Source organism: Rhizobium sp. BK619 (assembly GCF_014195245.1).
In the GTDB taxonomy this organism is placed as follows: domain Bacteria; phylum Pseudomonadota; class Alphaproteobacteria; order Rhizobiales; family Rhizobiaceae; genus Rhizobium; species Rhizobium acidisoli.
In genome coordinates, this window is record NZ_JACIBH010000013.1 from 79,868 (window position 1) to 135,036 (window position 55,169).

Annotated in this window: 53 protein-coding genes, 1 pseudogene and 1 riboswitch (1 of these 55 cut by a window edge); of the genes and pseudogenes, 31 read left to right on the forward strand and 23 right to left on the reverse strand. The window is 63.0% G+C overall.

Features of this window, described 5'->3' with window-relative positions:
- Positions 1-884 (reverse strand): annotated as a pseudogene (locus FHX14_RS24080) (hypothetical protein); the annotation flags it as partial.
- A 190-nt stretch (positions 885-1,074) separates the two neighbouring features.
- On the opposite strand from FHX14_RS24080, the gene FHX14_RS24085 reads away from it, so the two are divergent.
- Positions 1,075-1,650 (forward strand): transglutaminase-like cysteine peptidase, encoded by a 576-nt coding sequence (locus tag FHX14_RS24085; protein ID WP_012558184.1) that lies wholly within the window; start codon positions 1,075-1,077, stop codon positions 1,648-1,650.
- 232 nt (positions 1,651-1,882) lie between these two features.
- Positions 1,883-2,284: a hypothetical protein gene (locus FHX14_RS24090; protein ID WP_003593576.1), complete on the forward strand. Its 402-nt coding sequence runs from the start codon at positions 1,883-1,885 to the stop codon at positions 2,282-2,284.
- 94 nt (positions 2,285-2,378) lie between these two features.
- Here FHX14_RS24090 and FHX14_RS24095 read toward each other — a convergent pair whose 3' ends face one another.
- Positions 2,379-2,909 (reverse strand): gamma carbonic anhydrase family protein, encoded by a 531-nt coding sequence (locus FHX14_RS24095; RefSeq protein ID WP_184379156.1) that lies wholly within the window; start codon positions 2,907-2,909, stop codon positions 2,379-2,381.
- Between the two features lie 10 nt (positions 2,910-2,919).
- On the reverse strand, positions 2,920-3,615 hold the full coding sequence (locus FHX14_RS24100) for a fumarylacetoacetate hydrolase family protein (protein WP_184379158.1): 696 nt from the start codon (positions 3,613-3,615) through the stop codon (positions 2,920-2,922).
- A 278-nt stretch (positions 3,616-3,893) separates the two neighbouring features.
- Between FHX14_RS24100 and FHX14_RS24105 the strand changes: the two genes are divergently transcribed.
- Positions 3,894-4,643 (forward strand): nucleotidyltransferase domain-containing protein, encoded by a 750-nt coding sequence (locus FHX14_RS24105; RefSeq protein WP_184379160.1) that lies wholly within the window; start codon positions 3,894-3,896, stop codon positions 4,641-4,643.
- Positions 4,644-4,858: 215 nt separating this feature from the next.
- Here the strand turns inward: FHX14_RS24105 and FHX14_RS24110 are convergent, their stop codons facing one another.
- Positions 4,859-5,839 carry an SDR family oxidoreductase gene (locus tag FHX14_RS24110; protein WP_184379163.1) on the reverse strand — a complete coding sequence of 327 codons (981 nt, stop codon included), beginning with the start codon at positions 5,837-5,839 and terminating at the stop codon, positions 4,859-4,861.
- Between the two features lie 171 nt (positions 5,840-6,010).
- On the reverse strand, positions 6,011-6,568 hold the full coding sequence (locus tag FHX14_RS24115; RefSeq protein ID WP_183697884.1) for a DUF308 domain-containing protein: 558 nt from the start codon (positions 6,566-6,568) through the stop codon (positions 6,011-6,013).
- Positions 6,569-6,707: 139 nt separating this feature from the next.
- Between FHX14_RS24115 and FHX14_RS24120 the strand changes: the two genes are divergently transcribed.
- Positions 6,708-7,289, forward strand: coding sequence for a TetR/AcrR family transcriptional regulator (locus FHX14_RS24120; protein ID WP_184379165.1), 582 nt, complete (start codon positions 6,708-6,710; stop codon positions 7,287-7,289).
- 127 nt (positions 7,290-7,416) lie between these two features.
- On the opposite strand, the gene FHX14_RS24125 is transcribed toward FHX14_RS24120, so the two are convergent.
- Both FHX14_RS24125 and FHX14_RS24130 read right to left on the reverse strand, forming a co-directional pair.
- Entirely contained in the window at positions 7,417-9,390 is a 1,974-nt protein-coding gene (locus FHX14_RS24125) for an adenylate/guanylate cyclase domain-containing protein (RefSeq protein WP_003593589.1), read from the reverse strand.
- The gene (locus tag FHX14_RS24130) at positions 9,390-13,148 is read right to left on the reverse strand and encodes a FecR domain-containing protein (RefSeq protein WP_184379166.1); all 3,759 of its coding nucleotides are present in this window, start codon (positions 13,146-13,148) and stop codon (positions 9,390-9,392) included. Before FHX14_RS24130 ends, FHX14_RS24125 begins: the two co-directional genes overlap by 1 nt.
- Positions 13,149-13,276: 128 nt before the next feature.
- Here FHX14_RS24130 and FHX14_RS24135 point away from each other — a divergent pair, with 128 nt between their 5' ends.
- Positions 13,277-13,816 carry a Pycsar system effector family protein gene (locus FHX14_RS24135; RefSeq protein ID WP_003593591.1) on the forward strand — a complete coding sequence of 180 codons (540 nt, stop codon included), beginning with the start codon at positions 13,277-13,279 and terminating at the stop codon, positions 13,814-13,816.
- 84 nt (positions 13,817-13,900) lie between these two features.
- Here the strand turns inward: FHX14_RS24135 and FHX14_RS24140 are convergent, their stop codons facing one another.
- Both FHX14_RS24140 and FHX14_RS24145 read right to left on the reverse strand, forming a co-directional pair.
- On the reverse strand, positions 13,901-14,389 hold the full coding sequence (locus FHX14_RS24140; RefSeq protein ID WP_003593594.1) for a RidA family protein: 489 nt from the start codon (positions 14,387-14,389) through the stop codon (positions 13,901-13,903).
- Positions 14,383-15,108, reverse strand: a complete 726-nt coding sequence (locus FHX14_RS24145; protein ID WP_003593595.1) for an SDR family oxidoreductase — start codon at positions 15,106-15,108, stop codon at positions 14,383-14,385. Before FHX14_RS24145 ends, FHX14_RS24140 begins: the two co-directional genes overlap by 7 nt.
- Before the next feature lie 193 nt (positions 15,109-15,301).
- On the opposite strand from FHX14_RS24145, the gene FHX14_RS24150 reads away from it, so the two are divergent.
- Together FHX14_RS24150 and FHX14_RS24155 are read left to right on the forward strand one after the other, a co-directional pair.
- Positions 15,302-16,204 carry a LysR family transcriptional regulator gene (locus tag FHX14_RS24150; RefSeq protein ID WP_003593596.1) on the forward strand — a complete coding sequence of 301 codons (903 nt, stop codon included), beginning with the start codon at positions 15,302-15,304 and terminating at the stop codon, positions 16,202-16,204.
- 108 nt (positions 16,205-16,312) lie between these two features.
- A complete protein-coding gene (locus FHX14_RS24155; RefSeq protein ID WP_003593598.1) occupies positions 16,313-17,089 on the forward strand; it encodes a DUF1194 domain-containing protein in 777 nt (258 codons plus the stop codon).
- A gap of 341 nt (positions 17,090-17,430) precedes the next feature.
- On the opposite strand, the gene FHX14_RS24160 is transcribed toward FHX14_RS24155, so the two are convergent.
- Positions 17,431-18,120 carry a VOC family protein gene (locus FHX14_RS24160; protein ID WP_184379168.1) on the reverse strand — a complete coding sequence of 230 codons (690 nt, stop codon included), beginning with the start codon at positions 18,118-18,120 and terminating at the stop codon, positions 17,431-17,433.
- 161 nt (positions 18,121-18,281) lie between these two features.
- Positions 18,282-18,716, reverse strand: a complete 435-nt coding sequence (locus FHX14_RS24165) for a 6,7-dimethyl-8-ribityllumazine synthase (RefSeq protein WP_012558171.1) — start codon at positions 18,714-18,716, stop codon at positions 18,282-18,284.
- 78 nt (positions 18,717-18,794) lie between these two features.
- Positions 18,795-18,939: riboswitch (FMN riboswitch) on the reverse strand.
- Between the two features lie 228 nt (positions 18,940-19,167).
- On the opposite strand from FHX14_RS24165, the gene FHX14_RS24170 reads away from it, so the two are divergent.
- The gene (locus FHX14_RS24170) at positions 19,168-19,614 is read left to right on the forward strand and encodes an SRPBCC family protein (protein ID WP_003593603.1); all 447 of its coding nucleotides are present in this window, start codon (positions 19,168-19,170) and stop codon (positions 19,612-19,614) included.
- A 182-nt stretch (positions 19,615-19,796) separates the two neighbouring features.
- The gene (locus tag FHX14_RS24175; protein ID WP_003593605.1) at positions 19,797-20,117 is read left to right on the forward strand and encodes a hypothetical protein; all 321 of its coding nucleotides are present in this window, start codon (positions 19,797-19,799) and stop codon (positions 20,115-20,117) included.
- A gap of 214 nt (positions 20,118-20,331) precedes the next feature.
- Here FHX14_RS24175 and FHX14_RS24180 read toward each other — a convergent pair whose 3' ends face one another.
- Positions 20,332-20,556 (reverse strand): hypothetical protein, encoded by a 225-nt coding sequence (locus FHX14_RS24180; protein WP_003593606.1) that lies wholly within the window; start codon positions 20,554-20,556, stop codon positions 20,332-20,334.
- Between the two features lie 194 nt (positions 20,557-20,750).
- On the opposite strand from FHX14_RS24180, the gene FHX14_RS24185 reads away from it, so the two are divergent.
- The 3 genes from FHX14_RS24185 to FHX14_RS24195 all read left to right on the forward strand — a co-directional run bounded on the left by FHX14_RS24185 (position 20,751) and on the right by FHX14_RS24195 (position 23,839).
- Positions 20,751-21,863: an adenylate/guanylate cyclase domain-containing protein gene (locus FHX14_RS24185; protein ID WP_184379170.1), complete on the forward strand. Its 1,113-nt coding sequence runs from the start codon at positions 20,751-20,753 to the stop codon at positions 21,861-21,863.
- Positions 21,864-21,935: 72 nt separating this feature from the next.
- Entirely contained in the window at positions 21,936-22,586 is a 651-nt protein-coding gene (locus tag FHX14_RS24190; protein WP_179613196.1) for a helix-turn-helix domain-containing protein, read from the forward strand.
- Positions 22,583-23,839, forward strand: coding sequence for an MFS transporter (locus FHX14_RS24195; RefSeq protein ID WP_184379172.1), 1,257 nt, complete (start codon positions 22,583-22,585; stop codon positions 23,837-23,839). Before FHX14_RS24190 ends, FHX14_RS24195 begins: the two co-directional genes overlap by 4 nt.
- Here the strand turns inward: FHX14_RS24195 and FHX14_RS24200 are convergent.
- Positions 23,828-24,751 carry a LysR family transcriptional regulator gene (locus FHX14_RS24200; RefSeq protein ID WP_179613198.1) on the reverse strand — a complete coding sequence of 308 codons (924 nt, stop codon included), beginning with the start codon at positions 24,749-24,751 and terminating at the stop codon, positions 23,828-23,830. The genes FHX14_RS24195 and FHX14_RS24200 overlap by 12 nt on opposite strands.
- Before the next feature lie 129 nt (positions 24,752-24,880).
- On the reverse strand, positions 24,881-25,804 hold the full coding sequence (locus FHX14_RS24205; RefSeq protein ID WP_183697868.1) for a phytanoyl-CoA dioxygenase family protein: 924 nt from the start codon (positions 25,802-25,804) through the stop codon (positions 24,881-24,883).
- A gap of 97 nt (positions 25,805-25,901) precedes the next feature.
- Between FHX14_RS24205 and FHX14_RS24210 the strand changes: the two genes are divergently transcribed.
- Complete coding sequence (locus FHX14_RS24210; RefSeq protein ID WP_184379174.1) at positions 25,902-26,726, forward strand: AraC family transcriptional regulator; 825 nt, start codon at positions 25,902-25,904, stop codon at positions 26,724-26,726.
- Positions 26,727-26,750: 24 nt separating this feature from the next.
- Here FHX14_RS24210 and FHX14_RS24215 read toward each other — a convergent pair whose 3' ends face one another.
- Together FHX14_RS24215 and FHX14_RS24220 are read right to left on the reverse strand one after the other, a co-directional pair.
- Positions 26,751-27,773: an LLM class flavin-dependent oxidoreductase gene (locus FHX14_RS24215; protein WP_184379176.1), complete on the reverse strand. Its 1,023-nt coding sequence runs from the start codon at positions 27,771-27,773 to the stop codon at positions 26,751-26,753.
- Positions 27,774-28,036: 263 nt separating this feature from the next.
- A complete protein-coding gene (locus tag FHX14_RS24220) occupies positions 28,037-29,188 on the reverse strand; it encodes an ROK family transcriptional regulator (protein WP_003593619.1) in 1,152 nt (383 codons plus the stop codon).
- A 208-nt stretch (positions 29,189-29,396) separates the two neighbouring features.
- Between FHX14_RS24220 and FHX14_RS24225 the strand changes: the two genes are divergently transcribed.
- The 7 genes from FHX14_RS24225 (at position 29,397) to FHX14_RS24255 (ending at position 36,202) form a co-directional block, all read left to right on the forward strand.
- Entirely contained in the window at positions 29,397-30,704 is a 1,308-nt protein-coding gene (locus FHX14_RS24225; RefSeq protein ID WP_012558161.1) for an extracellular solute-binding protein, read from the forward strand.
- 62 nt (positions 30,705-30,766) lie between these two features.
- Positions 30,767-31,657, forward strand: coding sequence for a sugar ABC transporter permease (locus FHX14_RS24230; RefSeq protein WP_179613202.1), 891 nt, complete (start codon positions 30,767-30,769; stop codon positions 31,655-31,657).
- 3 nt (positions 31,658-31,660) lie between these two features.
- Positions 31,661-32,578, forward strand: coding sequence for an ABC transporter permease subunit (locus FHX14_RS24235; protein WP_012558159.1), 918 nt, complete (start codon positions 31,661-31,663; stop codon positions 32,576-32,578).
- 2 nt (positions 32,579-32,580) lie between these two features.
- Positions 32,581-33,687 (forward strand): sn-glycerol-3-phosphate ABC transporter ATP-binding protein UgpC, encoded by a 1,107-nt coding sequence (gene ugpC, locus FHX14_RS24240; RefSeq protein WP_012558158.1) that lies wholly within the window; start codon positions 32,581-32,583, stop codon positions 33,685-33,687.
- A 10-nt stretch (positions 33,688-33,697) separates the two neighbouring features.
- Positions 33,698-34,528 (forward strand): glycerophosphodiester phosphodiesterase family protein, encoded by an 831-nt coding sequence (locus FHX14_RS24245; protein WP_179613204.1) that lies wholly within the window; start codon positions 33,698-33,700, stop codon positions 34,526-34,528.
- Complete coding sequence (locus tag FHX14_RS24250; protein WP_179613205.1) at positions 34,525-35,355, forward strand: inositol monophosphatase; 831 nt, start codon at positions 34,525-34,527, stop codon at positions 35,353-35,355. Before FHX14_RS24245 ends, FHX14_RS24250 begins: the two co-directional genes overlap by 4 nt.
- A 205-nt stretch (positions 35,356-35,560) precedes the next feature.
- Positions 35,561-36,202 (forward strand): metallophosphoesterase family protein, encoded by a 642-nt coding sequence (locus tag FHX14_RS24255; RefSeq protein ID WP_012558154.1) that lies wholly within the window; start codon positions 35,561-35,563, stop codon positions 36,200-36,202.
- 191 nt (positions 36,203-36,393) lie between these two features.
- On the opposite strand, the gene FHX14_RS24260 is transcribed toward FHX14_RS24255, so the two are convergent.
- Both FHX14_RS24260 and FHX14_RS24265 read right to left on the reverse strand, forming a co-directional pair.
- Positions 36,394-36,756: a hypothetical protein gene (locus FHX14_RS24260; protein ID WP_012558153.1), complete on the reverse strand. Its 363-nt coding sequence runs from the start codon at positions 36,754-36,756 to the stop codon at positions 36,394-36,396.
- A 5-nt stretch (positions 36,757-36,761) separates the two neighbouring features.
- Positions 36,762-37,559, reverse strand: coding sequence for a DUF899 family protein (locus tag FHX14_RS24265; RefSeq protein WP_179613206.1), 798 nt, complete (start codon positions 37,557-37,559; stop codon positions 36,762-36,764).
- Between the two features lie 118 nt (positions 37,560-37,677).
- Between FHX14_RS24265 and FHX14_RS24270 the strand changes: the two genes are divergently transcribed.
- Both FHX14_RS24270 and FHX14_RS24275 read left to right on the forward strand, forming a co-directional pair.
- A complete protein-coding gene (locus FHX14_RS24270) occupies positions 37,678-38,898 on the forward strand; it encodes a helix-turn-helix domain-containing protein (protein WP_183697856.1) in 1,221 nt (406 codons plus the stop codon).
- A gap of 44 nt (positions 38,899-38,942) precedes the next feature.
- Positions 38,943-39,575, forward strand: a complete 633-nt coding sequence (locus FHX14_RS24275) for a PQQ-binding-like beta-propeller repeat protein (protein WP_179613208.1) — start codon at positions 38,943-38,945, stop codon at positions 39,573-39,575.
- A gap of 393 nt (positions 39,576-39,968) precedes the next feature.
- On the opposite strand, the gene FHX14_RS24280 is transcribed toward FHX14_RS24275, so the two are convergent.
- The gene (locus tag FHX14_RS24280) at positions 39,969-40,538 is read right to left on the reverse strand and encodes a GNAT family N-acetyltransferase (RefSeq protein WP_184379178.1); all 570 of its coding nucleotides are present in this window, start codon (positions 40,536-40,538) and stop codon (positions 39,969-39,971) included.
- Between the two features lie 84 nt (positions 40,539-40,622).
- On the opposite strand from FHX14_RS24280, the gene FHX14_RS24285 reads away from it, so the two are divergent.
- On the forward strand, positions 40,623-42,365 hold the full coding sequence (locus FHX14_RS24285; protein ID WP_184379180.1) for an ATP-binding protein: 1,743 nt from the start codon (positions 40,623-40,625) through the stop codon (positions 42,363-42,365).
- Between the two features lie 10 nt (positions 42,366-42,375).
- The gene (locus tag FHX14_RS24290; protein ID WP_184379182.1) at positions 42,376-42,777 is read left to right on the forward strand and encodes a response regulator; all 402 of its coding nucleotides are present in this window, start codon (positions 42,376-42,378) and stop codon (positions 42,775-42,777) included.
- Positions 42,778-43,092: 315 nt separating this feature from the next.
- Here the strand turns inward: FHX14_RS24290 and FHX14_RS24295 are convergent, their stop codons facing one another.
- Positions 43,093-44,505: a PLP-dependent aminotransferase family protein gene (locus FHX14_RS24295; protein WP_184379184.1), complete on the reverse strand. Its 1,413-nt coding sequence runs from the start codon at positions 44,503-44,505 to the stop codon at positions 43,093-43,095.
- 92 nt (positions 44,506-44,597) lie between these two features.
- Between FHX14_RS24295 and FHX14_RS24300 the strand changes: the two genes are divergently transcribed.
- Complete coding sequence (locus tag FHX14_RS24300; protein ID WP_184379186.1) at positions 44,598-45,461, forward strand: DMT family transporter; 864 nt, start codon at positions 44,598-44,600, stop codon at positions 45,459-45,461.
- Positions 45,462-45,514: 53 nt separating this feature from the next.
- Here the strand turns inward: FHX14_RS24300 and FHX14_RS24305 are convergent, their stop codons facing one another.
- On the reverse strand, positions 45,515-45,850 hold the full coding sequence (locus FHX14_RS24305; protein WP_012558143.1) for an antibiotic biosynthesis monooxygenase: 336 nt from the start codon (positions 45,848-45,850) through the stop codon (positions 45,515-45,517).
- A gap of 299 nt (positions 45,851-46,149) precedes the next feature.
- On the opposite strand from FHX14_RS24305, the gene FHX14_RS24310 reads away from it, so the two are divergent.
- Positions 46,150-46,596, forward strand: a complete 447-nt coding sequence (locus FHX14_RS24310) for a DUF4168 domain-containing protein (protein ID WP_012558142.1) — start codon at positions 46,150-46,152, stop codon at positions 46,594-46,596.
- Positions 46,597-46,672: 76 nt separating this feature from the next.
- Here the strand turns inward: FHX14_RS24310 and FHX14_RS24315 are convergent, their stop codons facing one another.
- Complete coding sequence (locus FHX14_RS24315) at positions 46,673-47,059, reverse strand: cupin domain-containing protein (protein ID WP_183697852.1); 387 nt, start codon at positions 47,057-47,059, stop codon at positions 46,673-46,675.
- Positions 47,060-47,452: 393 nt separating this feature from the next.
- Entirely contained in the window at positions 47,453-48,667 is a 1,215-nt protein-coding gene (locus FHX14_RS24320; RefSeq protein ID WP_183697850.1) for an ROK family transcriptional regulator, read from the reverse strand.
- A gap of 194 nt (positions 48,668-48,861) precedes the next feature.
- Here FHX14_RS24320 and FHX14_RS24325 point away from each other — a divergent pair, with 194 nt between their 5' ends.
- From FHX14_RS24325 to FHX14_RS24345, 5 genes are all read left to right on the forward strand, one after another.
- On the forward strand, positions 48,862-50,136 hold the full coding sequence (locus FHX14_RS24325; RefSeq protein ID WP_179613215.1) for an ABC transporter substrate-binding protein: 1,275 nt from the start codon (positions 48,862-48,864) through the stop codon (positions 50,134-50,136).
- 229 nt (positions 50,137-50,365) lie between these two features.
- A complete protein-coding gene (locus tag FHX14_RS24330) occupies positions 50,366-51,250 on the forward strand; it encodes a sugar ABC transporter permease (protein ID WP_184379188.1) in 885 nt (294 codons plus the stop codon).
- Positions 51,250-52,101, forward strand: coding sequence for a carbohydrate ABC transporter permease (locus FHX14_RS24335; protein WP_184379190.1), 852 nt, complete (start codon positions 51,250-51,252; stop codon positions 52,099-52,101). The genes FHX14_RS24330 and FHX14_RS24335 overlap by 1 nt, the downstream gene beginning before the upstream one ends.
- 38 nt (positions 52,102-52,139) lie before the next feature.
- The gene (gene ugpC / locus FHX14_RS24340; RefSeq protein WP_184379192.1) at positions 52,140-53,285 is read left to right on the forward strand and encodes a sn-glycerol-3-phosphate ABC transporter ATP-binding protein UgpC; all 1,146 of its coding nucleotides are present in this window, start codon (positions 52,140-52,142) and stop codon (positions 53,283-53,285) included.
- Positions 53,286-53,298: 13 nt separating this feature from the next.
- A protein-coding gene (locus tag FHX14_RS24345; RefSeq protein ID WP_184379194.1) for a beta-galactosidase crosses the window boundary here: on the forward strand, positions 53,299-55,169 show its 5' portion. Its footprint extends 262 nt past the window's final position; 1,871 of the gene's 2,133 nt are visible here — the first part of the coding sequence; it begins with the start codon at positions 53,299-53,301; its stop codon lies beyond the right edge, outside the window.

A 55,169-nucleotide genomic window follows, 5' to 3' on the forward strand; every position in this document is an offset into this window, starting at 1 on the left:
GAGCCGCCATTGTCGCTCTTGCCGGAGCCGCCATTGTCGCTCTTGCCGGAGCCGCCATTGTCGCTCTTGCCGGAGCCGCCATTGTCGCTCTTGCCGGAGCCGCCATTGTCGCTCTTGCCGGGGCCGTCATTGTCGCCCTTGCCGGAGCCACCATTGTCGCCCTTGCCGGAGCCACCATTGTCGCTCTTGCCGGGGCCACCATTGTCGCTCTTGCCGGGGCCGTCATTGTCGTCCTTGTCGTGGCCGTCGTTGTCGCCCTTGCCGGGGCCGTCCTTGCCGTCCTTGCCAGGACCGTCGCGTCCGTCATGGCTCGGGCCATCCTTGTCGTGCCCGTGATCTTTTCCACCCTTGCCGCCGTGATGATCGCCGTCCTTGTCGCCGTGGTGGTCTTTCTCATGACCACCCTTGCCATGATCGTGATCTTTTCCGCCCTTGCCGCCGTGATGATCGCGGTCCTTGTCGCCGTGGTGGTCTTTCCCATGGCCGTCCTTGCCATGATCGTGATCTTTTCCGCCCTTGCCACCATGGTGATCGTGGTCCTTGCCGTCGCCATGATCGCCGTCATCATTGCCGTTGCCGTCGCCGTCGCCGGTGTCCGATCCGCCGCCGTCGGCAACCTGATCGCCATTGCCACCGGTTCCGGTGGCCGAACCGGTGCTGGACGACTTCTTGCCGCCGGCGATGCCTTGGCTGCCACGATCGTTATCGTTCGGGCCGAACTTGCTATCCGCCTGAATTGCTCTGGTCGGCATGCACAGCCTGTATTCGAGTGTGCCGCGAACTGCGCTGTTGCAATTAACGACCGCCGGGGCTGCCGTTGCCAAGCTGCTGCTTGCCAGGAGGGAAGCAATGGCAAGGCCGAATTTCGATGCTCTGCTGATCATTTCATGCGTCTCCCAAGGTTAACCGAATGTTAATGGGGAGAGTTCTTATACTAACAACGAATTAACGTGAAGAATAAACAATGGTTAATCTGTATCGCTTATATAATAGGGTTAAATTCGCAAGTATAAAATTTTAATAAATTTTTATCCCGACTCTGTTATTGTCTCGGGTCAAATGGGGGAATCGGCTATGGCGCGTCTCTTTTCTCTTGCTGCTATTTCATTCTTTTTTCTTGCTTTTCAGGCTGTTGCCGGATCGTCGCTGCCGGTGACAAGAAGCATCGGCGCGCCTGTGGGATTCGGCGCGGCCTGCGCCAAGTACAAGTGGCTGTGCGGCAGGATGGCGGCGCAACAGCGAAAAGACGGGGCAGGAATAGGGCTTCTTCAAAGGATCAATCGTGCCGTAAATCTACGCATCATTCCCGCAGAAGATCGTCCGTCTTCCGGAAACAGGGATGTTTGGTCTCTGCCGGTTGCCGGCCGCGGCGACTGTGAGGACTATGCTCTCCAGAAGATGAAGGACCTGATCGAGGCTGGTTTTCCATCGAACCGGCTGGCGCTTTCGGTGGTCATTGGGCCGCATGATCAAAACCATGTCGTTCTCATTGCCCGGACGGATGGCGGCGATTTTGTGCTCGACAATCTGACCAGTGCCGTGAGGCCCTGGCGCATGACGGGCTATACGTTTCTGGCCACTCAGGATTTCCAATCGCGCACGGGCTGGCGCGTGACGCTTGCCGGTCCCCGCGCCGGTGAATTCTCCTGAGGCGTGTCGTCGTTCAGCGGCCAACGTGCCTGGACCACCTCGAACGACGCTCAAATCGGGTGCAGATGGCGGTAAATTCGACGAAGAATTGTGTGCCCAATGCGGTGCTTGACGCGTGCCCGATGTAAGAATCGGAAACACTTTGTGACTAAGTGTCTCCAAAAGCAGCGTTTTTTGACTTGCTGCGTAAAGAGAGATGAAGGATATTCTGCAAACGTTGAGGGAAGCCTTCATGATCAGAATGATTGAAAACCCTGCCGAACTGGCTGGCGAAGACATCACCGGCAAATATATTCTCCGGAGGCTGAACTATCATTGGTTCGCCTACGGCAAGGCGGCTATTGTAACCGCCTGCAAGGGAACGATCCTGCATCTCGAGCGGGAAGAAACGGTCTATTCCGAGCGTTGGGGCCGTCGCGCCTATACTGGGACCGGCAAGCGTTACCCCGGCGGCATCTGTCCCATTTCGGCGGTCGCCTGCGTCTGCGATACGCCCGATGACGTCAATGCCGTCATTCAACTGGATGTCGAGGCGCAGGACGAATTCTATCAACTGATCGCCAAGGCGGAAGCCAGGGTTCAGGCGCTTGCCTCTTCCTCGCGAAGCAGCCAGTTTCTCGAGGCTGCTGAGTAAAGCGGTTTTTCAAATCAGCCTGGAGCAGTCGGCCGGAGGCACCCATAGGGGCCTCGAAGGATGGGGCTGGCCCCACTTTTTCTCAATTTCCTGATTACCCGATCTGCTTGAGATCGCGGGCGAAGCGTTGCCAGTTGGCAATGTAGTTTTCCGCCGAGCGGCGGATGGCTTCGATTGCGGCGTCGTCGAGCTGACGAATGGCGCGGGCGGGTGCTCCGACGATCAGCGAGTTGTCGGGGAATTCCTTGCCTTCGGTCACCAGCGCATTGGCGCCGACGAGGCAGTTGCTGCCGATCTTCGCGCCGTTGAGGATGGTGGCACCCATGCCGATCAGCACGTTGTCGCCCAGCGTGCAGCCGTGGAGGATGGCGTGGTGGCCGATGGTGCAGCCTTTGCCCGTGGTCAGCGGGAAGCCCATGTCGGTGTGGGCCATCACCCCTTCCTGAATGTTGGTGCCTTCGCCGACGGTAATCTTCTCATTGTCGCCGCGCAGCACCGCGCCGAACCAGACGCCGACATTCTCGCCGAGCTCGACCTGGCCGATGACATTGGCATCCGGTGCGATCCAATAGAGGCCGGCGGCGGGCAGTTTCGGCGTCGATCCGCCGAGCGCGTAGACGGGCATGGCTCTCTCCTCAGACGACCTCGACCGATAGGGTGGCAACGCCGTCGATACCGCAACTGATGCGGTCGCCCCTGGAAACGGCGCCGACGCCGGCGGGCGTGCCGGTCATGATGATATCGCCCGGCGCCAGGGTGAAGAGCTTCGACAGCTCGGCGATGATTTCCGGCACCTTCCAGATCATCTGGTTGAGATCGCCGTCCTGGACTCGGCTGCCGTTCTGTTCCAGCCAGATCCTTGCCTGCGAGGGGTGGCCGATGCGGCTTGCCGGAACGATCGGCGAGACAGGGGCGGAATGCTCGAAGGCCTTGCCGACCTCCCAGGGGCGGCCGAGCTTCTTTGCCTCGCCCTGCAGGTCTCGACGGGTGAAATCGATGCCGACGGCATAGCCGTAGATGCAGTCGAGCGCTTGCGTGGCCTCGATATTCGTGCCGCCCGATTTCAGCGCCAGCACGCATTCGACCTCGTAATGCACGTCCTTCGACAATGGTGGATAGGGAAAAGCGCTGCCCGCCGGCAGCAGGTTATCGGCATTCTTCTGGAAGAAGAAGGGCGGCTCGCGGGAGGGATCATGGCCCATCTCGATCGCATGGTCGGCATAGTTGCGCCCGACGCAATAGACGCGGCGCACCGGAAATCGCTCATCGCTGCCGTCCACCGGCAGCAGAACCGGTGCGGGACGCGGGATGACGGTGACGGGGTGGGGCATGGGCGGCTCTTCCTGTTTGACGAGTCTTGGCGCCATCTTAGACGGAAAACAACGCGCCGGGGAAGCATTCTCGGTGCATTGACGCTCCCGCCGCCGGGCGATATCCTCGCCGCCATGACCGGGATTTTTGCAGTTTCGACGATGTCTACGACCACCGCCCCGGGCGGTGGGTGCAGACGCGTGAACTGAATTCCGTTCATTGCTGCTGAGACCCAACCCGCCGGAAACGAGCGGGTTTTTTCATATCCGCTCGTCTGCCGCCATTCGAGGACGAGATCGTGGACGACATCCAAAAACAGATAGTTGCCGAGCGGGCGCTTGCCGCCGCCCATCGCTGCGTCGCCAACCGCTATGCCGGGGCCGCTTTCGCTTACGCCACCGGCTCGCTGCTGCGCGGCGAGGGCACAGCGTTTTCGGATATCGATCTCGTCGTCGTGTTTTCGTCGCTGGAACGAGCCTGGCGGGAATCCTTCACCCATGAGGGCTTTCCGGTCGAGGCCTTCGTCCACGATGAAGAGACGCTGGCGTATTATATCCATGCCGATACCGAGAGCGGCTGCCCTGTTATGGCCCACATGGTCGCCACGGGTCGCGCGGTGGGACCGGATATGGAGCGCGCGCGCATCGTGCAGGCAAGGGCGGCGGCAATGCTGGCGGCCGGGCCGAAACCGCTTGCCGGCGCACGTTCCGACATGCTGCGCTATCAGGTCACCGATCTTGCCGACGATCTGCGCGGGACGCGCCCGCCCGAAGAGATCGCGGCGATCGCCGCGCAACTCTACCAGAAGCTCGCCGATCTCATTCTGCTCGGACGCGGCGAATGGGCCGGCCGCGGCAAGTGGGCGCCGCGTCTCATCAGCAGGCTCGATGCCCGACTGGCGGCGGAGTTCGACGCGGCGTTCAGGCTGGCGGCAGGGGGCGATGGCGCGCGATTGCTGGCTTTGGCCGACCGCGAGCTTGCCTTGCATGGCGGCCTCTATTTTGAAGGATTCAGGCAGGAGGCGCCGCTGGAGGCACGGCGCGAATAATAATCAGGCTGTCAAAGCGCCAACGCCAAAGAGAGCCTCATCCGGAGGTGCCCAGCCAGGGGCCTCGAAGGGCGAGGCGGGTGCTCATATGAATGCAGGGAGCGATGCTGCGGCGCGCCCTTCGAGGCTTCGGCCCATGGCCTGCGCACCTCAGGCTGAGGTAGGTTGGAGGATGCCGCACACCCCGATCGGGGGCGGAGGATGCCCCGGGTTGCCTAGCCGAGAGCGCTTTGAGCGGCGCAGATCCGGTCGATCAGAGCATCGATTTCACCCTTCGGCGGACGGCTTTTGGCGAGCCGCTGCTTGAGGTGCATGATCGGCTCGGCGAGAATTTCATCGAGGTTCTCGGCGCAGGTGAAGTCGCCCGCCACGCGCTTGACCTTCGAATTGTCGAAGATCGCCGTCCAGGCCTTGTCGCCCAAGAGCGGGCCGACCCATTCCGGATTGTACCGGATCAGCGTGTCCGTTGGCACGTGGACGATCTTCGCCTCGACGCCGAGCAATCTTGCGATCGTCTTCTGGATATCATCCCAGATATGCGCACGGTCGGAGGTGATGTGGAAAATCTCGTTCAGCGCCGCCTGCTTGCCGAACAGGCCGACGAAAGGCACGGCGAAATCGATTGAGCGGGTCAGTGTCCAGGGCGTGTGGCCGTCGCCGGCCACGATGATGGGCTCGCCATCCAGCATGCGTCTTGCCATGACATCGCTGTCGCCCATCATGATCGGCAGGCCGGTGCGAACGGCGTGGCTGGGACGGACGATCGTCCACGCGAGATTCGCGGACCGTTTGAGCAGTTCCTCGCAGGCGATCTTCGCCTGGCTATAGGGCCAGTAGGGATTGATCGCCGGCGTCTCCTCAGTGATCACGTAGTGACGCGGCGGCTTTTCATAGACCGAGGCCGAGGAGATGAAGATATACTGGCCGCAATTGCCCGAGAACACCTCGATGTCGCGGGCGACCTGATCGGGCGTGAAAGCGATGAACTGGCAGACGACGTCATAATTGCCCTTGGCGAGACCGTCATAGGCGCTCGATCCCAATTCGCCGACGATCGAGGTCACCCCCGCGGGCAAACCAGCACTTCTCAAGCCACGATTGTAAACGCTGACCTGATGGCCTCCGGCAACGGCGCGCTCGACGCAGGGATAGGAGATTTGGCCGGTGCCGCCAATGAAAAGAACTTTCAAAGCCATGGGAGTGACCTCAGGGTCTATGGGCGGGAACTATTGCCGCCTTTCATAGCGCGAAAGAATGTCATCGTCTTCGCAAATCTCGTCTACGGCTAAGAGCACGGGAATAAGCCGTACTCTGGCCTCCTGCGGCGGCAGAAGGCTTCAGGTTTGCCGCCGCAGGAGCCAACTGCCCTAAGCGTGCGCCTTGCGATAGGCTGCGACGACAAGCCAGATCGAGGAGAGCAGGAAGTAGAATGCGCCAAAGCCCGCATAAGGCACGATATCGAGGATCGTCGGCGGGGCGGCGCCAAGCGAGCGGCCGATCATGAAGCCGCCGGCAAGGGCAGACTGCGCGCCGCTCAGGATCATCACCCATTGAGCACCCTCGGTGCGCCAGCGCCTTACACCAGTATAGAGCTGCAACAGACCTGAGAGGATTGCCCAAGCCCCGAACACGGCCAGGACGGCATAGGAGCTCACGCCGAGCGCGATGACGACGGCGAGAGATGTGACCGAGCTGACCGCGACATTCAACGTCTGCGAGGGATTGGCCTGCAGGCCGCCATTGGCCCGGGCGTCGACCAGATTGGCGAGCGCGTCCCACAAGGGATAGATCACCAGCAGAAAGGCCGCGGCGCTCGGCTGCCCGGCGAGGGCAATGGCGGCGGCAATCCAGACGACCGAGAATGCGGCGCGCGTGAAATAATAGGATCGCAGCCAGTTGGACTGGTTCGAAGACTGAGCTTGCATCGACAGTTTCCTTGTTTTGTCTACCTACTAGTAGGAAGTTTCAAGGTTTGAAGTCAATGTGGCGGGCAGACACCTTCTTGTGACTGAAGAGGAAAGCTCCTGGGCTTGACAATCTTCCTACCAGAAGGTAGGCGATGCTATGAAATCAATGCCTTCGACGTCGGACAAGATCCTCGATATTGCCCAGTCGCTCATCGTGGCGGGCGGCTATAACGGCTTCAGCTATGCCGACATCTCTAACGCGATCGGCATCAGGAAAGCGAGTATCCACCATCATTTTCCGGCCAAGGCCGAGCTGATCGCGGCGCTGGTCGATCGTTACACCAAGCAGGCGGAGGCGGGTTTGCAGTCTCTGTGCGAGCAGGCCGCAAGCCCTGCCGATCAGCTGCGGTTCTACATCGACTACTGGCGTTCATGCATCGAGAACGCTTCACAACCCTTCTGTGTCTGCGCGATGCTCGCCAGCGAAATGCAGATGCTGCCCGACGAGGTCGCATCACGCGTCCGCGCCCATTTCCGAAATCTCGCGGCATGGCTGACCTCGGTGCTGCAGGCCGGAGTAGAGCAGGGCTTGTTTCAGCTGGACAAACGGCCGGAAGAGCAGGCCCAGATGCTGATGGCCTCGGTGCACGGAGCCATGCTCTCGGCGAGGGCTTTCGGCGATCCCGGATTGTTCATCGCAATCGTGGGGCCTGAGATTGCGAGGCTGCGGGTCGCATAACGCAGCAGGAGAGTTGCCGCCGAGGCTCGAGAGAGCCTTATCCTGAGGTGCCCCGCAGGGGCCTCGAAGGGCGAGGCCGGTGCACCAAGGCATAGAAGAGCATCCGCGCAGAACTGCCGCTGCGCGATTACTCCCCGCCATCACCAACCAGCGCATCCCGCACGATGGCATAATAGGCGGCAAGCTCGGGGATATCGGCGGCCAGTCTATCGAAGGCCGGATTGGACGGTGCAAGCGTGCCGGCATATTTGGCCTCGATGAAGGCCTGGTGAGCGGCAAGCGCCTCGGCATCGGCCTTGTGCACGACAGTGTAGACCGGCGAGGGCACGGTGCGGCCTTTGACGATGATGCGGTCGAGCTCGATGACGATGTAGGTCTCGGCGACCAGTCTTGCGGTTTCTTCGCCGAGCAGCAGCGCCACGCCGTAATTCTTCGAGGCGCCTTCGAGGCGGGAGGCGAGGTTGACGCTGTCGCCGAGGCAGGAATAGTCGAAGCGGCGGGTCGAGCCCATATTGCCGACAATGCATTCGCCGGTGTTGATGCCGACGCCCATCTTCAGGACATGCGGCTTGCCGCCACGCGCGGCCGCCTCCCGCTCCAGTTGGTTGTTCAGCCGCGAAATCGCTGTCTGCATGGCAAGCGAGGCGCGCACGGCGTGGAGGGCGTGGTCGGGATCGTCGAGCGGCGCATTCCAGAAGGCCATGATGCAGTCGCCCATATATTTGTCGATCGTACCGCCATGATCCATCACCACATCGGAGAGCGGCGTCAGCAGCCGGTTGATCAGGCCGGTCAGTTGCTCCGGATCGTCCTTCAGCGTCTCGGCGATGGTGGTGAACCCGCGTACATCGGAGAACAGTACAGACAGCGTGCGCCGCTCGCCGCCGAGCTTCAGCTGCGAGGGATCGTTCGACAGGCGCCTGACGAGATCCGGAGAAATATACTGGGCGAAGGCGCGGATGATCTGGCGCTTGTTGCGGCGCTCCTCGGCATAATCGAAGGCAGCCTGACCGAAGACGACCGAGATATAGGCGACGGTCGGGCCGAGTGGCGAGACGAAGACATGCGCAAGCCGGATACCGGCAAAGCTGACGGTCGCGAAGGCGAGGAGAGCCGCTGCACTGGTCACGATCGTCAGCCATCCCGTCGAGCGCCAGACGGTCGTGGCGGCCAGCAGCACCGATATCAGGATGCAGGCGGCAACTGCCGGCAGCCGGGCTTCCGCGATCGACAGGCCAGCGCGGATATTGTCGTAGATCGTCGCCTGGATCTCGACGCCGGAGACGAGCTTGCCGGTGTGGATCGTATAGGGTGTCGCAAAGGCATCGACACCGCGCTTGTCGATCTCTGGCGCATTCTGCAGGCTGAGGCCGACGAGGACGACGCGGTCCCTGAAATAACCCGGCGGCAGCAAGTTCTCGGGGTCGAGTGCCTGGTAGTAGGAGACCGTGGGGTAGCTGCGGGCCGGGCCGAAGGATTGGATGAGCCGGCCAGCCGGCAGATCGGCGTTTGCTGCTCCCGACGCCGTCTTCATCAGCATGGCGGCAAAACCGTCCTGATAGCCCGGAATCCGCCGAAACATGCCGTCGCCGCTGAGATCGATCGAGGCGATGCCGGTCACGGCACCCGCTTGCGTCAGCTGCGGCAGCGGCGTGGCACGGATCAGCTGCGAGGCCTGCGGTGTCTCGATCAGCGTTTCGTCGCCGGCCAGCACGACATCCGGGCCGACCGCCTTGGCGATCGCCGCGTCGTTGTCGGGGTTCGAGGGTTCGGCCATGATGATGTCGAGGCCGACGACACGGGCGCCGGCGGCGCGCAGCTGGCTCACAAGCTCGGCATGCAGACTGCGCGGCCAAGGCCATTGCGCATTGATATCGGCAAGCGAAGGCTCATCGATCGCAACGATGACAGGGCCGCCGGGTGGCGGACGGGGATCGTCGACGGTCGAGAGATAGTCGAAGCTTCTGAGCTCCAGCAGTGACCAGGCGGGCAGGCGCGACAGCAGCGAAATGGCGATCAGCACGGCGAGCGACAGCACCAGCAGCCTCAAACGGCGGCTCCCGGTTTGCCTCGCCTGCCGCGGCTTGTCCCGCACCGGCATCAGAAGCGGACTTTGAGCGTGCCCTTGAAGGCGCGGCCCCAGCCGGGCACACCGGGCGTAATCTCGAAGTCCTCGTCGAGCAGGTTATAGGCGGCGGCCTCGAGCGCGATGCGCTTGTCCAGCGGTTCCCAGATCAAATGGGCGTCGAGGCTCCAGTAATCGTCGAGCTTGGTGCCGAGATCGTCGCCGTCGCGCTCGCCGACATAATTGGCGGCAATCGTTGCCTTGACCTTGGCTTCGTTGACCCAGGTCAGCGCGATCTGGCCCGAATTCTTGGGAATGAATGGCAGGGAGCCGCCGTAATTCGGCTCGAGCGGGTCCTTGTTCTCCGATTCCATATAGGCATAGGTGGCGGAAAGGCCGAAACCGGCACCGAGCGCCAGGTTTGCGGTGACGGCGGCACGGTCGATGCTGCCGCGCGACAGCGGCAGGCTGTCGGCCGCCGGAAGCGAGATCAGCGGAAAATCGATCGAGAAATCATGCAGCTCCTGGTGCTGGTATTCGACCGAGGTGAAGAACCGGTCGGTCCATTCGGCGTCCCACTGCAGCGCCGCCGTATCGGCATACCCCTCGAGGCCGATCGAATATTGGTTGGCCTGCAATCCGAGGACGCCGATCGGGGCAAGAGTGGGTACGCCGGTGTCGAGGCTCTGGCGCATGAAGGCGGCGCGCAGCCAATGGTTCTGGGCGGGTGTCCAGGCAAGGCCGAAACGTGGTTCCAGGCGGTTGACGTCGACTCCGTCGCCTTCCATATGCGTGCCGAAGAGAGCGTATTCGCCCTTGAGATCGGGTGTAATCTCGTGCAGCACGTCGATGTAGGCGCGGCTGATATTGACGCGGTTGCTGAATGTGTCCGGGCCGGTCGTGGTCTCTGGGATGATCACGACGCGCGGAAAGAGTTCATGCAGGCGAGAAGAGGTAGTTGTGCTGGCATCGATCCAGCCGCCTTCGATGCCGTACCGCCACGTCAGCGGTCCGCTGCCGATGGAATGGCTGAGCGCGCCGATATAGGTTTTTGAAGACAGATCCTCGGTCCCGTCCAAAAATGGAATAATGTCGGGATCGCGCAGGCCGAGAACCGGCGCATCGTCGACCTGAAGAGAGGTGGACGTCCGCGACCTGCTTTCCGAATAGAGGAAGGCGCCGTTCAAGATATTTTCGTAGCCGAAGGTATGGCTCCAGCCGAGGCCGGCATTGGTGGTTTCGGTGATATTGCGCCGATAGTTGTATTCCGAAGAGACTTCAGTTGGAATCCCGAAGCCCAGGAGGTTGAGGAAGTCCGTCAGTGACGAGCCTTGCGTCAGTGCGTTCAGCGTTCCATCGTTTTTGGCATGGTTGACATAGGCCACCACGCGATCGTCAGGCGTCACCGTTGCCGTCAGATAGCCATTGCCGCCGATAAGCTTGTTGTCGGTCTGGAAGCCGCCGAAATCGCGATAGTCGCCATCGAGCGCCAGTTCTTCCCAGGTCAGGTTGCCATAGAAGCTGAGCGGGATCGTCTCGTTCGAGAAACCCTGGATTTCAGCCTCGCCGATACCCCTCACATGGCCGTCGACGCTGTTGATGCCGCCGCCCAGCGAGCCTTCGATGAACGGCGTGCGCAGCAGCGTTGCCGAACGGGAGCGGCCGGAAAGCATGTGCGGATCAAGCAGCAAGCCCTGGATAAAGGATGAATAGCTCGATGCGTTGCCACGGTTCTGGATGACATTGTCGTCGCTGAAGCTCGTCGCGTTGACGTAAGGGAAGATGCTGCCCTTGATCGACTGGTCGATATAGCCGCTGCCTTCGAAGGGACTGAAGACCGCGTCCCCGTAATAGCGGCCCCAGGCATCTAGGCCCTGCAGGCGAAAAGCGTTGTTCAGCGTCGAGCCGGCATCCTGATTGGCGCCAAGGGCGCTGTAGTCGCCGCCGCGGGCGCGCGAGCGGCGGAGAAATTCCTGCGCGTTGCGGATCGCGCCGTCGGCGTCGTAATCGTCGATATCGACGGCGGTGCGGAAGGAGGAGATGACCGGATCGTTCTTATCGAGTCTGTCGGCATTGTCGACCGCTTGCTCGGAGGGGATGCGGTCGCCCTTTTCGTAATGGGCGGCGGCGAGCATCAGCTGCGATTGCGAATGGGCGGGATTGGCGGTGCTGGCGGCCAGCAGGTCCTCCAGCGCCTTGTCGCGCTCGCCGGTCTGCAGGTAATAGCGGCCGCGGGCGAGGAGGGCGATGTCGAAGGAGGGGTCGGCGGCAAGCGCCGCATCGATCTCGCGCTTGGCCTCCTTCATGCGCGATTGGTCGAGATAGAGGATGGCAAGGTTGGCGTGGGGGACGGGATCCTGCGGATCGAGAGCGATCGCCCGCAGGAAGGCGGCCTCGGCCTCGCCATTGGCATCGCGGGCGCTCTGCAGCAGGCCCATCGAGTTCAACGATCCCGAAGCGCCCGGCGCAAGTTCGATGGCACGGTTCAGATCGGCGAGCGCCCCGTTGATATCGCTTTCGTAGCTCGCCTTGTAAGAGGCGCGTGCAGCAAGGGCGATCGGATGGTTGGGATCGAGCGAGAGCGCGCGGTTCACCGCCTCCTGCATCTGGGCGCGGTCATCGATCAGCAGCGCCAGCTGGGCGCGGATCGCAGGAAGGGTGGGGTCATCCGGAAAACGCTTTTCGGCATCCTTGATCAGGTCGACGGAGGCGCGGGGATTCTTGAGGAAACCCACCGTATAGGCCTGCATGATCGCGCCATAGGGGCCGACAGCCGATGACGGCGGCTTTTCGACATGGGCTGGATCGGCAAGCGAGCGGGCGAAATAGCCGCCATACTGCGCCATGTTCCGGCGGGCCGGATCGAGATGTGGCAATGCCGCCGCAAAGAGCCTTGCGGCTTCGTCGTAGCGTTTTTCGGAACCGGCGATCGTGGCATCGATCAAGTCGACGCGCGCCTTCTGGAGGGTCGTCAGCTTGCGCCGGCGAACCTCCTGAAGCGTCTCTGCGGCGACCTGTCGGCCGTCGAAGGCGCTCTGCACTTCGGCAAGCTCCAACCAGTCCTCGGTGGTGCGACGCTCCGGCGGCAAAGCCAACAGCCGGCGGCGCTCGTCGGCCATCCGGCCTGCCGGCAGCGGCGAAGTCGGCATCAGGCCGAAGCCGTCGCGCAGGTTCAGGTAGAACAGCATCTGCTCGCGGTCGTCGGGCGTGACGATCACCAGCTTGCGCGGTGCCTGGCCGATGGTGGCGACCGCGCCTTCGCCCTCGTTCACCTCAACGCTGCCCTGCGGGTTGCTGAGCGCCACGCGGCCTTCGAGCACGATCATCGAGGTTTTGCTGCCCTCGACGGTCATCGTCCAGTCGGTGCCGCGGATGGCGGCTGCGGCTGCAGGGGTCTCGACCGTCAGGCCCTGGCCGCCGCGCTCGGCGCGCGCCCAGATCGTTCCCGATTGCAGCTCCAGTGTCGTGTCGCCGCTTGCCGCCATTTTCTTGACCTGCAGCGATGAATTGCGGCCGAGGCGAACCTGGGTGTGATCGGAAAAGACGATGGCGAGCTGGCCGTTGGCGTTGGTGCGCAGCACGTCGCCGGTCAGGAGATCCTGGTTGATATCGACGACATGCCAATTCGACACATCGATGAAGCGAACCTCTTCGCCGGTCTTGCGGGCGATGACGGAACCGGCGACCGGTGTTGCTCGCTGCACGGGCTCGGCCATTGCCGACGGCGCGAAACCGGGCAAAGCAAGCGACAGCGCCATCCCCGCGCGACAGATGTTCTTGGAATAACCCCGCATGACTGAGACCCCATCCCCCACTTCCCGTTTGTCCGTGTAGAGTGGAAAAGTCAAGCGTATTGCACACGTGTTCTTGCTTTCGCGCCCAAGTGTAATATCAGGGAAACACTTGGGGACGGAGTATTCACGTGAGCGAATTCGAAACTGCAACTGAGGTTATGCTGAGCCAGCCGACGAGCGCCGATATCGGCGTCGAGTATTTCGACCATATCAAGAAAATCAATGATATATTTTACGATCAGGTCAAGATATCCGATCAGAAGGCGGCCTATATCTTTACATTTATGCTGGCCTTCCTGGTGAGTTCCAGTGAGGTGAGGGCGGTCTTCAGCCCGGCGCGTTATATCACCGGCACGTCAGGCAGCATGCTGTTTTCCGGCCTGCTTGCCGCAGCCTCGGTCTTCTCCATCCTGTCGGCGATCCTCGTCGTGCTGCCGCGCCGTCTGGATAGCTCGACCTCGCTGTTCTGGGGCGCCTGGCAGAACCACCGCGAGCTGTTCTTCGACGCGGCAATCAGGCGCGACGAGCGCTATCTTTTCGACCAATATCTCGAAAACGCCAATATCCTCTCCGCCATCGCCCGCAGCAAATACCGCTGCGTGACCTTTGCGTTTCGTGGCTTGATGGTGAGCGTGATTGCCTACGTGCTGCTGTTGGTGGCGGTGTGAGGCGTGGGTGCGGCTCTGCGCTTTTCAGCCGGCTGAGCCAGCGAAACCAGGAAGACGGGCGCGCCGAAGCGCGCCCGTCCGTTTTCAATCCTCGACCTCAACAATCAGCTCAAGCTCGATCGGCACGCCGAGCGGCAGGCTGGCGACGCCGAGCACGACGCGGCCGGAGAGCTTTTCCTCGCCGAAGACCTGGAGCAGCATTTCCGACGCTCCGTCCGCGACCTTCGGGTGGTCGCGGAAATCGCCTTCGGTGGCGATATAGACGCCGAGCTTGACGACTTTTGCGACCCTGTCCAGCGAGCCGAGATAATCCTTGGCGGCCGCAAGTGCGCTGAGTGTCGCCGTTTCGGCGGCCTTCCTACCGTCTTCAGTCGTCAGTGCGCCGCCGACGCGGCCGACATAGCGCGGCTCGCGGTTGATAACCGGCAGCATGCCGCTGAAGAAGACCAGCTTGCCTGATCTGACCGCCTCGACGTAGGCCCCCAGAGGTGTCGGCGGCGGGGGAAGGGTGATGCCGAGTTCCTGCAGCCGCCGTTCTGCGCCGGCTGCCTGCGCTTGCGGGTGGTTTACCATTTGCCCAGATGTGCGCCGCCGTCGACGTGCAGCACCTCCCCGGTTACGCGCGGAGCTTCGGTCAGGAAGACAACCGCATCGACGACTTCCCCGACATTGGAAATGCCAGCCATTGGCGACAGCGTGCTGAGGAAGTCCTTCGGATTGTCCTTGTGCAGCGGCGTATCGACGACACCGGGAGCCACCGTGTTGACGCGGATTCCCTCGCTTGCATATTCCATCGCCAGGTTCTTCGAGATCGCGTCGATGCCGCCCTTGGTCATCATCGCCACCGAAGCCGAGAAACCGGCGATCGGATGGTCGATCAGCGGCGTGGTGATGCTGACGATGCTGCCGCCGGACTTCTGGGCGAGCATCTGCCGGACGACCAGCTGCGTCAGGTGGATGAAGCCTTCGAGGTTGGTCGAGGACAGCTTGCGGAAATCGGTCATGGTGTAATCGACGAACGGTTTGCTGAAGAAAATGCCGGCATTGTTGACGAGCGCGTCGATCGAGCCGAACCGGTCGATCGCGGTCTTTGCGACCCGTGCGGCGGTTTCGGCATCGCCGATATCGCCGTCGACGAGCGCCAGCCTGTCTGAAGCCTGAAAGGCATCCGAGGCGCTGACCTGGCGCGAGGTGGCGACGACATTGTAGCCGCGCTCGATGAAGGCGTTGACGAGCCCGGCTCCGATACCCTGGGAGGCGCCCGTGACGATGACAGTCTTTGCGGTAGTCATGTTGAACTCCATAATCTGGTCGGGCAACGGAGGTCTTGCGCTTGCGAAGGCCGGGTCGCTCGAGATGGGGCGGCTGCGAATGCGCCTCCATCGGGTTGTGATTGTTTTCGCAAGGTGAATATGGCGAAAACTCCATTCATCGATTAGATGGAAATATCTAGATTCTCTTTTGCATATATGCAAAAATCGCGACATGGCAGACCTGAATGACATCGCGGTTTTCGTGACGGTGGCGCGGTACGGCAGCTTCAGCCGCGCCGCCCATTCTCTCGGCATGCCGGTCTCGACCGTCAGCCGGAAAGTGACGTCGCTGGAGGAGCAACTCGGCGTGACGCTGCTGCAGCGCACGACCCGCAAGCTCAGCCTGACCGCGCAGGGCAGCGCCTATTTCGATCAGTGCAGCGAACCGCTCGCCCATCTTATCGACGCCGAGCAGGCACTGACGGAAACCCAGAGAAAGCCGGAGGGCTTGCTGAAGATCTCCGTGCCCGTCATCTTCGGGCAGGAGGTTTTCTACGAATTCGTTTCGACCTTCCTGAAGACCTATCCCGAAATCCGGATCGATCTCTTCGTCACCAACCTGTTCCTCGATCTGATCGCCGAGAATATCGATCTCGGCATCCGCTTCGGCGAGCTCAAGGATTCCTCGATCGTCGCGCAGCGGCTCGGAAAGAGCGTGCGCTATCTGGTCGCCGCGCCGGACTATATGAAGGGCAGGGCGCTTCCCTCGAAGCCCGAAGACCTGAAGGACCATCAGTGCGTGCTGCTGAACGGCCGCAACGGCGAAGCGGAATGGCATCTCGTCAGCGGCCGCAAATCGGTCCGCCAGCAGGTGTCGGGGCCGGTCTCCAGCCGGGATTTCGAGGCGGTGAGCGCCTTCACCTATCGCGGACACGGCATCGGTCTGCTGCCTTCCACCTATTGCGACGATGAGATTAGAAGAGGCGAACTCATCCGCCTGCTGCCGGACTGGTCGTCCGAGGAGATATTCGTGCATGCGGTCTATCCGACACGCCGCTTCCTGCCCTTGCGCCTGCAGGTCTTTCTCGAAGCGTTGAAGGCGTGGAAGACCCCCTTGTGGCTCCCCCTGCATTGAGTCCCCCGATGCCATCACCGAAAATTGAAGCCGCGCCTGCGGGCCGGCGCCCCTGGTCGATCAAGCTGTGTTACAGTTTGCTGGCTTGGATGGCGCGGGGATTTACCGATGCTGACGACAGTTGCGGTGCTCATGGGTCTTTCCGGCCTCGTCCCAGCAGCGCAGGCGGGGACAAACGAGGTCGACGTCAGCCTCGTGCTTGCCGTCGACACCTCGCGGTCGATGGATTTCGAAGAGATCGGGATTCAGCGCGAGGGCTATGTCGAGGCGCTCAAGCACAAGGAATTCCTTGATGCGGTGAAGGGCGGTCTGACCGGCCGCATTGCCATTAGCTATTTCGAATGGGCGGGCTATGTCGTCCAGGATTCGGTGATCGACTGGCAGGTGATCGAGACGGAAGAGGATGCGATCGCCTTTGCCGGCAAGATCGAAGCCCGGCCGATCGCCACGCAACGGCGCACCTCGATATCCACAGCGATCGGCCAGGGCGCCAGCATGATCATCACCAGCCCGTTTCGAGGCAGGCGGGAGGTGATCGACGTCTCCGGCGACGGCCCGAACAATTCCGGCAATCCGGTTATACCGGCGCGCGACAAGGCGGTGGAAGCCGGCATGATCATCAACGGCCTTGCCATCATGCTGCGGCCCTCCGATGCCCCCAACGGGCTGGATACATATTATGCCGACTGCGTGATCGGCGGCCCCGGCGCCTTCGTGCTGCCGGTCCACAAGATCGAGGATTTCGCCGTTGCCGTGCGCCGCAAGCTGGTGCTGGAGATCAGCGGCCTTTCCCCACCGGCGACGGTGCGGGAGATAGCGGGGGCTGGGCCGGTGACAGATTGCATGGTTGGCGAGAAACAGTGGCGGGATTTTTTTGATCGGTGAGGGGTGGCTCGCTGGCGTGATTTGGGATGAGAGGACATGTGGTGTGGCACCCCCCTCTGTCCTGCCGGACATCTCCCCCACAAGGAGGGAGATCGGCTGGGCGCGACGGCTTCCCCAAACAGCTGAGAATTGTGATTGTCGCTGCCGTTCGAGAGGGAGCGATGGTCAAGCCTCCTGTCGATCTCCACCCTTGTGGGGGAGATGGCCGGCAGGCCAGAGGGGGGTACCACACGGCGTGCCGGTAAAGATGAGAGGTGCGGCATCCAAGAAAGCTTCGCCCTGAGATGACTCCTCAGGGGCCATCGAAAGGCGAGGCGGGTGCTCTTGGCGCCTACCGCCATCTACAATGGCAGTTCCCGGCCGGCCCGTTCGCTGACCATGTATTCGGCGTACCACTCCGGCCAGTTCTCATCGTGTTTGCCGCCGTTGCGTTTCTCGTGTTCGCCGTGGGCGGTGGCCGCGCGGCGCAGCGCTGATGCAAGGTCGCTCGAGGTCGCAAAGGCCGTCTCGTCGGCGTCGATGCGTCCGGGCAGGCGCTGGGTGACTTCCTGGAACAGCCAGCCGTTGCCGTCGGGATCCTTGAACGAGGCGAAGGAGCGATAGCTGCGATGATCGGGATCGCGGCCGGCAAGCCTCAGCCGTCCGAAGAGGTAGGGTTCGTCCTTGCCGGCATAGACGCCGGCAGCGTCATGGAACACCTCGCTGACCTCGACGCCGCGGGCGATGAGATCGCGGCGGGCGGCCTCGATGTCGGAGACGATGAGGTAGAGCCCCTGGGCGGAGCCGGGTGCGGCTGCGGTTATGTTCTTGCCGAAAATGATCGCGCAGCCGGAGCCGGGCGGGGTGAACTGGATCACCCGGAAATCGGCATCATTGGCGAAGTCGGCGTCGAGCCGCCAGCCGAGGCCGTCATAAAAACGTTTGGCGCGGTCGACGTCGGAAACGGGGATGACGACCACTTCGAGCTTGGTGTCGACCGGGCGTGTTTTCGGATTTTCGATAGGGGGTTCACTGCGCATTGCATTGCTCATCTTCAGCTCCTTGGGGTTCTGGATGCGTTAAGAATGGCGATACATGTCGGGGTCGAGTGGACCACAGCGCGGCGAGGGCGTCGAATCAATTATTCTGTCGGAATTGACCTGATGAAGACGGCGGGATCGGTCCCGCCGCCTCGGTTCGAGGATCAGCCTTGCTACGCGGCAAGTGCTGCGCGTGTCTTGCCGATCGTCAGCGCAGCCTTTGCGGCCTCCCGCCCTTTCTCGACGAAGTGTGCCCGGTAGATCTGCTTGTGGTGGTCGGTTTCTTGATATTGATGCGGCGTCAGCGAAACCGACAGCACCGGCACGCCGGTATCCATGCCGGCGCGCATCAGCCCGTCGACCACGGCCTGGGCGACGAATTCATGGCGGTAAATTCCGCCGTCGACGACGAAAGCGGCGGCAACGACGGCGGCATAGCGCCCGGTTGCGGCAAGGTCGCGCGAAAGGAGCGGCATTTCGAAGGCGCCGGGAACATCGAACACGTCGACCTGCTCGGGCGGCACGAGCTGGTAGAAGCCGTCAAGGGCGCGGTCGACGATGTCGGCGTGCCAGCTGGCTTTGATAAAGGCGTAGCGGGTGGGTGTCATGGTAATCTCCTTTGGCGAACAGACACATCACCCAAGGCGATCACGAACGTCCCCGACAGCCGCAAGGGCGGCAGGAACGCACGTTCTCTTTCATCCGGACTATGACCGTCGGCTCAGGCATCTCACCTGATCTGCTGACCCTTCCCTAGGGAAGGCGCTCGCGGGCTCGCAATCGAAACTGCATACCGCCGGTAGGGACTTTCACCCCGCCCTGAGAACGGCGGGGACAATAGGGGGAAGGCGGCAAGCTGGCAATAGGGCGAAATGCTTTCTGCAATGCGCAAGGAGCGGCGCCGCCGGTGTCCGGCAATGTGAGGATGGCGCCCCGAGCGCCCTTGCTGAACGCACACGTTTGCCTACATGTTTCCGATGAGGACACCCAATCTACACAGCATGACCCGCTGATCCCGCCTGAGGCGAGGGCAGGCCATCACAACCATGGGAGAGAGACATGCAAGATCCCCTCGTCGTTCACCGCGAGGCGCATATCGCGGCGCCGCCGGCGGCGGTGTTTGCGCTGATGACCGACCCGGAAAAGATTCTGCGCTGGATGGGAACGGAGGCTCAGGTCGAGCCGCAGCCGGGCGGGCTCTATCTCGTCAACGTCACCGGCGCTCGTTTTGCGCGCGGCTCGTTTCGCGAGGTGGTGCCGGTTCATCGCCTTGCCTATAGCTTCGGCTGGGACGGCAGCGAGGTGGTGCCGCCGGGGTCCAGTCTGGTCGAGATCGACCTGATCGAGCAAGGAGGCGGAACGCTGCTGCGGCTGACCCATAGCGGCCTGCCGAGCGCCGATCAATGCGCCGGCCATGCGGAAGGCTGGGCGCACTACCTTGGACGGCTGACCGAGGTCGCCGCCGGGCGCGATCCCGGTCCTGACAGTTTTCACGGCAGAACATGAACGATTTTTTACGGGCAGCGGGCGCCCACAAGCGCTTGACGCCGCGGGAAAAGTGGTGCGGCGACACCCCGATCGGGCGTCCGAAAACACCTTTTTTCTCGTCTAAACATGAACGTGCAGTTCATCTCCAGTTCAATTTGGCGGCCATAAGGTCAGGGCGGCTGGATGAAATGGAGTTTTCGATGAAGGCACTTTCTATCGCGGCTGCCTTGCTCGCTGGCAGCCTCTCGATCGGTACGGCTGAGGCGATGCCGATGGGGACAATCAATGTCCAGAGCAAAGTCACAAGCGATGTCACGAAGGTCGACTATGCGTGCGGCCGCGGCTGGCATCTGACCCGCTGGGGCGAATGCCGGCCGAATTGGCGACGCCCGCCGCCGGTGGCATTTTACGGTGGCCCGCCGCGTTGGGGCTGGGAGCGACGCCACCGCGATTGGGACGGCCCGCGCTGGGGCCATGAGCGGCGCTGGGATCGCGACCGTCGCTGGCGGGATGACGACTAAAAGCCTTGGTTAAAGCATGTCGCGCAAAAAGTGTACAGCGGTTTTCCCAGGCAAAGCGCGAAGCGCTTTTGCCGCAACGACATGCGGAAGACAAAGACCTAAAGCGCAAGGAGCGAATCTGAAAGATCGCGACGCGCTTTAGAGGCAAGTTGACGAGGGCCGGTGCGAAGTTTCGCCCGGCCTTTTCCTATGAAATTTTCCGCAGCCCCTGGGGTCAGATCCTGCTGACGAGCCAGTGCTTGTCGTCGATCAGTTCCGCGAGCTCGATCGGATCCTTGACGCCGAATTCGAACCATTCGACGAGTTCCTTTGCCTTGCGGCTGCTTTCCTCCGCCGTCAGCTCGACCTGATACCTTTCGCACCACCGCCGAAGGATCGACGTCAGCAGCGTCATGTCATTCCCATCCAACGGATCTTTCGGCCAGAATATCGTGCCCATCGTACCCCTCAATCACACGATGACGAACGGCCGCATAATGAAATCAAAACGGCGCAAGTTTAAAGCGTTATTTTTCGCTTTTCCCCGTGATGGAATATTCGCGACAGGAATTGTCTGCGCAGGAATGGCACAAGGTGTCGACAGGCTCCAGACGGCATCCTTGCGGACGTCCCGGGGCAGTGTCATGTTGCAGCATGGATCTGCCGTCTCCCCTTGCCTGGCTGGTTGATGAGGCCGGTGCCTCGCCCGGTCCCGAACGGTTTCTGGCCGAGCTCGGGCGCCGGCTTTTGGCTGAAGGCCTGCCGCTTTCGGGCGGCGCGCTGACGCTATCGGTGCCGCATCCGATCATCGCGCGGCGCACCTGGCTGTGGCGGGCTGAAACCGGGGCCGTCATCGAGGCGTTGGCCTTTGCCGCCACTCCGCAGAGCGAAGCCGGGCGCGAGTGGCTGGCCGGGCTGGGGCCGGTGTGGGACACCAGGATCGGGCCTGCAGAGGATAATCAGGCATCGGACGGCTCGCTGCTCGGCTGGGCGGGGGTTGCCAACGGGGAAGGGGGCAGCGCATTCGGCCCGGCCGCGATCAGCCTGCTGCGCGAGGTGGCGCGTTTTGCCGCTGCGCCGCTCGCCGCACTTGCTGCGCGGGAGGCGCGGGCCGCGCTGCTCGAAGCCTATCTCGGCCGGCGCAGTGCGGCCCGGGTGCAGGCCGGCGCGCTTGCCCGCGGCACCGGCGAGACCATCCGAGCCGCTCTTCTCTGTGCCGATCTGCGCGACTTCACCGCGCTCTCCGAGGCGACCGAGCCTCACCAGATGATCACCGCGCTGGACGCCTATTTCGACCGCGTCGCAGGCGCCGTGCATGCCTTCGGCGGCGAGGTGCTGAAATTCATCGGCGACGGCGTGCTGGCGATCTTTCCGGTGACGCCGGCTTCCGGCGGAGCGGTCGAAGGAGACCGGGAGGCCTGCGAGGCCGCATTGCGGGCAGTCGCCGCCAGCCGTGCCGGCATGGTTCATCTCGACCAGGTGCGCCAGGCACAGGGGCTGGCGCCGTTGCCGTTCGGCGCGGCGCTGCATTTCGGCGAGATCCTGTGGGGCAATATCGGCGCGGCCGACCGGCTGGACTTTACCGCCATCGGCCCCGCGGTCAATCTGGTCAGCCGGTTGGAAGGGCTCTGCAAGCCGCTTGGCCGAACTGTGCTGATCTCAGGTGCGGTGGCGGCGAATACGGCGACGCCCTTGATGCCGCTCGGAGAGCACACCCTCCGCGGCATCGCCGACCCTTGCGCGGTCTTTACCCTGCGGGAGGATTGAGCCTGCGGGCAGGCGCATCACTTTTGCAAAGAAATATTTGCAAAGATATGTTTGCAAATATATGCTTGAAGCATGAAACATCCGCACCCTAAGCCCGCAGCAGATGCCGTCGCCTCCCGCACCGTCAGCCGCGTCGTGCCCGAACCGACGGCACTGAAGGCGCTGGCCCATCCTGTCCGGCTGCGCATGCTCGGCATGCTGAGGATCGATGGGCCTGCCACGGCAACGCAACTCGCCGCGCGGCTGGGCCTGAACAGCGGTGCGACGAGCTATCATCTGCGCCAGCTTGCCCAATATGGCTTCATCGAGGAGGCGCCGCATGCCTCACGGCGCGATCGCTGGTGGCGCGCCAGCCATGAGCTGACCTCGGTGCCGCCAAGCGAAGCCGAGGGAGAGGCACTCGATCTCGACCTCGCTTTCAACCAGGCGGCGCTCTCGCTGCAGGTCGGCCAGATGCAGCAGGCGCTGGAGGAATATGCCGAACTGCCGGCGGAGTGGCGCAAGGCGACGGCGGCCGATGACATCATTATTCCGATGACGGCTGATCAGGCCGAGGCTCTGACGAAACGGCTGACCGGCATCATTCTGGAAGCGATGCGGGCGGCCCCGCCGCTGGGCGAGGCGGCGTCTCGGAACTCCGACCTGGTTCCTTTTTATGTCATGCTGCACGCCTTCCCCTATCCGGGCCGCCTTCCGCATCGCGAAGGGGAGGACGAGGCGTGAGGAGGGCCAGGCCCTTCCTGGCGCTTGCCGCAGCCGAGACATGTTCGCTTTCCGGCACGCGGCTGTCGACCGTCGCTATTCCCTGGCTGGTGCTGAGCACGACGGGCAGTCCTGTCCTGACCGGCGTCACGGCGATGATGGAGATGCTGCCCTATGTCGTCGCCAAGGCGCTCGGCGGGCCGCTGATCGACCGCGTCGGCGCCAAGCGCATCGCCATCGTCTGCGATACCGCCTCGGTGGTCGTGGTAGGGCTGGTGCCGCTGCTCGATTTTTTCGGCCTGCTCGGCATGCCGGTGCTGCTGCTTATCGTCTTTGCCATGGGCGTGCTGCGTGGGCCTTCCGACGCCGCCAAGCAGGCGATGGTTCCCGACATCGCCAGGCTGGCGAATGTGCCGCTCGAACGGGTGACCGGCGTCGCCAGCGCCATCGAGCGGCTTGCCTCGACGGCGGGTGCGGCCGGCGCCGGCGCGCTGATCGGCCTGATCGGCCCGGGCCAGGCGCTGCTCGTCAACGCCGCCACCTTCGCCGCCGCCGCGCTGATCGTCGCCGTCGGCATCCCCGAGATGCGGCGCATGCCAGAGCTATCTGGCGCCCGACCGGCCGAGAGGGCTTCTTATCTCGATGATCTCCGTGAAGGCTGGCGCTTTCTGCGCGGCGATGCGGTGCTCGTCAGCATCGTCGTCATGGTGGCGATCACCAATCTGCTGGACCAGGCCTATCATGCGGTGCTGCTGCCTGTCTGGACACGTGATTCCGGCCATGGTCCGGAACTGCTGGGAGCGATGTTTGCGGCATTCGCCGGCGCGTCGATCGCAGGTGCGGCGATTGCCGCAGCAATCGGCGAGCGGATGCCGCGCCTGATCGTCTACACCGTGGCGTTCCTGTTGACCGGCTTTCCGCGTTTTCTCGTTGTTGCGATGGATGCGCCGCTCGGCCTTGTCTTTACAATCCTGGCCATCGGAGGATTCGCCTCGGGCTTCCTCAACCCGATCCTGTCGGCGGTGATCTTCGAGCGCATCCCCAAGCCGCTGACCGGCCGCGTCATCGCATTGAACACCGCCCTCTGCTTCGCCCTCATTCCCTTCGGCGGCCTCGTCGGCGGCGCGCTGATCAGCACGATCGGTCTTGCCGCGGCGCTGCTGCTCACCGGGCTTGCCTATCTCGTCGCCACTCTCTTTCCCCTTGCCCTGAAAAGTTTCCGCGGTTTCGACAGGGCAATTGCCGATGCCGGTGCTTCCGTATCAAGGCGATGAGCGCGCGTCCGATCTCTCATGCCCCAACGCCTCGACCATCAGATCGACGAAACGGTGGATGCGCGGTTCCAGCAGGCGCTTGTCGGGATAGAGCGTGACGATCTTGGCGTCATCGGCTTCCAGGTCGGGCAGGACCTGCCGGAGACGCCCGGCGGCGAGATCGCCGGCGATGAGAAAATCGGGCAGGAGCGCGATGCCCAATCCCGCCAGGGCAGCGTCGCGGATCGCCTCGCCGCTGTCGAGCCTCAGGCGGCTGCGCCCCTGCGCCTTGATCCAGGAACCGCCCTTGCCGCGAAAACGCCAGCCTTGCCTTTGATTGCGGTTGGCAAAAATCAGGCAGTCGTGGGCTGCGAGATCGTCGATTTCGCGCGGCTCGCCGTTCGCGGCGAGATAGGAGGGCGAGGCGCAGAGGCGCGTCTTGTAGGTGGCGATCACGCGCGAGACCAGCCGGGTATCCGACGCCGCGGCGCCGATGCGGATCGCCAGATCGAAGCCGTCCTCGATGATGTCGGAGAGGTGATCGGTAAAGCTCACCTCGATCTGGATGTCGGGCCAGGCGTGAAGATATTTTTCCAGCAGGGGCAGCACGACGAGCCGGCCGAAGGCATCGGGTACAGTCAGTCTGAGAAGGCCGCGCGGCATGCCGCTCTGGCCTCCCAGACTCGCTTCCGCCTCGTCGACCGACGCAAGGATCTGCAGGCCGCGCTCGTAAAATACCCGCCCTTCATCGGTCAGGCTCAGCGTTCTCGTCGTGCGGTTGAGCAGACGTGCGCCGAGCCGGTCTTCGAGGCGGATGACGGCCTTTCCAGCCGCCGAGCGGGACAGGCCCATGGCCTGGCCGCCGGCGATAAAACTTCCGGCATCGACGACGGCCATGAAGATCAGGATATCGTTCAGGTTCGTGCGCGGCATCAGGCAACTCGAGCGGTTCGGTCCCAGCCATAAGTCGGTCAGTCATGCAACCGATTCAAGGCTTGGACCATCAACGCTCACGGCGGCAGTAAGGTCCCGACGCTTCGCTGCCGGGGCGCTGAAGCCGGGCTACAGCATATCGCCGAGGCTCCAATGGTTGTTCCATCGGGCGTCGATCTCGTCGTCGACATTCTGATATCTGATGTCGGTGGAGAGGCGCAGCCGCCGGCTGCTGTCCTGGTTGGTGGTCGAGGCGTGGATCATGTAGGGCGAGTGGAGCACAACGTCGCCGGCCTCATAATCGGCGGCAAGCCAGCGGGTGTCGAAGCGCTCGGCCATATCGGGAAGATCTTTCGAGACCCAGCCGCCTTCCGTCATGTGGCTGTTATAGGCGCTGATCCGCTCTTCAGGCGAAAGATCGCCGCTTGCGGCCTGGAACTTCGCCTCCATCTTGACGCCAAGCGCGTGCGAACCTTCGAGGTAGACGAGGCCGCCCATCTCGGCAGGGATGTCGCCGATCGGGATCCAGGCCGTCACCAGGCGACTGGTGCCGCCGCGGAGATAGACGAGATCGTAGTGAGCGGGTGTGGCCGTCGGCGTTCCCGGCTTGGTGAAGCGCATGATCTTGCGCTTGTGCAGATAGGAGATGCCCTGCAGGAAATCATCCATGAAGCGGGTGAGCGGCGGCTGTGCGCAAAAACCTTCATAGGCGGCGGAGCGGACAAGCGACATCAGCCGCCGGTCCGCCAGGCTCCAGTCGACGCTGGCGGCCGACGCAATCCCTTGCGAAAAATCGCTGCCGGGCTCGACCAGTCCTGTCACCGCGAGGCGTTCGAACACCCAGCCACGGAAATCGATGACAGCTGCCCGCGGCAGAAGACCTTTCAGCCAGACATAGCCATCCTTCTGGTAGCGGCGGCGGATGGCGTCGACGCCGATGGCCGGATCGGTCGGCGTCAGCCAGCCGATCCGCTCCGCAACCAAGGTTTTGCCGTGGGCGGTCAGGGAAAATTCCGGTGTTCTGGCCTGCATGACTTCGGCGGCAATCGACATTTCAGCCTTCCCCAGCTTGAATTGAGTTGCCTTTATTTATCTGATCTGCAGGACTAACCGACATAGAGGAAACTGGTACCTGGACTTTTCGCTCATCATGAGACAGGCCGAGGCCATTTACAGAACGCCGCTTGGCGCGGCCGGCGGACTGGCGGTCACCGGAAGCGGCAGGCAGCATGCACGCCATTCGGTGACCGACCGGAAACTTCCGAGTTTCGCCGTCGTGCTGGTGGAGCGCGGGCAGGGCTGGCTGGAGACCGCCGCCAGCGGCCACCTCAGCCTGACCGGGCCTGCCCTGTTCTGGCTGTTTCCCAACCGCGCGCATTCCTATTCTCCCGACGAAGACGGCTGGGACGAGCGCTGGGCGCTTTTCGAAGGATCCTTCACGCGGGACTTCGTCAGGCTGAGGATCATTGCCGAGCGACATCCGGTCGTCGCCTTGCATCGCCTCGATGACGTGGCGCGGCTCTTCGGAATGCTCCATGCCGATCTGCTCGACGATACCCACCTGGGGCAAGCGTCGGCGGCATTGATGCTGCATCGCATCGTCATATCGGCCGCCAGACAGGCAATCGGAGCGGCTGATCGACGCCAGGAAAGGCCCGACATGGCCGTGATCGTCGAAACGCTGCGGCGGCGGGCGATGCAACCGCTCGACCTCGCCGCCTTTGCCGCCGAGCACCAGATGTCTCCGGCAACATTGCGCCGGCGGTTCACGCTTGAAACGGGGCTGCCGCCCAAGGCATTTCAGCTTCGGGCACGTATGGATCATGCCAAACAGCTGTTGGCTACCACCGACGAAAAAATCGAAGCGGTTGCCGCCATGATCGGTCTCGATGACCCCTTTTATTTTTCACGGGTCTTCCACGAGCGGGAGGGCTGCAGTCCCCGCGAATTCCGCGCCAGATACAGGCGAATGTGAGCGCCCGGTGCTTTGGCCGGAGCGTCAGCGCCAGCCAAGCGCCGGGGCGACGTGGGTCAGAATTGCCTCGATGACATGGGCGTTGTAGGTGACGCCGAGCTGGTTGGGGACGGTGAGCAGCAGCGTGTCGGCCTCGGCGATCGCCTCGTCTTCGGCAAGCTGTTTGATCAGAATGTCGGGCTCGGCGGCATAGCTGCGGCCGAAGATCGCCCGGGTCTTCTCGTCGATGAAACCGATCTTGTCGTCCCCGTCGTTGCCATAGCCGAAATAGGCGCGGTCGCGATCGTCGACCAGGGCGAAAATGCTGCGGCTGACCGAAACGCGCGGCTGGCGCGCGTGGCCGGCCGCCTTCCAGGCCTCGCGGTAAGCGCGGATCTGATCGGCCTGCTGGACGTGGAACGGCTCTCCCGTTTCGTCATCCTTCAGCGTCGAACTCTGCAGGTTCATGCCGAGCTTGGCCGCCCAGATGGCGGTGGCATTGGAGCTTGCGCCCCACCAGATCCGCTCGCGCAGCCCCTCCGAATGGGGCTCGAGACGCAGGAGGCCGGGCGGGTTCGGAAACATCGGCCGTGGGTTGGGCTTGGCAAAACCTTCGCCGCGCAGGACCTCAAGAAACACTTCTGCGTGGCGGCGGGCCATCTCGGCCTCGTCCTGACCTTCCGATGGGGCATAGCCGAAATGGCGCCAGCCATCGATCACCTGTTCCGGCGAGCCACGACTGATGCCGAGCTGCAGCCGGCCGCCGGCGATGAGGTCGGCGGCACCCGCATCCTCGGCCATGTAGAGCGGGTTCTCGTAACGCATGTCGATGACGGCGGTGCCGATCTCGATCCGGCTGGTCCTCGCGCCGACGGCCGATAGCAGCGGGAAGGGGGCGGCGAGCTGCCGGGCGAAATGATGCACCCGAAAATACGCCCCATCCGCACCGAGTTCCTCGGCCGCGACGGCAAGGTCGATCGATTGCAGCAGCGCATCGCCCGCCGAGCGCGTCTGCGATTGCGGCGAGGGCGTCCAGTGCCCGAACGAGAGGAAACCGATCTTCTTCATGTCGCGCCTTTATCCGTTGCTTTTGTGGTCGATGGGTCATCGCACAGTTCCGGGTTGCATGACAATCGGAACCGGCGGGGTGCGGCGCATCCGCGCTGTCGTATGGCGGTTGCAGTCCAGTGGGAGGTGCGCCTAACGCCGGTTGCTGCGCCTCTCCTCCGTCTTGGGGCACCGATCATCCCTCATCCTTCGAGGCCCCTTAAGGGGCACCTCAGGATGAGGTCGGAGAGAGCTAACAGCTTGGCTCGCCGGCCCGCTTACGCTCAATAATAAGCCGATTTGAACGGGGCGATCGCCGCGCCCATGGCCGAGGCATCGCTTGCGATTTCGGAGATGATCAGCTTCGGGCGGGGGCGCGGCACGCCGTAGCGGGGACGGTCGAAAATTTCGGTGCGGTCGATGAGCATCTGCGCCAGAGCAGATGGGATCTGGCCGCCGAAAATGATGCCCTGCGGATCGAAGATGGCCCAGATGGCGTTGATGAGGCGGCTGTAGGCGGGCGTTACCTCGTCCACCCATTCGGCAACGCCCGGCCATTTCGGATCGAAATGTTTGCGCATGTAGCTGATCGAGGGAATGTCGAGACCGTTGCGGTTGAGATTTTCGATCAGGTACTGCAGGGCCGGCCGGCGCTTGTTCTCCTCGGCATCATATATGCCGGAGAATTCGCCGGCATTGCCGACGCCGTTGTGCAGCAGCTCGCCGTTGCTGACGAGGCCGCCGCCGAAACCGTAGTTGAAGCTCAAATAGGCGAAGTGCCTTATGTAGCGGCCGGCGCCGAACATTGATTCGGCGACCGTTCCCGCCTTGCCGCCATTGTGCACCCAGACCGGCTTGCCAAAGAAATCCGTCAGCAGCGGCCCGAGCTCGATCAGCGACCATTCATGCAGCGGCAGCGGCGCATTGTAGCGGGTGCCGCTGACGTGGAAGCCGGCAATGGCAAAGCCGATGCCGAAAAAGGCGTCCTCGGAGAGGTCGTTTGCTCGCTGATGTTCGGCCAGGTGCTCACGCACGAGATCGAGCGACTGGGCCATCGAGCGCTCCCGCAGGATGATGCTGCTTTCGGCCAGCACCTTGCCTGATATATCCATCAGGCAAATGCCGATCACGTCGGTATTGACCGAGATGCCGCAGCTATAGGCATAGCGGCCTTCGAGGCGCAGAGTCGGGCTCGGCTGGCCGCGGCCGGTGCCGGGCTTCGGCGAACCGAAGGAGACGATGCCGCGCTCCTCCAACTGGTCGATGATCCGGTAGACGGATTGCTGGGTAAGGTCGGTATGGCCGGTGACTTCGGAGCGGGAGAGGCCCGGATGACGCCAGATCAGTCTCAGCATGTCGCGCTCGTTCGAAGAAACGACGCCACCGCCTTCGCGCAGGAAGCGCGGCGCGATCAGGGGTTCCGGGAAATAGGCCATTCCAACATCTCCTTCGCCGATAATTACTAGAGACGTGTAGTAATTATTGGCGCCGTTACCGATCGTTCCAACCGTTCGCCCTATAGCAGCAGCCGTGACTGGTCACAAGCGCCTCGCGTGCGTCACCAAATTGTTACACACTGTGTGTAATAAATCGCCGTCAACCGAGCCAGGCGCGAAGCCGGCCGATCAAACAGGCGAGGGCAAGATGAAGATTTCCATTCTGGCGGCTGCGGCCGCGCTGATGGCGGGCGCATGTTCCGCACAGGCGGCCAATATCGAATTCTGGTATGGCAATACCGGCGTCGTCGAGACGGCGATCCAAGCCCAATGCAGCGCATTCAATGCCGCGCAGACCGAGCATCACATTACCTGCGTTGGCCAGGGCAGCTACGAGGTGTCGATGCAGAAGGCGATCGCAGCCTTTCGCGCCAAGAACCATCCCGTCCTCATCCAGTTCTTCGACGCCGGCACGCTCGATCTGATGCTGTCGGACGCTGTTGTGCCAGTCCAGGAGGTGCTGCCCGACGTCAAGTGGGAAAGCTATATTGCCGGGGCGCGCGCCTATTACGAAACCTCCGGCGGCAAGCTTTTCGCCCAGCCTTACAATGCCTCGACGCTGCTCTTCTACACCAACAAGACCGAGCTTCAGAAAGCCGGCGTCACCGAGACGCCGACGACCTGGGAAGAGATCATCGAAGCTGCCCGCAAGCTGAAGGCATCGGGTCATGCCTGCCCCTTCGTCACCGACGGCGATACATGGCGCGTGCTCGAACAGTTCTCGGCCCGTCACGGCCTGCCGATCGCCTCCAGGCACAATGGCTATGACGGCCTCGACGCCGGATATGTCTTCAACACCACGTTCGCCGCCAAGCATTTGCAGAACCTGGTCGACTGGCGCAAGGAAGGCCTCGTCAGGCTCGCAAGCGATACCAAGGCCGGTAATTTCACCGCCGCCTTCAATGCCGGCGAATGCGCGATGATGGAGAATTCCTCGGGTTCTTATACCGCTTCCGCCAAGGCGTTCGAAGGCAAGTACGAGCTCACTGTCGGCATGGCGCCGATGTACAAGGGGTATGAGCGCCACAACACGCTCGTCGGCGGCGCCTCGATCTACATCATGAAAGGCCACGACAAGGCCGAAATCGAGGGCGCCAAGGCCTTCCTCGATTTCGTGCGCCGACCCGAACAGCAGATGGCCTTCACGTCAGCCACCGGCTACGTGCCGGTCACCAGCGACGTGATGGACGCGATCGCCAAGAGCGGCGAGGCGAATACGCCGAAATACGCCACGGCCGCCGTCGGCATCGGTTCGATGAATGAGCCGCGCACGCCGGATACCCGCGGCATCCGCCTCGGCTTCTACGTGCAGTTTCGCCAGGTCTTCATGGAAGAAACGCAGAAGGCTTTTGCCGGCGGGCAGACGATGCAGGCAGCGCTCGATAACGCCAAGAAGCGCGGCGACGAGCTGCTGCGCCGCTTCGAGCAGACCTACAAGGGCGTAAAGCTGCACTGATCCGAACCTCCCCCGCACGGGCGCTCGGAGTGCCCATGCGGCCCCCCAATGCAGGGTTTCCCATGATGTCGGAATCTTCGCTCTTCAGCCATCGCTGGCTGCCGCTTCTGCTGGTAGCGCCGCTCATGCTGCTGATCGTGCTGTTCTTCTACGCGCCGATTTTCCAGGCCTTCTACTGGTCCTTCTTCCTCGAGCGCCCCTTCGGGGGCGGCTCGATGTTCGTCGGCTGGGACAATTTCATCCGGGTCTTTTCCGATCCCGAATTCTGGGAGGCCGGCTGGCGCACCATCATTTTCATGGTTACCGGCTCCACGCTTGCGGTGGCGATCCCGCTGATCCTGGCGGTTGCAGCCGACCGGAAAATCGCAATGTCGCTGCCGGCGCGCAACGTGCTGGTCTGGCCGAAGGGGGTTGCCGGCGCCTCGATCGGCGTCGTCTTCGCCTTCCTCTTCAATCCTTTCGCCGGCGTGCTGGCGCCGCTCAATTCCATCTTTCCCGGCATCTGGGCGCCCGGCATCGACGGCACGGACGCTTTCATCACGCTGATCGCGGCGCATGTCTGGGGCGGAATCCCGTTCAATTTCGTCATCCTGCTCGCCGGCCTGCAATCGATCCCGCGCAGCATGCACCAGGCGGCGGCGATGGACGGGGCAGGGCCGTGGCGACGGATCCTCGACGTGCAGCTGCCGCTCATCATGCCGCAGCTCTTCCTGACACTGGTGCTGGAATTCACCGAAAGCGTCACTTCCGCCTTCGCGCTGATCGACACGATCACCAAAGGCGGGCCGGGCGGCTCGACGACGCTGCTCGTCTACAAGATCTATACCGATGGCTTTTCCGGCTACGACCTCTCCGGCGCCTCCACCCAGACGGCGATCCTGATGGTCTTCGTCGTCCTCCTCACCGCTGCCCAGTTTGTCTTCCTCGGCCGGCGCGTCAGCTACGACAGGTGAACCATGATCGAAAACGCCCGTTCGCTCAACATCGCCGCCAGCTTCATCCTGATCGCCGGCATCGCCTATATTCTCGGGCCGCTCTATCTGACGCTGTCGACCGCTTCGCAATCCTATGAATTCATACTGCGCAACGGGCTTGCCTGGCTTCCCGGCGACCAGCTGTTTTCCAATATGGCGCGGGTCTTTGCCGAAACGCATATCCCGATCCAGATGCTGAACAGTCTGGCGGTTGCCTTCGGCGATGCGCTGGCGACCTGCATCCTATCGTTTCTGTCGGCCTATGCCATCGTCTATTTCCGCGTCCGCTGGGCGGGAGCGGCCTTCGCGTTGATCCTGGCGACGATCATGCTGCCGATCGAGATCCGCGTCATCACCACCTATCAGGTGGCATCGAACGTGTTTTCTCCCCTGAATGCGCTGCTCGACGTCACCGGCCTCAACGAGCTGATCGCGGCGTATTTCGGCGCGCCGGTGAAGCTCGAATGGAGCGTGCTGAACACGCATCTCGGCCTGATCGCGCCGCTCGTCGCGCACGGCACCGGCACCTTCCTGTTCCGCCAATTCTTCCTGACTTTGCCGAAGGATCTCTTCAAGGCGGCGCGCATGGACGGGGCGGGGCCGATCCGCTTCCTGCTCGACATCCTGCTGCCGCTGTCGCGCCCCAGCTTCGCCGCGCTCTTCGTGCTGACCTTCCTCAGCGGCTGGACACAATATCTCTGGCCCCTCGTTGCCGCCTCGACCTCGGACATGCAGACCGCCGTCGTCGGGCTGGCGCGGCTGGTTCCCGATGCCGAGGGAGAGGTGCCGGATTTCCCGATGATCATGGCCGCCACCATCATCGTTTCCATCATTCCGCTCGCGATGATCGCGCTGCTGCAGCGCTATCTCGTCCAGGGCCTCGTTCTTACGGAGAAATAGCGATGACCGCGATCGACATGGCCATCCGCGCCGCTGCCGCCAACATCACGCTTTCAGGCGTCACCAAGGCCTATGATGCCGACACCACCGTCATTCCGCCGATGGATGTCGAGCTCGGGGCCGGCGAATTCACCGTCGTGCTCGGCCCTTCCGGCTGCGGCAAGTCCACACTGCTGCAGATGATTGCAGGCCTCGAGCGGGTCAGCGGCGGAGCGATCGCCTTCGGCGACCGCGAGGTGCAGGATCTGGAGCCGAAACACCGCGGCTGCGCCATGGTGTTCCAGAACTACGCGCTCTATCCGCATATGAGCGTCTTCGACAATATCGCCTACAGCCTCAAAGTATCTGGCATGGCAAAGGCGGAGCGCATCGAGCGGGTCGGCGCGGTGGCGAAGATGCTCGGGCTTTCCGATTATCTCGCCCGCAAGCCGGGGCAACTCTCCGGTGGCCAGCGCCAGCGCGTGGCGATCGGCCGCGCCATCGTGCGCGAGCCCGGCGTGCTGCTGTTCGACGAGCCGCTCTCCAATCTCGATGCGCAGCTGCGCCACGACATGCGCGTCGAGCTTGCCGAGCTCCACCGGCGCATCGGCGCCACCACCGTCTTCGTCACCCATGACCAGGTGGAGGCGATGACGCTCGCCGACCGTATCCTGATCCTCAACAAGGGCCGGATCGAGCAATTCGATACGCCGAAGGCGATCTATCATCATCCGGCCTCGGTCTTCGTCGCGAAATTCATCGGCGCACCGCCGATGAACATCCTGCCTGTCACCGGCGATGGCGCGGTCCTCAGGCTCGCCGACGGGCAAGTGGTGGCTGCGGCGCGGCTCACCGGCGCCTATCAGCTCGGTATCCGGCCGGAAGATATCCTCCTCGACGCCAAGGCAGACGGACATAAGCTCACATCCACTTTGCGTTTCCGCGAGGATCTCGGCTCGCATGCGGTGCTCGCCGCCGAGCTTGCGGGCTCCGTCGTCAGGATCGCCACACCCTTCGGCGCTGACGTTTCCGACCACGGCCAGCTCTCCCTCCATTTCCCGGACTCCCGCCTGCATCTTTTCGATCCGGCGAGCGGCAGGGCCATACCAAGCGCATTCGGCGCGAATTGAAGGAAATCCCATGAAATACATCGACCACATTGCCGACCCATCGCGTCCCTGTGCCATCGCCGCCCATCGCGGCGCCTGGCATCAGGCTCCCGAAAACAGCCTTGCCGCCATCGAGAACGCGATTGCCGGCGGCTACGACATCGTCGAAGTGGACATCCGCCAGAGCGCTGACGGCGTGCTGTTCATACTGCATGACGATACGCTGGAGCGGATGGCCGGCGTCGACCGTATCCCCGAGGAAATGACGATCGCCGAGATCACCAGTCTCAGGCTGCGCATGGCCGATGGCGGGCCGGACCAGCCGTTTACGACGGAGACCGTTCCGACGCTGGAACAGGTGCTCGAAACCGTGCGCGGCCGCATCTTCGTCGATCTCGATATCAAGCACCTTGAATTGATGAGCACCGTCGCCGCCAAGGTCAAGGAGATGGGCATGGAAGACCAGGTCGATCTCAAGGCCCGGGCCGATACGCCGGAGGCGCTCGCCTGGCTCGCCCGGCAAAGCGGCATCGACGGCATTCCCTTCATGGGTCAGGCCTTCTTCCGGGCCGACAGCGCCGACCAGACCGCCGAGACGGTCCTCTCGATAAAACCTTTCATGTGCGAAGCCAAGTTCGACCGGCTGGAGACGCTGGCCGGCCAGCACCAGCGCCTGCGCGAGGCCGGCATCTCGCTCTGGGTCAACTCGCTCGATCCCGTCTCCTGCTGCGGCCTCACGGACAGAGCAGCGCTTGCCGATCCGGATGCGATCTGGGGCCGGATGATGGCATCAGGCATCAGCGTCATCCAGACCGACCAGCCGGCCGCGCTCAAGGCCTATATCGAGGCGCGCCAGAGGTGAGGGAGATTTCCGATGCGCTCCTCCGCGCGCTGATGGAGGATATGCGCCGGGCGGCGGAGGCGGAAATCCTGCCCCGCTTCCTCGGCGTCACTGCCGAGGGGATCCGCACCAAGACCGCGCCCGACGATCTGGTGACCGATGCCGATCTCGGCGCCGAACGGCGGCTCGCCGAGGCGCTTTCGGCGCGCTTTCCACAAGCGCTGCTCATCGGTGAAGAGGCGGTTTCTGTCGATCCCGCCATTCTGGCGCGGCTCGCTGATGCCAATCTCGCCGTCATCATCGATCCTGTCGACGGCACCTGGAATTTCGCCCACGGCCTGCCGCTCTTCGGCATGATCGTGGCGGTCGTCTCGGGCGGGGAAACCGTGGCCGGGCTGATCCACTATCCCGTGACCGGCGATTTCCTCGCCGCCCGGCCAGGGCGAGGGGCCTGGCACATTGCCCGGGACGGTACAGAGACCCGCCTGGCTGTCGCGCCGCCGTCACCCGTCGGTGAGATGCACGGCTTCGTGCCGCTGCACATGTTTCCCGCCGAGGAGCAGCCGGCCTATGCGCAGGGCCTGCTGCGCTTTGCCCGCATCACCACCTGGCGTTGCTCGGCCTATGAATACCGGGGGGTGGCATCCGGCGCGATGAGCTTTGCCCTGAACGCCGAGCTCAAACCCTGGGACCACGCCGCCGGCGTCTTGATCCACTGCGAAGCTGGCGGCTATGGCGCGCTGCTCACCGGCGAAGCCTATCGCCCGGCGATGGCGAGGGGAAGGTTGCTGTTGGCACCGGACGCTGCAAGCTGGGAGATGATCCAGCGGATTTTTGTCGAGGAGTGAAATAGGTCGCGTCTCGACGCGATGCTGCTCAAGCGGAAGGAGAGGCAATCACGGTAAATGCCTGAGTCAGAGTCGGTTTTCGCGATGGCGGCGGGGTTTGCGTTTGTTATGATGCGGCAGACGGCGAAGGGGCGTGAGCCTCCGTGCCATGCCTTTGCGCGCCTTCTCTCGCGGACCGTCACATTGCAGCCGAGGGGCTTGGAACATGCGCTACACGTTCGCCATCGGTGATATCCACGGCTGTATCGATCCACTGAACAGCATGATCGATCGCATGGAGGCTTATGCGTCTGAAGGTACAGTCGTTTTCCTTGGCGACTATATCGATCGCGGGCCTGACAGCAGACGTGTCCTCGACCGGCTCATTGCCGGTCCGCCCGGCCCGTGGCGCTGGATCTGCTTGAAAGGCAATCATGAGGACATGATGGTCGCTGCCTATGCCGACAGCGACGACAGAGCCGTATGGATCAGCAATGGCGGGCTTGAAACCGAAATGTCCTATGATGGCAGGGTTCTGCCTCAGCATTTGCAATGGGCTGGCGATCGTCCGCTTATGCATGTGGATCGATATCGCATCTTTGTCCATGCCGGCGTTGTTCCGGAATTTCCGCTGGAACGGCAGACCAAGCGCGATCTTCTCTGGCTGCGGTTCCCTCCCGGTCAATCCAGCGACTATTGGGGCAAACATCTGGTCCACGGCCATACTCCCTCACTGTCCAACCCGGTGACGACAGGAAACCGCACCAACATCGACAGCGGCTGCGTCTTCGGCGGCAAGCTTTCCTGTGCCGTGTTCGACGATGAGGTTGCCGGCGGGCCGATCGACTTTATCGAGGTGAGGGCATGAAGCTGGTCGCGTCGGTAAGGGTGTAAAGCCAGAGACGGCGGAGTGGAGCAATGCGAAACGAGGGATTTATCGGGCCGCCAGCAGAAGGTTTGGCGAGAACGCAACCCAATCTCCGTCATTCCTGTGACATCCGTCGGGTTAAAGCCCGCGAACAGGAATGACGGACCGGAGGTGTCGCGACGTTGGCACCGTCACCTTTGGCCCGTGCCTCGCCAGCCGGCGGCGAGGCGCAGCCAGGGCGCAAGGTGGAAGCCGCTCATCAGCAGGTACATCGGGACCATTCCGCCGATCGGGAATGCATTTGGCGTCGTGGTGCAGATCATGTCGGCGCTGCCGGTGGTGGCCGTCAGCAGCGCCATGAGCGCGAATGTCGGGGCGGCGGCGAGGGATAGCCGGTCGGCGGTATGGGTGGCGATGCAGCCGGCCTGATTGGTCAACCTCCCGCTCGGGTTGCCAGTTGAACCGTCGTCGGCGGCTGCCAGCGACAGCCATTCGGCGGCGTTGAGAGACGCGTTGCCGTCGTCTCTCTTTGCTGTGTCGGCGGAAAACAGCATCGCCGTTACTCCTTGCCGTAGCGGTCGTGATGGCGCCACCAGATGCCGGTTTCGTTGCGGCCCTTGGGCGCGCGGTCGAGCCATTGATACATGCCCCAAAGTCCATCCAGGCCGCGGGCATAGCTGGAATAGCTGTGATAGACCGCACCGTCGACGAGTTCGAAGGCGCTGACTCCCGGCCGGTCGCGGGTGTAGGTCATGACATCGGTGCCGGTCATGGCGGCGATTTGGGCAACCGGGCCTTCTCCCTCAGGCTGCTGCCATTGCTGCACGGTTTGGCCGGCGAGCGGTTCGGGGGCCGGCGGCTCAAGCCGGTAGTTGTATTCTATATCGCCCCGGCGCTGATCTTCGGCACTGAACCAGACGCTGAAATCGCCGTTGAAATCGCTGCCGAAGGACGAGGCCCAGGGGAAGCTCCAGCCCATGCGCTGCTTGAATGCCTGAAGCTTTGTCAGCGGCGCCCGCGACACCGCCCAAAAGGCGACGTCGTGGTTTTCGAGATGGACGAAGACGCCATTGAAACCGTCGGCAATCGAGGAGCAGGACGGGCATCCGGCGGTATAATCAGGCCCGAACATGAAGTGATAGACGAGCAGCTGCGAACGGCCGCCGAAGAGATCCTTCAGCGAGAGGTTGCCGCCTTCGGTGTCGAAGCGGTATTCCTTATCAATCCCAACACGCGGCAATTGCTGGCGCTTGACCGCCAGCGCGTCGCTCCGCCGCGTCAATTCCTTCTCCTCCTCGAGCAGATCGAGCCTTGCTGCCAGCCATTGCTGGTGTGTTGCGTTGAGCTGTGCCGTCATGGGGTCTTCTCCTTTGCCTGTCTATCGTCGTAGCATCCGGCGCGGGTTGCCTGCCGGTCCCAAGCAGATTACGGCCGGGCAGCGAAATGGCGGGAGTGACAAGTGTGACGGGATTTGAATGGACTCGCTGATCACAGCCGCCGCGAGGGCGCTGGCATCGGGTGATGCGCTTGGCGCGCTGAAGCGGGTGGCGCTGCGCGACGACGCGCCGGCGCTGGCGTTGCGCGGCATTGCGATGGCTCAACTCGGTGACCTCGTCCGCGCCAAGGCGCTGTTGAAGAGTGCGGCGCGCGCCTTCGGACCGCGGGAGGCGGTGGCGCAGGCGCGATGCGTGGTCGCCGAAGCCGAGATCGCACTCGTCTCACGCGATCTCATCTGGCCGCCGAAGGCGTTGGAATCGGCGCGCAGGGTGCTGGAAGCGCATGGCGACAGGGTCAATGCCGCCCATGCGGGCAATGTCGCCATTCGCAGGCTGGTGCTGATCGGCCGCCTCGACGAGGCCGAGCGTGCGCTCGCAGCACTCGATCCGGCGCCGTTGCCGCCAGCGTTGCGGACTGCCCACGAACTGGTGGCGGCCGGCATCGCCGTTCGGCGCCTGCAGACGCAGGCAGCTCGCGCCGCCCTCGATCGGGCAAGGCTTTCGGCGCGGGTGGCAGCGATCCCCGCTTTGACGGCGGAGGTCGAAACCGCCGCGCTGGTGCTCGACACCCCGGCGGCGCGGCTGATGTCGCACGGGCGGGAGCACCCGCTGTTGCTGACCGAGGTGGAAGCGCTGCTTTCCTCCGGCACCCTCGTCGTCGATGCCTGCCGCCATGTGGTGTGGAATGCGGGCACTGCCGTCTCGCTCGCGACTCGGCCGGTGCTGTTTGCACTTGCCCGCACGCTCGCCGAAGCCTGGCCGGGGGATGTGGCAAGGGGTACGCTGATTGCCCGCGCCTTCCGCGGCAAACATGCCGATGAATCGCATCGCGCCCGGCTGCGGGTCGAGATCGGCCGGCTGCGCGCTGAACTGCGGGGACTGGCGGAGGTTTCGGCGACAAAGCGCGGTTTTGCGCTTTCCCCGCGCGGCGCCCGGGAGATTGCCGTGCTGGCGCCTCTCGTCGAAGGGGCGCATGGTGCGGTGCTCGCGTTTCTGGCCGACGGGGAGGCGTGGTCGAGTTCGGCGCTGGCGATTGCGCTCGCGGCCAGCCCCCGCACCGTGCAGCGGGCGCTGGATTCGCTGGCCGGTGAAGGCAAGGTCCAATCGTTGGGGCGCGGGCGGGCACGGCGCTGGATGAGCCCGCCGCTGCCTGGTTTCCCGACGATCTTGTTACTCCCCGGGCCGCTGCCGAGCGATTAGGATGGCCCGCACTATAATGAACTGGAGTAATCGGGAAGGAAGAGATGAAAAAATCAGCTGCGAATATTCTGCGTGAATATGGGCCTTTTCCCGGCGCTGAGCGCGTCAACGGCGTCACCTTCGACGGCCAGCACGTCTGGTTTGCCTCGGGCGACAAACTGAACGCGCTCGATCCCGCAAGCGGCGAGGTGGTGCGCTCCATCGAAGTCGCCTCGCATGCCGGGACGGCTTTCGACGGAGAGTTCCTCTATCAGATCGCCGAGGACGTCATTCACAAGATCGATCCGAAGACCGGCCATATCCTCTCCACCATCCCGGCACCCGGCAATGGCGGCGATTCCGGCCTCGCCTGGGCCGAGGGCACGCTCTGGGTCGGCCAGCATCGCGGCCGCAGGATCCATCAGATCGATCCCGAAACCGGCAAAATCCTCCGCACCATCGAATCCAACCGCGTGGTCACCGGCGTGACCTGGGTCGACGGCCAGCTCTGGCACGGCACCTGGGAGGGCGACGACAGCGACGTCAGGCGCATCAATCCGGAAACCGGAGAGGTGCTGGAGCGGCTCGACATGCCAGAAGGCACCGGCGTCTCCGGCCTCGAATCCGACGGCGGCGACTGCTTCTTCTGCGGAGGCGGCGGTAGCGGGAAGATCCGCGCGGTGCGCCGGCCGGGGTGAGGCGGAAGGGTCGCTATCCTCCAACACCTCTTCTGGAGAGTGCGGCCCCCACCAACGCTCCTCATGCTGAGGCGCGCAGCCCGCAGGGCGGAGCCTCGAAGCACGTGCCGGAACAGTGCTTCTTGCATCATCCCACATTGGCGCACCCGCCTCGTCCTTCGAGGCCCCTGCGGGCACCTCAGGATGAGGCTCTCTGGGGCGCTGGCGCGAGCGGCGGGGTACCCGTAGCCTGGAACAAAACCTATCGCTATTATTGGGCGCGCCACTCTCCAAGGTTCCTCATCCTGAGGCGCGTAGCCCATAGGGCGGAGCCTCGAAGGACACACCGCAGCGCTGCTCCTTGCGTTCACCGGGGGTGGCGCAACGGTCGCCGGGAGCAAAGCCCGTTGCCGGTTATTTGGCCGGGGCATCCTCCTGGGTTGCTATTAAGCCAAGCGCTGCATCTTCATCGAACAAAAGCGCCATGCCGATCGCATCGATGAACCGGCCGTCGATACGCGCGGCGCGCCGGATTATGCCCTCGCGCACGAACCCCATTTTTTCATAGAGGGCGATCGCCCGGTGATTGTCCTGGTAAACATCGAGTTCGACCCGGAGAAAGCCGGCCTCCTGCGCGGCTCTCAATGTCGTCTCGATGAGTTTTTGTCCGAGACCCTGGCCGCGATAGGCCGGAAGGATCCCCATTCCGAGCTTGCCGCGATGGGCGTGCGACGGGAAGAAATGCCGGTCGATGTCGCACCAGCCGACGACCTCGTCTTGCGCGATAGCAACGAATTGCGGATTGGCTTTTGCAATCATGCCCATCACGAAGGCGCGCGTATCCGGCAGCGGCGTTGCCTCAAGCATGGACAGGTATTTTTTCTCCCGCGCGACAACGTCGAGCGCGCGATGAAAGCTGTCGATGTGCGCGGCAGCAATCGGTTCGATCCTGATGCCTGACATATCCGACGCGGTGGCGTCCATGCGCTTCTCCTTCGAATATCGCGAATGCCTGTGGAGACATGTCGCGGGGCGCAGGGGAGCGCATAATTCACGGTCCGTCAACCTTTGCGTGTCAATTTCTCGGCAGCAGGCGCCGTCAAAAGGTTGCAGATATTGAAGGTCAGGCTAACATCCCACATTACATTCGTCTTGGTGACACTCACCTGTGCGGCGGCTGTGTTGCTGTGCGGATTTGCGTGGCTCGCCGCCATAAAGGTCGATGATCTCTCGCTCCGCCGGCAGGCCGATTTTGTCCGGCAGGGACTGGAAGAACAGATCGCGGCGCTTCCCCGGGAACAGGAAAGCGTTGCCAAATGGGACGATGCTTTCCTTTATGCCAAGCAGCGGAACCATGAATGGCTGCTCGAAAATATCGGCCGGTGGACGAGCCAGTATTTCGGGCACGACAGGACCTATATCTTCGACGATACCAATCGCCTGATGTTTGCGTTCCGCGACGGCGCGGATGCCATGCCGCCGCGGCTTGGCAGCGACGACGGCCAAGAAATGACCACGCTTGCCGGAGAGATGCGCGCGGTTCTTGTCGAGCAGGCTGCAAAGCCCAGTACCAAACCGCTTGGTCAACTGGCGACAGTTCGCACGATCATGATCGGCAGCCGGCCGGCAATCGCCAGCGCGCGGCCCATTCTGCCGAGCTCGGCCAGAATGCAGATCGAGGCGGGCCAGGAGTTCATCGCCGTCTCGGTCAAGTTCATCGATGGAAAAGCCGCCGAAAGCATCGCCCATTATGCGCGCCTCGAAGGCTTGCATTTCGCGCCGAAAAGCAAGGACGAACGGGCCCAAGTGCCGGTGTTGTCGCATGACGGCGGCACGATCGGCTATCTCGTATGGCCGCCGATCCTGCCCGGATTCATGCTCTTTCAACAGATCGCGCCGGCTGGGCTTGGCTGCCTGGCGCTGCTGATCGCTGTCGTCTTCTGGCTCGGACGCGGTCTGCATCGGACCTCGCTGACCCTGCTGGACAGCCAGGCTGAGCTCACCCACCACCGCAACCACCTGGAAGAAATGGTGGCCGATCGAACGGCCGAGATCGAACGGCAGAGGGAGGAGCTGGACCGGCTGCTGGTGCACGAGCGCCAGGTGAATGCGCTCCAGCGCCAGTTCGTCGCCATGGCGTCGCACGAGTTTCGCACACCGCTCGCAATCATCGACGCCGCAGCCCAGCGGCTCTGCCGCTCGACCACCAATGTCGGCGGCGACTACGTTCACGAAAAAGCCGGCGTGATCCGCAGCGCGGTGGTGCGCATGGTCGATCTGATGGAGAGCATCCTCGCCAGTGGCCGGCTCGAAACCGGACAGATTACATTGAAGCGGAGCGAGGGCGATCTGAAAGCCTTGCTCGTCACCTGCTGCGACAGACAGCGCCACCTCAGCCGCTCGCATCTGTTCCATCTCGATCTTGAGGCGATACCCGAGGGTTTGACGTTCGACCGCAGCGCGATGGAACAGGTCTTCACCAACCTGATTTCGAACGCCGTCAAATATTCGCCCAATGCGCCTAATATCCATGTTCGCGCCCGGGTTGATGAAAAGACGCTGGAGATCGCTATCGCCGACAGCGGCATCGGCATGGATGCGGATGATCTGCCGAAGCTGTTTCAACCCTATTACCGCGCCCGCAGCGCGACGGGCATTGCCGGCACCGGCATCGGGCTCAACGTCGTCAAGCAGGTCGTCGAACTGCATGGCGGCACCGTCGAGGTGACGAGCGAGCTCGGCAAGGGCACAACATTTATCATTCGTCTGCCAATAGGGTCTCTATTGTCGGATCAACACGTCGCAGCTTAGGGAAAAGCTTATGGTTACAGTCCTGTGCATAGAAGATGAAGTCGAGATCCGGAACCTCCTCGTCGAAGAGTTGACCGAAGCCGGCTACAGGACGCTCGAGGCCTCGAACGGCGCCGAAGGGCTGGAAATGATCCTGTCGAAATGGCCCGACATCGTCATCAGCGATATTTCCATGCCGGTCATGGACGGGCACCAGCTTCTGGCCGAAATTCAGATCAATCACCCCGAGCTCTCCAACATCCCCTTCATCCTGCTGACGGCGCTGACCGACCGCGAAAGCACGCTTGCCGGCCTTCGCGCCGGTGCGGCGGACTATCTGACCAAGCCGCTCGATTTCGACCTGCTGCTCGCCAAGCTGGAAGGCTGCGTGACGCGGCTGGAGAATGACAAGGCGGTCAATCGGTCGTTTTGAAGGGGCTTGAGCGATGATGGAGAGTGTGCCGTGCGGCCCTGGACCGGTATCGACTAGCGCCTAACCTCTCCTCCGTCATTCCTGTGACAAGCACAGGAATGACGGAGGAGGAGAGGTTGGTGCACGGCCTTCAAGAGAGCCTCATCCTGAGGTGCCCCGTAGGGGCCTCGAAGGACGAGGCGGGTGTTCCTGCTTCGATACATGCAAGAAGCGGCGTTGAGCATGTCCTTCGAGGCCCCTACGGGGCACCTCAGGATGAGGGAGGTTGGAGGATGCCGCGCCCGCAATAAGGCTCGCCGCAACTGGCTCGGTCTCTCACGTCCCCTGCCTCCCCAACACATCCCCCAGCACCTCGAACACTCTTGCATCCAACATCTGCGACACATTGAACCGCATGAAATTCGTTGCCGATTGTGACAAGCTGAAAGCGTTGCCGGGGGCCAGCACGATCTTCCTTTCCAGCGCGGCGCGGGCCACATCAGCCGCATCGATACCGTTCGGCAGGCGGCACCAGAGGAACATACCGGCCTGAGGCTCCAGCCAGGGCGTTATCCCCAGGCCCTTCAGCTTGGCCGAGACCTCGCTCATCGCCCGGGAGAGCCGTTGTCTCAGCATTTCCGTGTGTTTCCGATAGCTGCCGTCGCTCAAGACGTTCAGCACCAGTTCCGCCGTCAACCGGCCGCCGCCGAAGGAGGTGGCGATCTTGAGGTCGGTCAGGCCATCGATCCATTCCGGTTTGGCAGCGACGAAGCCGCAGCGGGCCGAGGCCGACAGGGTCTTCGAAAAGCTGCCGATGTGGATGACCCGATCGAGGCCGTCGAAAGCGGCGAGGCGCGGCGCCGGCGTATATTCGAAATCGGCGAAGATATCGTCCTCGATGATGGTGAGGTCGAACTGATCGGCGAGTTTCAGAAGCCGATGGGCCGTCACCGGGGAAAGCGTTGCACCAGTCGGATTGTGGATGGCGGAGTTGGTGATGTAGAGCCGCGGCCGATGTTCGGCGACGACTTGGGCAAACAGCTCGATATCGGGACCGGAGGGCGTATAGGGGACGCCGACGATCTTTGCGCGGTGGGCGCGCAGCAGCGCATGGAAATTGAAATAGCAGGGGTCGTCGACCAGCACCGTGTCGCTGGGTTCCAGCAGGAAGCGGCAGAGCAGATCGATCGCCTGCGTGCCGGAATCGGCGAGCATGATCTGATCGGGAGAGGCTTCGATGCCGCGTTCGCCCATGCGCCGCGAAATCAGCTGGCGCAATGGCGGCAGGCCGAGCGGCGAGCCGTACTCGGCAAGCGCCGGCCCATCGGCGCGGGCAAGGGTTCTCAACCCGCGGCGTATGCCTTCCCCTGGCAGCCAGGAAGGCGGCAGCCAGCCGCAGCCGGGCTTCAGATCGGTTTCATCAGCCTCCAGCGATTGCCGGGATATCCAGAAGGGATCGACGGCGCGGTCGAGCTTCGGCCCGGCCTCGGCGAGCGCAAAGGGGGCGGCCTGGTTGGCGACGTAAAATCCCGAGCCCGGCCTTGCGAGGATCGCCCCTTCGGCGACGAGACGCTCATAGGCATCCACCACAGTCGAAGTTGACAGCTTCAATGTCGCGGCCAGACCTCGGACGGAAGGCAATCTTGCGCCGGGCGTCAGGCTGCGGCCGGCAATGCGCTGCCTGATCGTTGAGACGACCATCTCCACCCGTGTGCGTCCTTCGTTCATCCGTACTGCTTTCTGCACCATAACAGTTTCGCGAAATCGTATCAGACTGTCACTGTCGTGACCATCCATCATGGCCGATAACGGCAAACAGCAAAGAAGGAGTGCGACGCATCATGGACCGCATAGCATCGGGATGGCTCAATGGTTTTATCGGGGTGGTGATCTTCAGCGGATCGCTGCCGGCGACCCGTGTGGCCGTGATGCAGTTCGATCCGGTTTTCCTCACCGTGGCGCGCGCGGCGATCGCCGGCATTCTCGCGCTCGGCCTGCTGATCGCTTTCCGGGAGAAGCGGCCGAGCGGGCGCGACATTCTCTCGCTGGCCGTCGTCGCGCTCGGTGTCGTGGTCGGTTTCCCCCTGCTGACGGCGCTGGCGCTGCAGCACGTCACATCGGCCCATTCCATCGTCTTCATCGGCCTGCTGCCGCTCTCGACGGCGATCTTCGGCGTGATCCGCGGCGGCGAGCGGCCGAAGCCGGCCTTCTGGCTGTTCTCCGTTCTCGGCAGCGCGCTGGTGGCGGGCTTCGCGGTGATGCAGGGCCTGACGGCATCACCGGTCGGTGACCTTCTGATGCTGGCGGCAATCCTCGTCTGCGGCCTCGGTTATGCCGAAGGCGGCCGGCTTTCGCGCACCCTTGGCGGCTGGCAGGTGATCTCCTGGGCGCTGGTTCTGTCGCTGCCGGTGATGGCCGCCGTGGCGTTTCTTTACCGGCCGGCGAGTTTCGCGGCGATAGAAACGCCGGCGCTGATCGGCCTTGCCTATGTCTCGCTGTTCTCCATGCTGATCGGCTTCATCTTCTGGTATCGCGGCCTGTCGCAGGGCGGCATCGCCGCCGTCGGCCAGCTGCAGCTGCTCCAGCCGTTTTTCGGCCTGGCGCTCGCCGCCACGCTGCTGCATGAGTCTGTGACGTGGAGCATGCTGGCTGTGACGGTTGCCGTTATTCTGTGCGTCGCCGGCGCAAAGAGGTTTGCTCGGTAGGAAAGGATCCATTGACGGACGGGTCCGTCGCCGCATTTCTTCACCAAGCCTCCTCACGCCTCTTCAAGGTTGAAGCCATAGGCTCGTTCGACGACCCCAACGCGAATCTCATAGCGGCTGTACCAATCTGACCGTCCACGATTTTGCGCCTCGATATGGTCGACCACTGATTTCCAGGCCCGAATGCTGTCCTCATCCTTCCAATAGGAGATGAGTATGCCAAAACCGTCTGCGCCACGGACGCTTTCGAAGCCGAGATATCCGGGCTGCAATTTTGCAAGTTCCGTCATCGCATATCCCATCTCGCCGTAACCATCGTCGACCTTGGTTCGCTGAGAGGAAAAACTGACCATGTAATAGGGCGGCTCAGGTAAAGCGGCGATGGGCATTTCGGCTCCTCCTTTTGGCGTTGTGCAGAACCATACGATTGCCGTAGAGCCTGCACAACTCCGCCTCTTACTGCGGCGAGAATGCCACCCTCAGGCGATACGTACGCCATCGGCATCGGCGCGGCGGGGCCAGCCCGCGTCACAAAGCCGCCGCTCAATCGTCAGCAAATCGCCCCGTTACCGCCGCACCGTGCCCTCTTAGGGGCTCCATGTTCGCGACCTCGCCGGCCATTCAGCGGCCGGCGATCGACCGAGGCGGCTTGCTGCCAATCAAATCATGCACGTGAAAAGGAACGAATATGATCACTCGTTACACATCCCTGGCAATGATGACCGCGGCTGTCTTCAGCCTGCTTGCTTTCAGCCCGGCATCCGCCGCGGAGACGGCCCAGACGCAAGCCCAGCCGCCGGCACAGGGCCAGGCGCCGATGCAGGGCCAGAGCGGCGGCACGGCGGCACCCGCCGTCAGCGATCAGAAACTCGAGGCCTTTGCCGTTGCCTATCTGCAGGTCGACAAGGTCAGGCAGGAATATTCGGCCAAGATCGGCGCGACGAAGGACGAGGCCGGCAAGCAAAAGCTGCAGGCCGAAGCCAAGAAGCAGATGGTCGATACCGTCGAAGCCTCCAAAGATATCTCCGTCGAGGAATATTCCTCGATCCTGACGGCCGCCCAGAGCGACCCGGCGCTGGCCAAGAAGGTGCTGGAAAAGATCGGCACCCCGCCGCCGGCGCAGCCGCAGCAATAGCCTCACTCAAACCAAGGGGCGGGCTAAAGTCCGGGCGGCGAGCGCTTCCCGCGCTCGCCCCAATCCTGACGCAGCCTTACTTGGCAGGCACGACCAGTGGCTCGCCCTTGTGCACGATATAGGTCGCCAGCTCCGACGCCTTGCCGGTGCCGACGTTCTTGGCCGAATGCACCACGCCGGAGGGAATGAACAGGGACTGGCCGGCCTTGAGGGTCACCGGCTCCCTGCCTTCGAGCCGGTATTCCAGCGTGCCATCGAGAACGAAGGCGATCTCTTCGCCGGGATGTGAATGATTGGGGGCGAGAACGCCGGGGGCGAAATCGACGCGTACCTGAACGGCCTCATGGCCGGGCACGTCGATGTCGCTCCGGACGAGATCGGTGCGCTGCAGCGGCTGGTCCGCATGCGCTATCGTGGCAGCGCCGAGAACAAGGGCGAGGGCCATAGCCTGGATCATTTTCATCGTGTCATCCTTCCTGAATTGACCTTTCCGGCTCATCGGCCGCAAGGGTATTTCAGCCGATGATTGAACCTGGGATGTGTCGGGAAACCTGCCTTTTTGTAAGCGAGTGTATCTAGGCCGCGGTGGCTGCTCAGGGTTTGTGAGAGGATTTTATCCTTCGTCGTGCCGTGCAGGCCCCCCTCTGGCCTGCCGGCCATCTCCCCCACAGGTGGGAAGATCGGCAAGTGGCTAAACCTTCCCGCCCGTCTACCGTTTCGGCATTCGTGAGGTTTGTTGTTTTACGAAGACCTTACGCCCAGCCGATCTCCCCACCTGTGGGGGAGATGCCCGGCAGGGCAGAGGGGGGCTTGCACGGAATGACTTATCCGGCAAATCCGGCCTATCTCCCGCGTCTCAAGCCGCCGACGTCGAGCCTCTGACATTCCCCAGCGTCGCAATATCCGTCACCCCGCCCGACGATTCGAAGTCGAAGATCTTCTGGGTCACCAGAGCGGCGGCGCCCCGGGCCCAGGAATTGTCCTCCCAGTCGGGCAAGAGCGGCGGGGCGGTGCGGAAGGTTCGGGCGGCGAGGGCTTCGCGCAGCGGCGTCAGGAAGGGATCGCCGAGGGAGACGGCTTCGCCGCCGGCGACGATGACTTCGGGGTCGGTGATGTTGACGAGATTGGCAAGGGCGGTGCCGATGCCGCGGCCGGACTCTCCGACGAGGGCGAGGGCGGTGGCGTCGCCGGATGCGAGCGCCTCGCAGAGTTGGGGCAAGCCCAGTTCCTCGCCGCGGCCGGTTGTCTCCCGCCAGCGCCGCAGCATCGACATTTCCGAGTGATAGGCCATCAGGCAGCCGCGTTTGCCGCATTCGCAGAGCCGGCCGCCTTCTTCGAACAGCGTGTGGCCGAACTTGCCGGCCGCGCCATTGGCGCCCCGGTAGAGCTTGCCGTCGATGACGAGCGCGCAGCTGATGCCGACGCCGACGGCCAGCACCGCCATGTTGCGGTGCTGGCGGCCAAGCCCGAAGAGCTGCTGGGCGATCGCATAGGCGTTGGTGTCGTCCTCCAGCCAGACCGGCACGTGGACGCGGGCAGCGACCAGCGCGGCCAGCGGGACATTGTTCCAGCCGAAGCGGTAGCTGCGCACGCAGGCGGTCTGCTCGTGATTGATGACGCCGGGCATGGAGATGCCGATGCCGGCAAGCCTGGCGTCGGGCCGGCCGGCGAGCTTCACCAGTTCCGGGACGGTCGCCGCCAGCAGGTCGGCGACCTGATCCGGATCGTGGCCGGCAAGGCTGACCCGCATGGCGGCGACCGGGTTGGTGGCGAGGTCGGTCGCCACGCACTCGACCGAATCCACCATCAGCTTGAAGCCGACGGCAAGCGCGTGTTCGTAGTTGATATCGACCGGGATCGGCCGGCGGCCGGTGAGGCCGGGCACGGTCTTGCCTTCGATGACGATGCCTTCCTCCAAGAGGTCGGTGACGACGAAGGTGACGGCGGCCGGGCTCAAGCCGATGACGGCGGCGATATCGGCGCGGCTCCTCGGCCCCTCGCGCCGGAGAAGGTTGAGAATGAGGCGTCGGTTCATGGCTCTCGCCGTGGTCTGGTCGCCTTTTAACTTCACGATGCATTCCTTAATTTTGTAAATTAATTATTGCGGGCCGAAAAGATCTATGCATAAGTTCGGCCGCCGATCAACTCAGCCAAGCGGATTATCGCTGGAATTGCGGGTGGATCGCAATGTTGAAGCCTGGTCGGACCGTTTCTTGGAGGAGGCGGCGGTCGGGAGATGTCGATCGATCAACTGGGAGGAATTCAATGACATTTTTGAAGCAATTTCCGTCAACCACCCGCAGACGCTTCCTGAAGGGCGCGGGCCTGGTGTCCGCCGCGGCCGTCACCGGCAGCTTCCCGATCCCGGCGATCGCGCAGGCGCAGGAGGTCACGATGATCTCGGCCGAGAACAACGGCGAAGCGCTTGACGCGCTGAAGGCGATCGCCGCGGGCTTCAGCAAGGAAGCCGGCGTCAACGTCGTCATCAACAATATGGATCACGAGGCCCACAAGACGGCGATCCGCAATTATCTCGTCGCCGGCGCGCCGGATGTCTGCTCCTGGTTTTCCGGCAACCGCATGCGCGCCTTCGTCAAGCGCGGCCTGTTCGACGATATTTCCGATCTCTTCGAGAAGGAAAAATACAAGGATGTGCTGGGGGCGACGGCCGGCGCCGTCACCGAAGACGGCAAGCAATACGGCCTTCCCACCGGCGGCACGCTCTGGGGCATGTTCTACCGCAAGGATGTGTTCGACCAGCATGGGCTGACGGTACCGAAGACGGCCGAGGACTTCATGGCCTATGGCGACAAGTGCAAGGCCGCCGGCATCACCCCGGTTGCGATCGGCACCAAGGAATTGTGGCCGGCGGCCGGCTGGTTCGATCAGATGAACCTGCGCATCAACGGGCTCGACAAGCACATGGCGCTGATGAACGGCGAGATGAGCTATCTCGACCCGTCGCTGACCGCCGTCTTCGACCAGTGGGAAGCGATGATTTCCAAGGGCTTCTTCACCCCGAACCATACGTCCTTCGGCTGGCAGGAGGCCGCAGCGCTTCTGGCGCAGAAGAAGGCGGGGATGATGAACCTCGGCGCCTTCCTGCGTTCGGCCTTTACCGCCGAGGACCTGCCGCAGCTTGGCTACGCGACCTTCCCGGTGCTGGACGCCAAGGTCGGCCATTTCGAGGAGTTCTCGGTCAATTCGATCCACATTCCCGCCAAGGCGAAGAATAAGCAGGGCGCGCGCGACTTCCTCGCCTATTTCTACAGACCGGAGAACCTGGCCGCCTATCTGGAGCCCGGCGGCAACGTGCCGCCGCGCAACGACCTGCCTCAGAGCAAGGATCCGCTGGTCAATATCGCTGTCGAGACGATGAAGACGGTGCAGGGCACCTCGCAATATTACGACCGCGACAGCGATCCCGACATGGCCCAGGCCGGCCTCGTCGGCTTCCAGGAGTTCATGGCCAAGCCCGACCGGCGCAAGGCGATCCTCACGCGCCTCGAGGGGACGCGCAAGCGGATCTATAAGATCTGAGCCTGGAACGTATCTAAGGCTGCCCCTCACCCTAACCCTCTCCCCGCGCGCGGGGAGAGGGGACTTGCCCCGCGAGACGTTGGCGAGGGACGGAGGGGTCGCCGCTTGGTCACTTCGCCCCGCGAGCGGGGAGAAGGTGGCGGCAGCCGGATGAGGGGCAGCCCCACGACGGTAGCCGGATGAGGGGCAGGCTTCGCCACTTGCTCTTGTCGTAAACAAGGTTCTCAAGATGCAGACATTATGGCGCCGCCAGCGTTGGTGGCTTACCCCGACTTTGCTCATCGCGCCGGCGATCGTGCTGTTTTCGACCGTCATCCTGCTGTCGGCCGTCCGCAGCGTCTGGATCAGTCTGCACGACTGGGATGGCTTCGGCCCGATGGTGTGGATCGGCTTCGGCAATTACGTCGAACTCTACAACGATCCGCAATTCTACGTGTCGCTGAAGAACAATCTGATCTGGCTCGTCATGTTCATGGTCGCCCCGCCGATCGGGCTTGCCATCGCGCTGCTGGTCAACCAGAAAATCCGCGGAATGCGCTTCCTGAAGTCGCTGTTCTTCATTCCGCTGGTGCTGGCGTCGGTGACGGTCGGCGTCGTCTTCGCCTGGGTCTATACGCCGGAGTTCGGCCTGCTCGCGCTGATCTTCCGAGCCTTCGGAGCTGTGGCGCCGGCGGTTCTGTCCGACGAGCATTTCGTCACCTTCGCCATCGTCATCGCAGCGCTGTGGCCGCAGATCACCTTCTGCATGGTGCTTTATCTCGCCGGCCTCAACAATTTGAGCGAAGAGCTGATCGGTGCGGGGCGCGTCGACGGGGCGAGGGGCTGGAACATGCTGTGGCACATCGTGCTGCCGCAGCTGACCCAGGTGACCTTCATCGCCATTGCCGTCACCGTCGTCGGGGCGCTCCGCTCCTTCGACATGGTGTCGGTGATGACCTCAGGCGGGCCGTTCGGCTCCTCCTCGGTGCTCGCCTACCAGATGTACGAGCAGTCGATCTTCTCCTACCGCTTCGGCTACGGCGCGGCGATCGCCTCGGTGCTGTTCGTGATCATGGCCGTCTTCATCGCCTGGTATCTCAGTCACATCATCCGCAGCGAAGAGAGGGGAGGCTGATGTATCCTCGTCCTATTCCGGAGGCCGCCGTCTGGCAGCGCCGCCTCTATGTGCTTGCCGTCGTCATCGTGATGCTGCTCTGGCTCTGCCCGCTGTTTGCGATCATCCTCACCTCGTTCCGCTCGACCGAGGATGTGATGGGCGGCAATCTGTGGGGATGGCCGACCGGCATCGGCGTCATCGACAATTACACCGCTGTTTTCACCCAGACGCCGATGGCGCGTTACTTCCTCAACAGCCTGATCATCACCATTCCCTCGGTGATCGGCGTGCTGGCGCTCTCGACGCTCGCCGGCTACGTGCTGTCGCGCTATCGCTTTCCCGGCAATATGCTGATCTTCGCGCTGTTCGTCGGCGGCAATTTCCTGCCGCATCAGATCATGATGATCCCGGTGCGCGACCTGATGGTCCGTCTCGACCTGATCGACACGACGGCGGCGCTGATCATCTTCCATGTCGCCTTCCAGACCGGGTTCGCGACGCTGTTCATGCGCAATTTCATCGCAGCCCTGCCGGACGAGCTGTTCCAGGCGGCCCGCGCCGAAGGGGCATCACCCTTCCAGACGCTCATTCATGTGGCGATCCCGCTGGTGCGGCCGGCGCTGGCAGCCCTTGCCATCCTGATCTTCACCTTCATCTGGAACGACTATTTCTGGGCCGTGGTGCTGACCGTCAGCGACAGCGTCAAGCCGGTCACCGCCGGCCTTGCCAATCTGCGCGGCGAATGGGTCTCGGCCTGGAACCTGATATCCGCCGGCACCATCATCGTCGCCGTGCCGCCCGTCGTGATGTTCTTCCTGATGCAGCGCCACTTCATCGCCGGCCTGACCATGGGGGCGGTGAAGGGATGAGTGCCGCGTTTTCCATTTCAACAAGAGAGGGCCAGGACATGACCAGTCTCGAACTCCGTGAGATCAACAAGAATTACGGCGCCTATCATGCGCTGCGCGGCATCGATCTTTCCGTGGCGCAAGGCGAGTTCATCGTCATGGTCGGGCCGTCGGGCTGCGGCAAGTCCACGCTTTTGAAGTCGATCGCCGGCCTGGAGGAAATTTCCTCCGGCCAGATCCTGATCAATGGCCGCGACGTCAGCAAGCAGGAGCCGGGTGATCGCGGCATCGCCATGGTCTTCCAGTCCTACGCGCTCTATCCGCATATGACGGTGGCGGAGAATATGGGCTTCGGCCTGCGCATGGCCAAGCGCCCGAAGGCCGAGATCGAGACGGCCGTCGCACGCGCCGCCAAGATCTTGAGGATCACCGACCAGCTCGACAAGCGCCCGAAGCAACTGTCCGGCGGTCAGCGGCAGCGCGTGGCGATCGGCCGGGCGATCACCCGCTCGCCCGAGGTCTTCCTGTTCGACGAGCCGCTGTCGAACCTCGATGCGGCGCTCCGCACCCAGATGCGCGTCGAATTGAGCAGCCTGCATGCCGAACTCGGCGCCACCATGGTCTACGTCACCCACGACCAGGTGGAGGCCATGACCATGGCAAGCCGCATCGTCGTGCTCAATCAGGGGATCATCGAGCAGGTCGGCTCGCCGCTGGAGCTTTACCGCAACCCCGACAATCTCTTCGTCGCCGGCTTCCTCGGCGCGCCGCGCATGAATTTCCTCGGCGTCACCGTCGACGACGTGTCGGGCCGCAATATCACCGTTTCGGCGCCCGGCCTCGTGCCGGTGACGGTGGAGCTGGCGCAGCCGACAACGCTTGGAAAAGGCGCCGGCCTGACGCTCGGCATTCGTCCGGAGACGATATCGATCGTCGCCGATGCCAGCCAGGGCGGGGCGATCGAAGGCGAGGTGCGGCTGGTCGAGCATCTCGGCCGCGAAACCATCCTCTATGTCGATGCCGGCAATATGCGCACCATCGCCTCGGAGAGCGGCACCGGCAACATCACCGTGCAGCTCAGCTACGTCGCGCCGTTTGCCGCCGAGCAGAAGGTGGCGCTGAAGCTCGATGCCAGCGAGCTCTATCTCTTTTCATCCGAAGGCGGCCGCACGATCAGCGCCCGCAAGACCATTCTCGACAGATAAAGAAAGATCACCCGTGTCCGACAAGACCCTCTCCGTATGGAACCCCGTCAAGACCGACCGCTTCCTGGTCGGCGCCCCGCACTATCCCGAGCATGTCGATGAAAGCTATTGGGAGCGCGACGCCGAGCGCATGGCCAAAGCCGGCTTCAACGTGGTACGCATGGCCGAATTCGCCTGGCACATTCTCGAGCCGAAGCCCGGCACTTACGATTTCGATCTGTTCGACCGCGCCATCGCGATCCTCGGGCGCTACGGCATCGATACGATCATGTGCACGCCGACGGCCACTCCGCCGCGCTGGCTGACCGCAGCACACCCTGAAATCTTAAGGGTCGACGGCAAGGGCCGGCCGATGAGCCACGGCTCGCGCCAGCACTGCGATACGGCAAGCCCTGTGTTCCGCGAACACAGCAAGCGCATCACCAAGGCGATGGCCGAGCACTATCGCGACAACCCTTATGTCGTGGGATGGCAGACCGACAATGAGCTCAACACCAGCATGCCGGAGAGCTTTTCCCAAGCGACGCTCAGCGAATTCCAAGCCTTCCTCGCCGATAAATACGGCGAGATCGCCAAGCTCAACCGGGCCTGGGGCGGCGACTTCTGGGCGACGGCCTATGACACCTTCGATCAGGTGGTACTGCCGATCGAGTTCGGGCCGACCTTCCCGAGCCCCGGCCATCTGCAGGATTATCACCGCTTCCTCGCTTTCTCCACCGCGCGCTTCCAGCACGATCAGGTCGAAATCCTCAGAGCGGTCAAACCCGCCTGGTTCGTCTTCCACAATCTCGGCGGCCTCCGGGATATCGATTTCCGCGGCCAGTTCAGCAAGGACCTCGATTTCGTCGGCTATGATATCTATCCGATGCTCTATGACGAGTTCCAGCGGCTCGGAAACCACGCCAAGGTGCAGGCATTGCACCTCGATATCTGCCGCGGCTTTTCCGGCAATTACATCGTGCCCGAGCAGCAATCGGGTTTCGGCAGCCAGCCGGGCTTCTGCACGCTGACGCCGGAGCCTGGCGAACTGCGCCGCATGGCGCTCTCCTCCGTTGCTCATGGTGCTGACGGCTTGATGTTCTTCCGCTGGCGGCCGGCCCATTTCGGCGCCGAGATCTATTGGATGGGCATCATCGACCATGACGATATCGGCCGCCACCGCTATGAGGAGGCCAAGCGCTTCGCGACCGAGATGATCGCGCTGCAGCCGAAAATCCTCGGCACCTATGTGCGCATGGATGTCGGCATCGCCGGCTCCGATTTCGACAATCAGGAAGCCCACAAGACCTATCCGATCGGCCTGCCGAGCCCGCAGGACGATGCGATCCTGCTGCACCAATATTGCTATGATCGCGGCATTGCCTGCGGCTTCATCCATCCCGAGGACGATCTTTCCAGGCTGAAGCTCTTCTACGTCCCCCACTGGGTGATGTGGAAGGACGAATGGACGGAAAAGCTCAAAGCCTTCGCGGCATCCGGTGGCACCGTCGTCATCGGCGCGCGCACCGGCACGCGAGACGAAGACAACCACGTCATCCGCGAGACCGCGCCGGGCACCGCGCTGTCGAAGCTGACGGGCGTGCGCGTCGAAGATTTCGGCCGTCTCACCGCCCCCGGTGCCAACGGCCTCTTCGACGTGATGGAGCGCTCGGGCGGTCTCGTCATCCCGCCGAACAAACCGGCCGAATCCCAGCGCCGCCAGCGCCGCTTCAAACTCGGCAACCGCGAAATCACCGCCGGCCACTTCTATGAAAACCTCACCGTCGACAGCGACGTCGAAGTGATCGCCGCCTGGTCGAACCGCTATGCCGAGGGGCAGGCGATGGCGACCGCCCGCAAGGTCGGCAAGGGGCAGGTGGTCTATCTCGGCACCTATCTCACGCC

What these genes read in the sequence shown, in the direction of transcription:
- FHX14_RS24085 (WP_012558184.1), top strand. Translation starts at nt 1,075, where the DNA reads ATGGCGCGTCTCTTTTCTCTTGCTGCTATTTCATTCTTTTTTCTTGCT.
- FHX14_RS24185 (WP_184379170.1), top strand. Translation starts at nt 20,751, where the DNA reads ATGGATCTGCCGTCTCCCCTTGCCTGGCTGGTTGATGAGGCCGGTGCC.
- FHX14_RS24090 (WP_003593576.1), top strand. Translation starts at nt 1,883, where the DNA reads ATGATCAGAATGATTGAAAACCCTGCCGAACTGGCTGGCGAAGACATC.
- FHX14_RS24295 (WP_184379184.1), bottom strand. Translation starts at nt 44,505, where the DNA reads ATGGTGCAGAAAGCAGTACGGATGAACGAAGGACGCACACGGGTGGAG.
- ugpC (WP_184379192.1), top strand. Translation starts at nt 52,140, where the DNA reads ATGACCAGTCTCGAACTCCGTGAGATCAACAAGAATTACGGCGCCTAT.
- FHX14_RS24290 (WP_184379182.1), top strand. Translation starts at nt 42,376, where the DNA reads ATGGTTACAGTCCTGTGCATAGAAGATGAAGTCGAGATCCGGAACCTC.
- FHX14_RS24260 (WP_012558153.1), bottom strand. Translation starts at nt 36,756, where the DNA reads ATGCTGTTTTCCGCCGACACAGCAAAGAGAGACGACGGCAACGCGTCT.
- FHX14_RS24205 (WP_183697868.1), bottom strand. Translation starts at nt 25,804, where the DNA reads ATGTCGATTGCCGCCGAAGTCATGCAGGCCAGAACACCGGAATTTTCC.
- FHX14_RS24315 (WP_183697852.1), bottom strand. Translation starts at nt 47,059, where the DNA reads ATGAAAATGATCCAGGCTATGGCCCTCGCCCTTGTTCTCGGCGCTGCC.
- FHX14_RS24335 (WP_184379190.1), top strand. Translation starts at nt 51,250, where the DNA reads ATGTATCCTCGTCCTATTCCGGAGGCCGCCGTCTGGCAGCGCCGCCTC.
- FHX14_RS24225 (WP_012558161.1), top strand. Translation starts at nt 29,397, where the DNA reads ATGAAGATTTCCATTCTGGCGGCTGCGGCCGCGCTGATGGCGGGCGCA.
- FHX14_RS24220 (WP_003593619.1), bottom strand. Translation starts at nt 29,188, where the DNA reads ATGGCCTATTTCCCGGAACCCCTGATCGCGCCGCGCTTCCTGCGCGAA.
- FHX14_RS24215 (WP_184379176.1), bottom strand. Translation starts at nt 27,773, where the DNA reads ATGAAGAAGATCGGTTTCCTCTCGTTCGGGCACTGGACGCCCTCGCCG.
- FHX14_RS24180 (WP_003593606.1), bottom strand. Translation starts at nt 20,556, where the DNA reads ATGGGCACGATATTCTGGCCGAAAGATCCGTTGGATGGGAATGACATG.
- FHX14_RS24150 (WP_003593596.1), top strand. Translation starts at nt 15,302, where the DNA reads ATGGCAGACCTGAATGACATCGCGGTTTTCGTGACGGTGGCGCGGTAC.
- FHX14_RS24140 (WP_003593594.1), bottom strand. Translation starts at nt 14,389, where the DNA reads ATGGTAAACCACCCGCAAGCGCAGGCAGCCGGCGCAGAACGGCGGCTG.
- FHX14_RS24100 (WP_184379158.1), bottom strand. Translation starts at nt 3,615, where the DNA reads ATGCCCCACCCCGTCACCGTCATCCCGCGTCCCGCACCGGTTCTGCTG.
- FHX14_RS24200 (WP_179613198.1), bottom strand. Translation starts at nt 24,751, where the DNA reads ATGCCGCGCACGAACCTGAACGATATCCTGATCTTCATGGCCGTCGTC.
- FHX14_RS24130 (WP_184379166.1), bottom strand. Translation starts at nt 13,148, where the DNA reads ATGCGGGGTTATTCCAAGAACATCTGTCGCGCGGGGATGGCGCTGTCG.
- FHX14_RS24110 (WP_184379163.1), bottom strand. Translation starts at nt 5,839, where the DNA reads ATGGCTTTGAAAGTTCTTTTCATTGGCGGCACCGGCCAAATCTCCTAT.
- FHX14_RS24115 (WP_183697884.1), bottom strand. Translation starts at nt 6,568, where the DNA reads ATGCAAGCTCAGTCTTCGAACCAGTCCAACTGGCTGCGATCCTATTAT.
- FHX14_RS24190 (WP_179613196.1), top strand. Translation starts at nt 21,936, where the DNA reads ATGAAACATCCGCACCCTAAGCCCGCAGCAGATGCCGTCGCCTCCCGC.
- FHX14_RS24330 (WP_184379188.1), top strand. Translation starts at nt 50,366, where the DNA reads ATGCAGACATTATGGCGCCGCCAGCGTTGGTGGCTTACCCCGACTTTG.
- FHX14_RS24255 (WP_012558154.1), top strand. Translation starts at nt 35,561, where the DNA reads ATGCGCTACACGTTCGCCATCGGTGATATCCACGGCTGTATCGATCCA.
- FHX14_RS24300 (WP_184379186.1), top strand. Translation starts at nt 44,598, where the DNA reads ATGGACCGCATAGCATCGGGATGGCTCAATGGTTTTATCGGGGTGGTG.
- FHX14_RS24230 (WP_179613202.1), top strand. Translation starts at nt 30,767, where the DNA reads ATGATGTCGGAATCTTCGCTCTTCAGCCATCGCTGGCTGCCGCTTCTG.
- FHX14_RS24275 (WP_179613208.1), top strand. Translation starts at nt 38,943, where the DNA reads ATGAAAAAATCAGCTGCGAATATTCTGCGTGAATATGGGCCTTTTCCC.
- FHX14_RS24145 (WP_003593595.1), bottom strand. Translation starts at nt 15,108, where the DNA reads ATGACTACCGCAAAGACTGTCATCGTCACGGGCGCCTCCCAGGGTATC.
- FHX14_RS24165 (WP_012558171.1), bottom strand. Translation starts at nt 18,716, where the DNA reads ATGACACCCACCCGCTACGCCTTTATCAAAGCCAGCTGGCACGCCGAC.
- FHX14_RS24120 (WP_184379165.1), top strand. Translation starts at nt 6,708, where the DNA reads ATGAAATCAATGCCTTCGACGTCGGACAAGATCCTCGATATTGCCCAG.
- ugpC (WP_012558158.1), top strand. Translation starts at nt 32,581, where the DNA reads ATGACCGCGATCGACATGGCCATCCGCGCCGCTGCCGCCAACATCACG.
- FHX14_RS24175 (WP_003593605.1), top strand. Translation starts at nt 19,797, where the DNA reads ATGAAGGCACTTTCTATCGCGGCTGCCTTGCTCGCTGGCAGCCTCTCG.
- FHX14_RS24125 (WP_003593589.1), bottom strand. Translation starts at nt 9,390, where the DNA reads ATGCCGGTGCGGGACAAGCCGCGGCAGGCGAGGCAAACCGGGAGCCGC.
- FHX14_RS24095 (WP_184379156.1), bottom strand. Translation starts at nt 2,909, where the DNA reads ATGCCCGTCTACGCGCTCGGCGGATCGACGCCGAAACTGCCCGCCGCC.
- FHX14_RS24325 (WP_179613215.1), top strand. Translation starts at nt 48,862, where the DNA reads ATGACATTTTTGAAGCAATTTCCGTCAACCACCCGCAGACGCTTCCTG.
- FHX14_RS24265 (WP_179613206.1), bottom strand. Translation starts at nt 37,559, where the DNA reads ATGACGGCACAGCTCAACGCAACACACCAGCAATGGCTGGCAGCAAGG.
- FHX14_RS24310 (WP_012558142.1), top strand. Translation starts at nt 46,150, where the DNA reads ATGATCACTCGTTACACATCCCTGGCAATGATGACCGCGGCTGTCTTC.
- FHX14_RS24245 (WP_179613204.1), top strand. Translation starts at nt 33,698, where the DNA reads ATGAAATACATCGACCACATTGCCGACCCATCGCGTCCCTGTGCCATC.
- FHX14_RS24270 (WP_183697856.1), top strand. Translation starts at nt 37,678, where the DNA reads ATGGACTCGCTGATCACAGCCGCCGCGAGGGCGCTGGCATCGGGTGAT.
- FHX14_RS24235 (WP_012558159.1), top strand. Translation starts at nt 31,661, where the DNA reads ATGATCGAAAACGCCCGTTCGCTCAACATCGCCGCCAGCTTCATCCTG.
- FHX14_RS24305 (WP_012558143.1), bottom strand. Translation starts at nt 45,850, where the DNA reads ATGCCCATCGCCGCTTTACCTGAGCCGCCCTATTACATGGTCAGTTTT.
- FHX14_RS24170 (WP_003593603.1), top strand. Translation starts at nt 19,168, where the DNA reads ATGCAAGATCCCCTCGTCGTTCACCGCGAGGCGCATATCGCGGCGCCG.
- FHX14_RS24280 (WP_184379178.1), bottom strand. Translation starts at nt 40,538, where the DNA reads ATGGACGCCACCGCGTCGGATATGTCAGGCATCAGGATCGAACCGATT.
- FHX14_RS24160 (WP_184379168.1), bottom strand. Translation starts at nt 18,120, where the DNA reads ATGAGCAATGCAATGCGCAGTGAACCCCCTATCGAAAATCCGAAAACA.
- FHX14_RS24210 (WP_184379174.1), top strand. Translation starts at nt 25,902, where the DNA reads ATGAGACAGGCCGAGGCCATTTACAGAACGCCGCTTGGCGCGGCCGGC.
- FHX14_RS24155 (WP_003593598.1), top strand. Translation starts at nt 16,313, where the DNA reads ATGCTGACGACAGTTGCGGTGCTCATGGGTCTTTCCGGCCTCGTCCCA.